The following is a 56,410-nucleotide window of genomic DNA, read 5'->3' as shown; positions in this document are numbered from 1 at the left end:
CGCCTTCGCCGTCGTCGCCGTCCTCGGCCCCGGCGCCGGGCGCTCCGGAGCGCCGCTCGGCGACCTGATGGCCCGCGGCCTGGGCGAGGGCGCGCGTCCCCTCGCCGCGGTGGCCGCGCTGCTGCTCACCTTCGGCACCATGAACGCCTACTTCGCCGGCGCCGCCAAGCTCGGCGCCGCCCTGGGCCGGGACGGCGCGCTGCCGCGGTGGTTCGCCAGGGGCAGCACGGCGGGGGAGACGCCGCGCCGCAGCCTGCTGTTCGTCGCCACGCTCGCCCTGCTGACCCTGGCGGCGGTCGCCGTCTCCGGGACGGGTGCCGAACCGGCGGTCATGGTCTCCGCAGCCTCCTTCGCCGTGGTGTACGCGATCGGGGTCGCCGCCGCCATCCGCCTCCTCCCGCAACGGAGTTGGGGCCGTCGTTGCGCCTGGGCGGCGCTGGCCGCGGTCACCGCGCTGCTGGCCTTGTGCGGCCTCCACCTGGCCTGGCCGCTCCTGGTGACCTGCGCGGCCCTCGTCTCCGTCCGCGTCACCCGCCGCCGTCGCGCGCGGGCCGCGGCGTGCCTCGCCGCGGCCGCCTGAGACCGGAGCGCCGGGTCGGGCGACGGCACGCAAGGGGCCACCGCGGCCGGGGGGACGCGCGGGGCCGGTGCGAGGCAACGTGCCGTCGGCGCCGTGCGTCTCTTCCAGTGCACCGAGGGGCGCGAGCCCCGCAGCATTCGAAGAGACAGTGAGCACCACCATGACCCTCTCTCCCGTCACCGCCTCGGGGCCCGCCACGACGGCAAGGGCCTGGGCCCTGGTCACGGCGTCGGCGTTCACCGGAGGAATCCTGCTCGGCGTGCTGACCAACCTGGGCCAGGGCTGGCTTCCGGGGGCCTGGAACCAGATCGCCAACTCCGGTGCGGTGTGGTCCGTCGCCGCGTTCGCCGCGGGCGCGCTGGTGTCGGCCCGGAAGGCCGGCCTGCCCGCGGTCGGTCTGCCCGCGGCCGCCGTCGCGGGTCTGTGCGCCGAGTCCGGTCTCGTCGTCGGCTACTACGGCTACGCGGAGGTGGCACGCGACGGCATGGGTTCCGTGTTCGCCCCCCTCGTCTGGCTGGGCATGGCGTTCGTCGCCGGCCCCCTGTTCGGAGTGGCGGGCTCCTGGTGGCGTGGCGCGCGCCCGCGCCACCGCGTCGTCGGGCTCGCCGCCCTCGCGGGCGTCTTCGGGACGGAGGCCGTCCACTACGCCTGGACCCTGCACTACGCCCCTCAGGCATGGGCCTGCCTCGCCGTCGCGGTCCTCACGGCACTGCTCATGGGCCGCACCCTCAAGGAACGCGTCCTCACGCTGCTGGCTGCCGCCCCGTTCTCGCTGCTGGCCTACGTCGTCTTCTACGAATTGCTTTTGACCACGCTCCTCGGCTGATGCATGGTCGGCACACGGATGGGGGCGGCGGCCGGCCGTACGCCCCGTGGAAGGGGAGACCATGAGCCGTCCACTGCTGTTCCTCGACGTCGACGGCCCCTTGAACCCGTATGCCGCCAAGCCCACGAGGCGGCCCGAGGGCTACACCACGATCCGGGTGCCGCGGGGCGCCGGGCACCGCCCGCTCCGCGTCTGGCTGCACCCGGGGCACGGTGCGCAACTGCTGTCCCTGGGCTACGACTTGTGCTGGGCCACCACCTGGATGGCGGAGGCCAACCGGTGGATCGCCCCGGTGGTCGGTCTCCCGGAGCTCCCGTACGTCGACTTCGGCGAGGCCCTGTTCCGGGAGCGCCCGGACGGCGTCCACTGGAAGACCGAGGTCCTCGTCGCGTACGCGCAGGGCCGCCCCTTCGCCTGGGTGGACGACGAACAGAGCGCCGCGGACGACGCCTACGTCGGCGCCCGCCACCCCGCCCCCGCCCTGCTCCACCACGTCGACCCGCGCATCGGCCTGCGCGACGACGACCTGACCACCCTGACCGCCTTCGCCGAGACCGTCGGCGGGAGGTGAACACCCCTGTCCGGAGCGGCCGTCGGGGTCTGCGGGCAGGGAAAAAGCAGCTGCGCCGGTCGTGCGGCAGGCGTAGGGTCCTGGCCAAGGCGGGGTCGTAGCACAGAGGTAATGCGCCGCGATGACATCTCGGAGGACGCCGGTTCGAATCCGGCCGCCCCGCCCCTCACCAACGCTGGGACGGCGCCGCGATCAGCGGCGGGACATGTACATGTACGCGCGGCTCGGGCCGGCGGCGGGATGAACCGCGCGCCGGCCCGTGGGTGTTGTCAGTGCCAGCCGTACCGTTCGCGCAGCCGGTGGACCACCAGGTTGAACCGCATGCGGTCCAGGGCGCACGCCTCGCGGCGCATGCCGGCGTCGTGGACGCGCAGCACACGGTCCACCGCCACCCACGAGGGGCGGCCGGTGCGGTCCCAGGGGCCGCTGCCGATCGGCACCCAGTCGCGGTCCCCGTCGTGCTCCTTGCTGGACAACTGCACCGCGAGCAGCGTCCCGCGCGGCTCCCGGGCGACGACCAGCACCGGGCGGTCCTTGCCCCGGCCGTCGTTCTCCTCGTAGGGCACCCACGTCCAGACGATCTCGCCGGGATCGGGGTCGCCGTCATGGGCGGGGGAGTACTCGGTGCGGACCCGGCCGACGGCGCGCGGGTCGGCCTCAGTGGTCGCCGACGGGCCGAAACGCCCCGGGACCTCGTCGATGGGAACGGTCATCGCCCCACCGTAGGAGGGCTGTTGAGCCGCCCTCTCGGCGGGGTCGCCGCCCCGGCCGGTCCGCCAGGACCGCATCACCTCACGAACCCGGCGAACCATGCCGAACATGCCGCGGTGATCCCTCCGGCCGGTCAGGCCGGCTCGCCGCCCTGGCTCCCGGCGGCGCCGCCCTGGGCCCCGCCGCCCTGCTCCGCCTGTGCCTGCTGGGCGGCCACCGAGCGGCGGACCTCCTCCATGTCCAGTCCGCGCGCCTGGCCGATCAGGTCCTCCAGCACCGGGGCCGGCAGCGCGCCCGGCTGGGCGAAGACGGCCACCTGGTCCCGCACGATCATCAGCGTCGGGATCGACTGGATGCCGAAGGCCTGGGCGAGCTCCGGCTGCGCCTCGGTGTCCACCTTGGCGAACACCAGGTCCGGGTTGGCCTCCGCGGCCTTCTCGTACACCGGGGCGAACTGCTTGCACGGCCCGCACCAGTCGGCCCAGAAGTCGATGAGAACGAACTCGTTCTCGGTGACCGTCTGGTCGAAGTTCTCCTTGGTGAGCTCCACGGTGCTGCTCATGAGCTGACTTCCTCTTCCTGGACGTCGTACGGCTGACTGCGCCCGGCCACCGACGACAACGGCACGACCGGACGGGGTATTCCGTTCGCCCCATATGGCCGTGCGCGCGCCGCCTCCGCGACCCGGCAGGCCCGTCCGGCCCAGCGGACGGGTCCGGCGCGCCTACCCGTGTGGCCGGTTCGCACACCACCCGGAAGACTGAGCCGCATGACCGAGACCGAGACCTTCGCCTACGACGTCGTCGTGATCGGCGCCGGACCCGTCGGCGAGAACGTCGCCGACCGCACGCTCGCCGCCGGACTGTCCACCGCCGTGGTGGAGAGCGAACTGGTGGGCGGGGAGTGCTCCTACTGGGCCTGCATGCCCAGCAAGGCGCTGCTGCGGCCGGTGATCGCGCACGCCGACGCCCGCCGCACGCCCGGCCTGCGCGCCGCCGCCCGGGCGCCCCTCGACACGCCCGAGGTGCTCGCCCACCGCGACGAGCAGGCGGCCCACTGGAAGGACGACGGGCAGGTCGCGTGGCTGGAGGGCGCAGGAGCCCGACTGCACCGCGGACACGGCCGCCTGTCCGGCCCCCGCACCGTCACCGTCACCACCCCCGAGGGCCGGACCGAGACCCTCACCGCCCGCCACGCCGTCGCCGTCTGCACCGGGAGCCGGGCCTCGCTGCCCGGCCTGCCGGGGCTGGGCGACGGATCCGTCGCCCCCTGGACCAGCCGGGAGGCCACCTCCGCCCGCGAGGCGCCCGGCCGGCTCCTGGTGGTCGGCGGGGGAGTGGTCGCCGCCGAGATGGCCACGGCCTGGCAGAACCTCGGCTCCCGGGTCACCGTGCTGGTGCGCGGGAGCGGCCTGCTGGAGCGCATGGAGCCGTTCGCCGGGGAACTCGTCGCCGACGCGCTGCGCGAGGCGGGCGCCGAGGTGCGCACGGGCGTCTCGGTCACCGGCGTGAGCAGGGAGAACGGCACCGTGGTCGCCGTCACGGACGCGGGCGACCGGGTGGAGGCCGACGAGATCCTGTTCGCCACGGGCCGGGCGCCGCGCACCGACGACCTCGGACTGGAGACGGTGGGGCTGGAGCCCGGCTCGTGGCTCGAGGTGGACGACACCCTGCGGGTCACCGGGAGCGACTGGCTGTACGCGGCCGGGGACGTCAACCACCGGGCGCTCCTCACCCACCAGGGCAAGTACCAGGCACGCGTCGCGGGCGACGCGATCGCCGCCCGGTCCAGGGGGGAGGCGCCGCCGACGGCCGCCACCGCCGACGACGGCGCCGTGCCCCAGGTGGTCTTCACCGACCCCGAGGTCGCCTCGGTGGGCGTCACCCTCGCCGAGGCGGAACGGGCCGGGCACCGGGTGCGGGCGGTGGACGTGGACCTCGCCACCGTGGCCGGCGCGGGGCTCTACGCCGACGGCTACCGGGGCCGGGCCCGGATGGTCGTCGACCTGGACAAGGAGACCCTGCGCGGCGTCACCTTCGTCGGGCCGGGGGTCGGCGAACTGCTGCACTCGGCGACCGTCGCGGTGGTCGCCCAGGTCCCGGTCGCGCGCCTGTGGCACGCCGTCCCGGCCTATCCGACCCTCAGCGAGGTCTGGCTCCGCCTCCTGGAGGCCTACCGGGGCTGAGGCAGCCCCGGTAGGCGCAGGACCAGGGGCGCCCCGGCCGGGCCCTGCCGGCGCTTGGGCGAGCCTTGCCCGCAGCCGGCCGGATCCTGCCCCACGAGGCCCTGGGCGCCCCGCCGTGCACCGACACGGCCGAAGCCCGCCGCCACGGGCCCGCCGCCACGGGCCCGCGTGCAGCCCCGGCCCCGGGTCCGACCAACCGGGCCGGGCGCCGGGGCCGGACCTCACGCGTCCTCGAACTCGCCCGCCATCGCGGCGGCCAGCCGCAGGTGCGGGCGCGCCTCCTCGTCGCGGCCCTGCCGCTCCAGGGTCCGCCCGAGGAGCAGCCGGGCGTACCCCTCCACCGGGTGACGCTCCACCAGCACCCGGCACTCGGCCTCCGCCCGCCGCAGCTGCGCGGAGTGGTAGTAGGCCCGCGCCAGCAGCAGCCGCGGGCCGCTCTGCTCCGGCACCTCCTCCACCAGCGACGCGAGCACCCGCGCGGCGTCCGCGTAGTTCTTCCGCCCGAAGTGCCTCTGCGCCCTGTCCCAGCGCTCGGCCGGCGTTCCGTGGTCGTGGTACGACCTGGTCATCTCCACGTCGACCTCCCTTCGCACGCCTGAACACCGCACGGCGGCCCACTGTTCCGCGAGGCGTCCCGGCGGCCCCGGGACACTTTCTGTCGCGACGAGACACGTCCAGATCGTTGACAAGTCCCTGTCATGGGCCCGACATTACGAGCGAGTAACCCCCGCGTGTCCGCCCTGTGGACCCCCGGGTCCGTCCGCCTGCCCCCACCGCCCGCGCGCCGCCCCCGGCACGGCCCCCGCCGTGCCGCGCCCCCGCCGTACCCCAGGAGGACCTGATGCCGCACCCCGCCCGCCGCCTGCGCAGAACCCTCGCCGCCGCCCTCGCGGCGAGCGCCGTCGCCGCCCTCGGTCTCACCGCCCAGCCCGCGCAGGCCGCCGACCCGGTCACGTACGTGGCCCTCGGCGACAGCTACAGCGCCGGATCCGGCGTCTCACCCACCGATCTCAGCAGCCCGCTGTGTCTGCGCTCCAAGGCCAACTACCCCAAGGTGATCGCCGGCCGCATCGGGGCCCAGCTCACCGACGTCACCTGCGGCGCCGCCCAGACCAAGGACTTCACCCAGTCCCAGTACCCGACCGTCGCCCCGCAGGTGAACGCCCTGTCCGCCGACACGGACCTGGTCACCTTCACCATCGGCGGCAACGACAACAGCACCTTCATCGGGGCGCTGCTGGCCTGCGGTTCGGCCGGCCTGGTCACCGCCGGCTACGGGAACCCGTGCCAGACGCTCTACGGCAGTAAGTTCACCGACGCGATCGACGACACCACCTACCCGGCGCTGAAGAGCGCGCTGGCCGCCGTCAAGGCCAAGGCGCCGAACGCGCGGATCGCCGTCCTGGGCTACCCCTGGATCACCCCGGCGACGTTCGACTCCTCCTGCTTCGCCAAGCTGCCCATCGCCCGGGGCGACATCCCCTACCTGCGCAGCCTGCAGGGTCACCTCAACGACGCCCTCTCCCGCGCCGCGAGCGAGTCCGGCGCCGTCTTTGTCGACTTCGCCCAGGTCTCCGAGGGGCACGACGCCTGCAAGGCCTCCGGCACCCGGTGGATCGAACCGGTGCTCGGCGGCAACAGCCTCGTCCCCGTCCACCCCAACACGCTGGGCGAGTCCCGGATGGCCGACCGGACCATGGCGGTGCTCGGCCTGGGCTGACCGGCCCGCACGCCGGACGAGCCGGACCGCCGCGGGCGCCGGCCCGGCGTGCGCGACGGCGAAGGCCGCCCCCTCGGCGCGGGAGGGGGCGGCCTTCGCGGGTCCGGCGCCGTCAGGCGCTTGCGTGTGGTCGGGCGCCGTCAGGCGCTGGAGTAGACGCTCTCCACGAAGTCGGCGAGCTTGTCGTCGGTCAGGTGGTGCGCCAGGTCCGACTCGCTGATCATGCCGATCAGCCGCTTGTTCTCGATGACGGGCAGCCGCTTGATCCGGTGCTCCCGCATCTCCTGCAGGACGTCGTCGACGTCGGCGGAGGCGTCCACCCACCGCGGCGTGCCCTCGGTGAGCTCGCCGCAGGTGACCTTCGACGGGTCCTTGCCCGCGGCCACGCACTTCACCACGATGTCGCGGTCGGTGATGATGCCCCGCATCCGGTCGTCGTCGCCGGCCACCGGCAGGGCGCCCACGTCGAGCTCCCGCATCAGCTGGGCGGCCCGGTCCAGCGACTCGCCCGCGGGGATCCACCGGGCGCCGGGGTGCATGATGTCCTTGGCCGTCGTCATGGTCGTCACTCCTCCTCGAAGGGTGTGTGCGGTTCCGCCTCCTCGGGTTTCCGGAGCGAACAGAACAAACCGGACTTCCGGCCTCCGGTCGTGACCGTCACCGACGGTGTCCGGGCCGCACCCCAGGTCACTCCTCCATGCGCCGCCGGTCGTCCTCGTCCCACGCGGTGGTGTCGCGGGGCTGGGTGTAGGGCTCGTCGGTGGGCGGGTGACCGCCCGCGATCGCCCGCTGGCGTACCGTCTCGGCGTCGAACTCCAGGCCCAGCAGGATCGCCAGGTTGGTGATCCACAGCCAGATCAGGAAGACCACCACGCCGGCCATGGTCCCGTAGGTCTTGTTGTACGAGCCGAAGTTGGCGACGTAGAAGGCGAACCCGACGGAGGCGAGGATCCACAGGAACAGCGCGAGGAAGCTGCCCGGTGTGATCCACCGGAACCCCTTCACCTTGGCGTTCGGCGCCGCCCAGTAGAGGAGCGCGATCATCAGGGTCACCAGGATGATCAGGACCGGCCACTTGACGAACGACCACACCGTCAGCGCCGTGTCGCCGATGCCGAGCGTCGTCCCCACCTGCCGCGCCAGACCGCCGGTGAAGACCACGATGACGGCGCTCGCCGCCGTCATCACCATCAGCACCAGGGTGATGCCGACCCGGACCGGCAGCACCTTCCACACCGGCCGGCCCTCGGGGATGTCGTAGACGGCGTTGGAGGCGCGGATGAAGCCCGCGACATAACCGGAGGCCGACCAGACCGCGAGGACCAGACCCACGATCGCCATGATCGAGCCGATCCCGGCGCCGTCCTGGAGCTGTTCCACGGCCTTGGTCAGCACGTCCCGGGCCGGGCCCGGGGCCAGCTTGGTGATGTTGTCCATCACCCTGTCCGTGGCGCTCTTCCCCATGATCCCCAGCAAGGAGATCAGGACCAGCAACGCCGGGAAGAGCGAGAGGACCGCGTAGTACGTCAGCGCCGCCGCGCGGTCGGTGAGTTCGTCGTCCTTGAACTCCTTCAGGGCGCCCTTGAAGACCTTCCCCCAGCGGGGCTTCGGCAGCTTCGACGGGCTGTCGGGGGCGTTGCGCTCCACCGCGGGGGAAGGGCCGTAGGCCTCCGCCCCGGCGTCCTCGCCGCGGCGACGACGGTCGGTCCGGTCCGTCCCGTCGGCCCCGTCCACCGCGTCCGTCCGGTCGGTCCGGTCGGTTCCGTCCGGCCCGACGGGACGCCCGCCGCGGTCGTCGTCCCCGTCGCCGTGGTCGCCACTGCCTGGAAGATGCATTTTCGCCATGAACGCCGGGTATCCTGCGCGCCCCCGGATACGCACAGGGGTCTGCCCCTACCTCCGTGTGGGGGACACGGGCCGCCGCGCAGGGCTCTGGCGGTGCCCACCGGGACGGCCGCAGTGGCCCATGACGGCGTGTCCGACGGCATGCGCGCGGCAGGCCCCGTACCTCCGTCGCGGCCGAAAAAAACTCTTGGACGGGCCGGAGCGCTCCACGGAAGACTTCCCCTCCCGGGTTCTCCCCAAATGTCCGGCCCGGCGCACCACGACACTAGGCGCACACACATGGACTCGCCCGAGAAACGCGAGGGCCCGCGCAAGGGCCCCGTCCTCCTCGCCCTCCGACACTACGGCCGGGAACTCGCCCGGCTCCGGCGCTTCACCGTCCCGGCCCTGCTGCTCCCCGCACTGGGCAACATCGGCCTCTACTACGTCGCCCCGCTGATCGTCGCCAAGCTGATCGGCCACGTCGCCGGCGAGAAGGACCCGGGCGGCCCGGGAACCTTCGGCTCCGCGCTCCCCTACGTCCTCGGCTTCGCCGGCGTGCTGCTGTTCGCCGAGGCGCTGTGGCGCCTGGGCCTGCACTGCCTCAACCGCCTTGACGCCTACGGCATCGAGCACCTCTACGTCGTCGGGATGGACGAGCTCTACGCCAAGGACTCGGCCTTCTTCCACGACAACTTCGCCGGCTCCCTCACCAAGCGGGTCCTCAGCTTCGCCACCCGCTTCGAGGAGTTCGCCGACACCCTGACCTTCAACATCATGGGCAGCTTCGTGCCGCTCGCCTTCGGCTCCGTCATCCTGTGGAACTACGACCCGCTGCTGGTCGTCGGTCTGCTGACGATGCTCACGGTCACGGCCTGCTGCGTGGTCCCGCTCATCCGGCGCCGCCAGCGGCTGGTCGCCCGGCGGGAGGAGGCCATCGCCCGGGTCTCCGGTCACGTGGCCGACAGCCTGATGAACATGGAGACCGTCCGCGCCTTCGCCGCCGAGCGGCGGGAGGCGGACGAGCACCGCACCAGGGTCGCCGAGTCACGCCGTCTCACCCTGCGGTCCTGGGACTTCGGCAACCTGCGCATCGACACACTGATCGCTCCCATGTCGGTGCTGACCAACCTGCTGGGGCTGCTGCTCGCGGTCTCGCTCGGCGGCGGGACGCACAGCGTGGAGGCGGTCGTGGTCGCCTTCACCTACTACACCAACGCGACCCGGATCATGTTCGAGTTCAACCAGATCTACCGCCGGCTGGAGAGCTCGATGACGGAGGCCGCCCAGTTCACCGAACTGCTGCTGTCGCCGCCCACCGTGCTCGACCCGCCGGAACCCGAACCGCTGCGGCCGGACGGCGCCGACGTCCGCTTCGACCGTGTGACCTTCGCCCACGGGGGCGGCGCACCGCTCTTCGACGGGCTCGACCTGGCGGTGCCCAGCGGGGCGAAGATCGGCCTGGTCGGCCGCTCCGGCGGTGGCAAGACCACGCTCACCCGGCTGCTGCTGCGGATGACCGACATCGACGGCGGACGCATCCTGATCGGCGGTCAGGACATCAGCAGGCTCCGCCAGGCCGACCTGCGCAGCATGATCGCCTACGTGCCGCAGGAGCCGGCGATGTTCCACCGGACGCTCAAGGAGAACATCGCCTTCGCCCGGCCGGGGGCCACCGACGCGGAGATCCGCCGCGCAGCCGAGGCGGCGCACGTCACCGAGTTCGCCGACGCGCTGCCGGAGGGCTTCGAGACGATGGTCGGCGAACGGGGCGTCAAGCTCTCCGGAGGGCAGCGGCAGCGGGTCGCGCTCGCCCGGGCCATCCTGCGCGACGCGCCCGTCCTGCTGCTGGACGAGGCGACCAGCGCGCTCGACTCGGAGAGCGAGATCCTCATCCAGGAGGCGCTCTGGCGGCTCATGGAGGGGCGCACCGCACTGGTGGTGGCCCACCGGCTCAGCACGGTGGCCGGCATGGACCGCCTGGTGGTCCTCGACCGGGGGCGCATCATCGAGCAGGGGGCCCACCACGAACTGCTCGCCGCGGACGGCGTCTACGCCAAGCTGTGGGAGCACCAGTCCGGCGGCTTCCTGGAGGACGACGACCCGGTCCGGGCCGGCAACCCGGTCTGAGCGTCACCCCGCCGCACCGCCCTCGCGGGTGCGGCGGGCGTCCGGGGTCTGGCCCGGCGTCACCTGCGTGTTCTAGGTTGCGCGCATGCCAGAACTGCCTGGCCGGACCCCGGCCGAGATCCTCGCCCGCCTCGACGCCCTGCGCGCCGCCGACCTGCCGGTGCGCGGCGGACGGACCATGGCCTACGTCTACGACTCCGGACTGGACGGGGCGGAGGACCTGGCCCTCGCCGCCCAGGCCCGGGTGGCAGGGGTCAACGGCCTGGACATGACGGTGTTCCCCAGCGTCGTCACGCTGGAGAACGAGGTGACCGGCCGCGCGGCCCGGCTGCTCGGCGGCGACGCCCGCACCGCCGGGGTGTTCACCAGCGGCGGCACCGAGAGCTGCCTGCTCGCCGTGCTGACGGCGCGGGAGCACGCCCGCAGGACACGGGGGCTGCGGGAGGGCGCCGAACTGCTGCTGCCCGCCACCGCCCACGCCGCCTTCCACAAGGCGGCCCACCTCTTCGGACTCAGGGTCGTCGAGGTGCCCGTCGACCCGGAGACGTGCGAGGTCCGGGCCGAGGACATGGCCGCGGCGATCACCGACCGCACCGCGCTGGTGGTCGTCTCCGCCCCCTCCTACCCGCACGGAGTGATCGACCCGGTCGCCGACGTCGCGGCCGCGGCCGCCGCGCGAGGTGTCCTCTGCCACGTCGACGCCTGCATCGGCGGCTGGTACCTCGGCCACCTGAGGCTCGCGCCGGACGCCCCCGGACTGCCGCCCTTCGATCTGTCCGTCCCCGGCGTCACCTCCCTGTCCGCGGACCTGCACAAGTACGGGTACACGCCCAAGGGCGCCTCGGTGGTGCTGTTCCGCGACGCCGACCTCAGACGCCACGGCTGGTTCGCCCACGCCGGATGGCCGGGCTACCCCGTCGTCAACCCCACACTCCAGGGCACCCGCTCGGCCGCCCCGCTGGCCGGCGCCTGGGCGGTGCTCGAACACATCGGAACGGACGGTTACGTCGAGCTGGCCCGCCGCGTCCACGCGGCGACGGTCCGCCTCGCGGAGGGGATCGCGGCGGTCGACGGGCTGCGCGTGCTGGGGCGGCCCCGCGCCTCCCTGCTCGCCGTCGCCTCCGAGGACCCGGCCCTGGACGTGTTCGTCCTGGCCGACGAGATGAGGACGGCCGGCTGGTACCTCCAGCCGCAGCCCGCCCGCGGGTCCTCCCCGGCCAACCTGCACCTGACGGTCACCGCGGCCGCCGCCGGCGAGGAACGCCTGCGCGAACTGCTCGCCGAGCTGGAGAAGGCCGCCGCCCGGGCGCGCGCGGCGGGACCGGCCGTCGTGGACCCCGAGGTCGCCGCCGTCGCGGCCGCGCTGGACCCCGAGGCGCTGGGCGAGGACGAGGTGGCCGTCGCGCTCGCGGTGGCGGGGGTCGGCGAGGACGGAACCCTCCCGGAGCGGACGGCGCCCGTGCTGGCGGTCCTCCAGGCGATGCCGCCCGCTCTCGCGGAACGGCTGCTGCCCGAGGTGATCGGGCGGCTCTACCGGGTCTGAGAGGATCGGGCGAGACCCTGTTCTCCCGCGACGAGGAGCCGAAGGTGCAGCACCCATCCCTGGCGTACAGCGACGTGAAGTCCGCCCGCGACCGGATCGCCGGGCGCGTCCGGCCGGTCACGGTGACGCCGGCCGAGCCGGGGACGTTCGAGGGGTTCCAGGTCCATCTCGCCCTGGAGCTGATGCAGTTCACCGGCAGCTTCAAGGCACGCGGCGCGCTCAACTTCGTCGAGGCGCACCGGGAGCAGGGCTCGCTGCCCGACGCCGGGGTGACCATCGCCTCCGGCGGCAACGCGGGCGTCGCCTGCGCGTGGGCGGCCCGGCGGGCGGGCGTCCGCTCCACCGTCTTCCTCCCCGAGGCGGCGCCCGAGGTGAAGGTACGCCGGCTGCGGCAACTCGGCGCCGAGGTACGGCTGGTGGGCTCCGAGTACGCCGAGGCGGCCGCCGCCTGCGAGGAGTTCGCCCGGGAGAGCGGGGCGCTCGCCTCCCACGCCTACGACCATCCGCTGATCGCGGCGGGCGCGGGCACGCTGCTGGAGGAGATCCGCGAGAGGGTACCCGGCCTGGACACGGTGGTCGTCTCGGTCGGCGGCGGTGGCCTCATGGCGGGCGTCGCCACGGCCGCGCGGACGCACGGGGTGCGGACGGTGGCGGTGGAGCCGGAGAACTGCCGGGCGCTGCACGCCGCGCTCGAGGCCGGACGGCCGGTGGACGTGCCCGTCCGGTCGGTGGCCGCCGACTCGCTCGGCGCGCGCCGGGTCTCCGCGGACGCCCTGGCGGCCGCCCGGGAGGACTCCGTGCGGTCCGTGCTGGTGCCCGACACGGCGATCGTCGAGGCGCGGCGGCTGCTCTGGGAGGAGCGGCGGCTCGCCGTGGAGCACGCCGCGGCGGCCGCGCTCGCGGCGGTCCTCCCGCAGCGGGGCCCCGGCCACGGGTACGTCCCCGAGCCGGGCGAGCGGGTCTGCGTGGTCCTCTGCGGCGCGAACACGGATCTGTCCGACCTCGCCGGCTGAGCGGCCCCGCCTGCGCGCCGGGACCGGTTGTCGGTCACCTCTGCCGCCACCGCGCGCCCGGGCCGCCCCGCCCTGAGGTCAGGGCAGCGGCACTTGCCGGAGGCGGGACGTCGGCCCCCGCGGCGTACGCCACCGGGACCGTCGGGCTCAGGCCCGCCGGGCCGGGCGGCGGCGTCGTGGGCGGCGGGTGAGTCCGGCTCTCGGGGCGGTACCGCCGCGTTCGGCCGCCCGGGCGATGTTGCGGGCCATGCCGCCGAACACCACCGCGTGGAACGGCGACACCGCCCACCAGTAGGCGTGACCCAGCAGCCCGTGCGGGTGGAAGAGGGCCCGCTGCCGGTATCGGGTGCGACCGTCGGGACCGGCGTCCGCGTACAGCTCCAGCCAGGCCAGCCCCGGCAGACGCATCTCGGCACGCAGCCGCAGCAGCCTGCCCCGGTCGATCTCCTCCACCCGCCAGAAGTCGAGCGAGTCGCCGGCCCGCAGGCGCGTCGCGTCACGGCGGCCACGGCGCAGACCGACACCGCCCGCCATCCGGTCCAGCACCCCGCGCGCGGACCAGGCCAGCGGGAAGGAGTACCAGCCGTTCTCGCCGCCGATGCCCTCGATCACCCGCCACAGCGCCTCGGGGGGAGCGTCCACGGTCCGCTGCCGCCGGTCCGTGTACAGGCTGCCGCCCGCCCAGTCCGGGTCGGTCGGCAGCGGGTCGCTCGGCGTGCCCGGCACCGCCGCGTTCGACCAGCGGGTGTCCACCCGCGCCTCGCGGACGTTGCGCAGCGCGAGCCGCACGGCCTGCTCGAAGCTCAGCGGGCCGCCCGGGGGATCCGGCAGGTACCGGCTGATGTCGTGCTCGCCGCACACCACCTCGTGCCGCAGTGACTCGGTCAGCGGCTTGGCGATCGAGGCGGGCACCGGCGTGACCAGGCCGACCCAGTGACTGGACAGACGGGGTGTGAGCACCGGCACCGGCACGATCACCCGGGGCGGCAGGCCCGCCACCTCCGCGTAGCCGCGCATCATGTCCCGGTAGGTGAGGATGTCGGGCCCACCGATGTCGAAGGTGCGGTTGACGTCCGCGGGGAGCCGCGCGCAGCCCACCAGCCACCGCAGGACGTCGCGGACGGCGACCGGCTGGATCCGGGTCCGCACCCAGCTCGGGGTGACCATGACGGGCAGCCGCTCGGTGAGGTAGCGCAGCATCTCGAAGGAGGCCGAACCGGAGCCGATGATGACGGCGGCCCGCAGCACGGCCGTCGGCACGCCCGACTCCAGCAGCACGCGGCCCACCTCGGAGCGCGAACGCAGGTGCGGCGACAGTTCCTCCACGGGCACCCCGGCGGGAGTGAGCCCGCCCAGGTAGACGATCCGGCGGACGCCCGCGGCCCGGGCCTGCTCGCCGAAGATCCGCGCGGCCCGCCGGTCGGTCTCCTCGAAACCCGAGCCGGTCCCCAGCGCGTGGACCAGGTAGTACGCCACGTCGACGCCCCGCATGGCCTCCGCGGTCGACTCCTGGTCGGTCACGTCGCCCCGGACCACCTCGGCCTCGCCCGCCCAGGGGTGGTCGCGCAGCTTGCCGGGGGAGCGGGCCAGGCATCGCACCCGGTGTCCGGCAGCCAGCAGTTCGGGGACCAGGCGGCCGCCGATGTACCCCGTCGCACCCGTCACCAGACAGTGCAGTGGCGCGGTGTCGCCGCCGGCGCCCTCGCTCATCGGCCTCGCTCCCGTCCTCGACGCCGGCTCCGCGTCCGGCCGCCTCCAGGATGATCCACCCCGGCGCGCCCCGCATCGCGGGAGCGGCGAACGGTCCTCCGGATGCCGCGGCGGCGGTACGGAGAACGGGTGTGCCCCGACGACTCGCGGTCGCCGGGGCACACCCGTTCGCGGCGGAGGGACGGCCGGTCAGACCGCCGGGGCCGGGTAGGTCGGGTACTCCACGCCGGAGACGTGCTGCACCACCCGGATCACCTGGCACGAGTAGCCGAACTCGTTGTCGTACCACAGGTAGAGGATCGCGTTGTCGCCCTCGACCTTGGTGGCGCCGGCGTCGACGATCGAGGCGTGACGCGAACCGATGAAGTCGCTGGAGACCGCGTCGGGGGCGCTGATGAAGTCGATCTGGCGCTTCAGCGGCGAGGTCAGCGACACCTCGCGCAGGTACTCCAGGACCTCGGCGCGGGTGGTGCCGCGCTTCAGCTGAAGGTTCAGGATGGCGATCGAGACGTCCGGGGTGGGGACCCGGATCGAGCTGCCGGTGATGGTCGCCTCGAGGTCGGGCAGCGCCTTCGCCACGGCGGAGGCGGCGCCGGTCTCGGTGATGACCATGTTCAGCGGCGCGGAGCGGCCACGGCGGTCACCCTTGTGGTAGTTGTCCAGCAGGTTCTGGTCGTTGGTGAACGAGTGGATGGTCTCCACGTGACCCCGCAGGACGCCGTACTCGTCCTCCATCGCCTTCAGCGGCGGCACGATCGCGTTGGTCGTGCAGGACGCGCAGGAGATGACGTTCTCGTCCGGCTTGATCATGTCGTGGTTGACGCCGTGGACGATGTTCGGGACGTCGCCCTTGCCCGGAGCGGTCAGCACGACCTTGTCGATGCCGGGGCGCAGGTGCTTGGACAGGCCCTCGCGGTCGCGCCACTTGCCGGTGTTGTCGATCAGGATGGCGTTCTTGATGCCGTACGCGGTGTAGTCCACCGACTCGGGGGAGTCGGAGTAGATCACCTGGATGGTGTGGCCGTTGGCCACGATCCGGTTGTTCTCCTCGTCCACCGTGATGGTGCCCTGGAACTGGCCGTGGATGGAGTCGCGGCGCAGCAGGGAGGCGCGCTTGACCAGGTCCTGGCCACCGCCGTCGCGGACCACGATCGCCTTGAGGCGCAGACCGTTGCCCGAGCCGGCCTTCTCGATGAGCAGGCGCGCCAGCAGGCGGCCGATCCGGCCGAAGCCGTAGAGGACCACGTCGCGGCCCTCGCGACGCTCGATCTTGTTGGCGCCCGTGGCGCCGGCGACGGCCTCGGCGGTGAACTCCTCGACCGACAGGCCGCGGTCGTCGGCCTTGTGGGCCACGGCCAGCATGCCGATGTCGATCTGCGAGGGGCCCAGGTCCAGCGTGGTGAGGGCCTTCAGGAAGGGCATCGTCTCGACGACCGACAGCTCCCCGCCGACGATCTGCCGGGCGAAACGGTGGGTCTTGAGGATGCTGATGACCGACTTGTTCACCAGGGAGCGGCTGTGGACCAGGACCGTGACGTCCTGCTCCCGGTGCAGCTTCCCGATGATCGGGATCATCGACTCCGCGATCTCCTCGCGGTTCTTCCAGTTGGTGAACGAGTCGTCGTTGACAGTCACTGGTCCATCTTTCGAGCTAGGCGGCGCTCACATGTTAACCATCTCGAAGGATGGTCATTCAAACCGGGTCGGGCGCGGGGCGGCCCGGTGGGGCCGGGGGGAGCGGCCGCGCCGCGATTCGCGCCGGTCCGTCCGCTTCCGTGCGGGCGGGGGTGACCAGGATGTGTGCTTGATCACCCGCCCGTCGGCCCGCCCGCATGGCGCCGGCGTCGTGCCCTCGCCCCGCCGGAGTCTTGACGGGCCGTGTGAAACACATCGATAGTTTTTGTATCTCCGACTCGCGGGGGTGTGCGTACACAGTGGCGGGGAGGAACGACGCATGGGCCGATATCGCCGGCTTCGGCGCATCCGGCAGATGGACCCCCGGCGGGACCACGAGCAGATCTACCGCTGGATCACGCACTACGAGTTCCCGGCGGACTACCTCCACGGGACGTCGATCGCCTTCCTGCGCGACTACGGCGTGCCCCGCATCTCCCGGCTCCTCGACCGCACCCAGGAGTTCGAACGCGCCGGCCAGAAGCGCTACGACGACACGGTGCTGATCGCCTACGAGATGGTGCGCGAGGGCATCGACTCCGAGCACGGCCGGGCCGCCGCCCGCCACCTCAACCGCATCCACGGCCGCTACCGCATTCCCAACGAGGACTTCCTCTACGTCCTGGCCACCACGGTGGTCGGCCCCAAACGCTGGATCGACCGGTACGGCTGGCGCCGGCTGTGCGACCAGGAGGCCGAGAGCCTCGCGCTGGTCGGTCACCGGATGGGCCGGATGATGGGCATCACCGGCGTCCCCGACACCTACGCCGGGTTCGAGCAGCTCCATGACGCCTACGAGCGGGAGATGTTCGCCTACGACCCCGCCAACCGCAGGGTGGCCGCGGCCACCCTGCGCGTCTTCGCCGCCTGGTACCCCGCGCCCTTCCGCCGGATCGCGACCCGCGTCGCCCTCGCCGCCCTCGACGAGCCGCTGCTCACCGCCCTGGGTTTCAGTCCTCAGCCCCGGTGGCTCAGGACGGCCACCCACCGCGCGCTGCGCACCAGGGCGGCGCTGATCCGGCTGCTGCCCGGCCGCCCCGAGCGCTTCCCGAAACTGCCCGAGGCACGCACCTACCCCTTCGGCTGGACCCTCGACGACCTCGGCCCGCACTGGGCCCACTCCCGCCCGACGGCCCCGCTGCACGACGAGGCGCCGACGGAAGCGGCCGTCGTCCCGCACCAGCAGACCTTCCCGCACGACGTCCCCCGTCAGGAGCCCCGATGACCGACACCACCTCCGCCGCGGACACCGCCGCGAGCTCCACGACCTTCACCACCCGCTCCCCGGCCACCGGAGCACCCCTCGCCGAGCACCCGGTGGACGGCGCCGAGAAGGTCGCGCACGCGGTCGCCCAGGCCCGGAAGGTCCAGGAAGGCTGGGCCGCGCTGCCCGCCGCCCGCCGCCGCGACCAGCTGCTGCGCTGGAAGCGGTCCCTGGCCGCCGAACTCGGCACCGTCGCACGGACCGTCTCGCAGGAGACCGGGAAGCCCGCGGGGGACGCGGAACTCGAGGTCGTCCTCACCCTGGAACACCTGGCCTGGGCCGCCCGCAACGCCGGCCGGGTGCTGCGCCGGCGCAAGGCCGGCACCACCCTCTTCACCGTCCATCAGCGGGCCTCCCTGGTGTACCGGCCGCTGGGCGTGGTCGGCGTCATCGGGCCGTGGAACTACCCCTGCTACACGCCCATGGGGTCCGTCGGTTACGCGCTCGCGGCCGGCAACGCCGTCGTCCTCAAGCCGTCCGAGCTGACCCCGGCGACCGGGCTCCTGCTGGCCGATCTCTTCGACGCCGCCGTGCCCGAGCACGCCGGGCTGCTCACCACCGTCACCGGCGGCGCCTCCACCGGGGAGGCGCTGGCCCGGTCCGGCGTCGACAAGCTGGCCTTCACCGGATCGCCCGGCACGGCCCGCAAGGTGATGGCGGTGTGCGCCGAGTCCCTGACCCCGTTCCTGGCCGAGTGCGGCGGCAAGGACGCCGTGATCGTCACGGCGGACGCGGACCTGGACGCCGCCGCCGAGGCGATCGTCTGGGGCGCGCTGAGCAACGCCGGCCAGACCTGCGCGGGCGTCGAACGCGTCTACGCGGTGCGTGAGATCCACGAGGAGCTGTGCCGGCGGGTCGTCGAGCGCGCCACGGCGCTGCGTACGGGCACCGAGGACGGCGCGGCCTACGGGCCGATGACGATGCCCGGCCAGGTCCCCGTCGTCGAACGGCATGTGACCGGGGCGGTGGAGTCGGGCGGACTGGCCCTGCTGGGCGGACCGGAGTCGGTGAAGGCGCCCTACGTGGAGCCCGTCGTGCTGACCGGGGTGCCCGAGGACGCGGCGGCGATGACGGAGGAGACCTTCGGCCCGGTGGTGGTCGTCAACTCCGTCGCCGACGTCGACGAGGCGGTGGACCGGGCCAACGCCTCCCGCTACGCCCTGGGCGCGGCGGTGTTCAGCGGGAGCACGCGCACCGGCGCGGCCGTCGCCTCCCGGCTGCGGGCCGGAGCGGTGTCGGTGAACTCCGTCCTCGGCTTCGCCGCCGTGCCGGCCCTGCCGTTCGGCGGCGCCCAGGAGTCCGGCTTCGGGCGCATCCACGGCGAGGAAGGGCTGCGCGCGTTCGCCTCGGTCCAGTCCATGACGGTGCAGCGCTTCAGCCCGCCGATCGCCCTGACCTCCTTCGAGGTGCCGGCCGCCGTCCGCGAGCGCGCGGTGCGCATGGCGCAGTCGCTGCACCGGCGGCGCTGAACGGTCGCGGGCGGGAGGGGCGAAGCGGGGCGGGGCGGTGTCAGGCGGTGAGCGCCATGAAGCCGCCCCGTGTGGGGGCGCCGTTCATGAGCGCCGGGACGTCGACGACCTCGGGCAGCCGCTCCACGGAGAGCACCACCGCGCCGCCCGCCCGCGCGGCGTCGCCGCACCAGGCGTTCATGTCGGCCTTGCCCAGCACCAGGGCGGCCAGCGAGGGGATCACGGCGCCGTGCTCCCCGGGACCGTCCACCACGCACTGAGTGTGCTTGGGGAAGATGCTCCACCCCTCGCAGGTGGGCAGTGACCGGTCCTCGGTCGCGAGCGGCGGCAGGGCCTCGTGGAACGGCGCACCGCTCAGCAGCAGCAGCGGCGTTGCGCCGGGCACGAACATCGCTTTCTCCGGATCCAGAAGCATCCGCCAACTCTGGCAGGTGAGGACCGTGCTTGACCAGCCGCCCCGGGGCACGAACACGGATCAGTCCCGCGCCGGAAGCCCGGCGAACAGCTCGACGGCCCCGGTGCCACCCCTGCGGACCACCAGGCACTCGCGTACCCGTGCGGCGACCGCGGCGGGCAGCACCGCGCCGAGCCGCTCCGGCGGCACGGCCAGCAGACCACCGGCGCCGGCGCCTCCGCCGGCGACGGCCGTACCGGCCGCCGCCCCTGCGCCCTCCGCCCCGGCGCCCCCGCTCGCACCGCCCGTCACGATCACCCCGCCGGTGTCGGCCGTCCGTGTCGCCCCCGCCGCACCCGCGTCGGTCGCTCCGGCGGCGCTGCCGGGGCGGTGCGCGGCGTCGAGGCCGGCGTGCGGCGCCACCCCCGTGTCGCCCGTGCCGGTCCCGGCGTCCGCGTAGGTCGTGCAGGTCGCGGCTTCCGTGTCGGTGAGGACGCCGCCGTCGTAGACGTGCACGGTCTCCGGGAGGACGTGGGCGCCCTCGCAGCCGGAGGCCGCGCCGGGGAGCCAGTCCACGGCGAGCAGCACACCCGGCGGCACGTCCCGCCCCAGCCGCTCGCGCAGCACGCGGTGGGCGGCCCGGCGGGGCGTCTCGCCGGTGTCACCGGCGACCGGGGCCGCGGGCGGCGACCAGCCCGCCTCGCCCTCGCGCACCAGCACCACCCGGCCCGCCGGGTCGGTGAGCAGCACGGCGGCGGTGGTGAACGCCTTGGCCCGGGTGGCCAGCCGGTCGGCCGCCGCCGCGGGGCCGGCGCCCACCTCCTCCAGCGAGGTCGCCCGCCGGGCCGCGGGAAGGCCCACCGCGGACCCGGGCTGGGGCAGACCCCCCTCCAGGTGCGCGACCGTGCCCGCGGCCATCGCCCGCAGCCCGTACCTGAGCCGGTTGCCGATCTGGGCGGGAAGCACGGCCAGGGCCTCCTCGGGCGCCAGCCAGTGGACGGCCAGGATCTCCCCGTCCGGGAAGCCGATCGCCGCGACCTGCTCCTCCGTCAGCGGCCCCACCGTGAACACGTGCACGTCCAGGGCCCGGCCGTAGGTGCGCGCCGGGGTGCTGTCCACGGCGACGAGCCGGCCCACCGGAACCCCGGTCAGCCCGAGCTCCTCCGCCAGCTCCCGGGCCGCGCCCCGGCGAGGGGACTCCTGCGCGTGGACCATGCCGCCGGGCAGGCCGAAGGGGGAGCCGCCGCCGTGGTCGTAGGAGTGCTCGGCCACCAGCACCCGCCCGCGCGTGTCGGTGATCAGCGCGGCCGCCGCCATCATCGGGGAGGGGAGCAGCGCGTAGTGGTCCTTGAGGTCCACCGGCACGGGCCGGCCCTGACGCAGCTGCGCGGTGTGCGAGCCCAGCGACGCCCGCAGGGCGGCCGTCGCCCGGCGACGCAGCGGCTCCGGCAGCCTGCGCAGCGCCTCCCGCTCGGTGACCCACTCCGCCGCGCGCAACTCATCCTGCTGCAGCACCAGTTCCTCCACCGCCGGCGGGCGGTGCGGGTGCACGGCGTAGACGCAGGCCACGTGGGCGCGGCCGTACACCTCCTTGGGCATGCTGTCGACCACCAGCAGCCGCCCGACGCGCGCGCCCCGGATGCCGAGCTCCTCGCGCAGCTCGCGCTCGAGCGCGGCCACCGGCTCCTCGTCGTCGACCATGCCGCCCGGCAGGTCCCAGCCCTCCTTGTAGGAGGGGTCGACGATCAGCACCCGGCCGGATCCGTCACGGATCAGCGCGTCCGCCGCCATGACCGGTGCGGGATGGACCGCGAGGTATTCGGAAAGACCGGCCGCATCGGCCGCGGGCTGGGTCACCGTCACAGAGAATCCTCCACCGGACGCCGCATCGTGCCTCCTTGCCTCGAACGCATGTGTGCTCACAGGGAGCAACGAGCAAGGTGACGGTGCGTAACGGCCGGATCCGGACGTTCTCGGAGGGTGACGGTGACGGCGGCGCGCGGTTCCGGACGGGGCCTCTCACCAGGTGTCGACGAACCGCCCTTCCTCGGGCGCGTCCCGGTCGTCCTCCCAGCCGTCCAGCGCGGCGAGAATCCAGGCCCGGGAGTCGGCCGGATCGACCACCGCGTCGATCTCCAGTGCCGCCGCCGCGTTCACCGCCTTGCCCTGCTCGTGGAGTTCGGCCACCCGCGCCTCGAACACCCGGGCCCGCTCCCCGGGATCCTCGATCGCCTCCAGCTCCCGCCGGTGGCCGAGCCGGACCGCGCCCTCCAGCCCCATCCCGCCGAACTCCCCGCTGGGCCAGGCCGCGGTGGCCGCGGGGGCCCGCGTGGAGCCGCCCAGCATGGCCATCGCGCCCAGGCCGTACGCCTTGCGCAGCACCAACCCGACCATCGGCACCCGCAGATGGGCGCCCGCGACGAAGAGCCGGGCGAAGTGCCTTACCGTCGCGGTGCGTTCGGCGTCCGGACCGACCATGAAACCCGGGGTGTCGCACAGCGAGAGGACCGGCAGCCCGAAGGCGTCGCACAACTGCAGGAAACGCGCCGCCTTGTCGGCCGCGTCCCGGTCGATCGCGCCGCCCAGGTGACCCGGATTGCTGGCCAGCAGCCCCAGCGGCCTCCCCTCCACCCGTACCAGGCAGGTCAGGACGCCCACCCCGAACTCCTGGCGCAGCTCCAGCACCGAGCCGGTGTCCGCCAGGCCGCGCACCGCGGCGCGGACGTCGTAGGCGCGCCGGCGGTTCTCCGGCACCACCTGCCGCAGCAGCCGCCGGTCCGGGGCCTCCCAGTCGTCGACGGGCCCCCGGAAGTAGGAGAGGTACCGCCGGGCCACCCGGACGGCCTCCGCCTCGTCGGCGACGGCGACGTCCACCACCCCGTTGGGGACCTGCACCGACAGCGGGCCGACCTCCTCCGGCCGGTACACCCCGAGCCCGCCGCCCTCGATCATCGCCGGGCCGCCCATCCCGATGGTGGCCTCCGGCGTCGCGATCACCACGTCGCAGCAGCCCAGCAGCGCCGCGTTGCCCGCGAAACAGCGACCCGAGGCGATGCCCACCAGGGGCACCCGGCCGCTCAGCCGTCCCATGGAGCGGAAGGTGCTCAGATGAAGGCCCGCCACCGCCGTCGAGTCGGTGTCGCCCGGCCGCCCGCCGCCTCCCTCGGCGAACAGGACGACGGGCAGCCGCCGCCGGTACGCCAGTTCCAGCAGGCGGTCGGTCTTACGGTGGTTGTTCATCCCCTGCGTCCCGGCCAGCACCGTGTAGTCGTAACTCATCACCGCAGACGGCCGGCCGTCGATCCGCCCGGTGCCGGTGACCATGCCGTCCGCCGGCGTGGAGCGGATCAGGTCGTCCAGGGATCGCCGCCGCCGCTGCGCGGCCAGGGCGAGGGCGCCGAACTCGGTGAAGGCACCCTCGTCGCACAGGTCGGCGATGTTCTCGCGGGCCGTCCGACGGCCCTGCGCGTGCCGCTTCGCGACCGCCTCGGGGCGGTTCTCGTCCAGGCCGAAGGCGTGCCGCCGCAGTGCCTCGGCGAGATCGGGGCGCACCCCGTCCGGGTCGGCCGCCTCCTCGGTGGCCGCCTCCTCCCGGGCCGCGCCCGACGGCTCCAGCACGGCGAGCACCGCCCCCTCGGTCACCGTCCCGCCCGGCCGTACCCGCAGACCGCGGACCCGGCCGGCCCAGGGGGCGGTGACCACGTGCTCCATCTTCATCGCCTCCAGCACCAGCAACTGCCGTCCCGCACCCACCTCCTCGCCGGGCCGGACGTCCACCTGCACCACCGTGCCGGTCATCGGCGCCCGCACCAGGCCCTCTTCGCCGTCCGCGGCCCCCTCCGACGTCTCCGGCTCCGTCGGGGCGAGGACCCGCGCGCAACGCTCCATCGCGTCCGGGCGCACCCAGAACTCCGGTTCCGCCAGCACGGCCCGCAGCAGGGGGATGCCCGTCCGCACGCCCTCGACGGCGAACTCGCCCAGCGCCCGCCGGGCCCGGGCACACGCGGCCTCCACGGAACCCGCGGGCACGTGAGCCACCACCTTGGCGAGCAGCGGGTCGTAGCGCACCCCCACCTCCGCGCCGGCCCGCAGCGCCGTGTCCACCCGGACGCCCGGCCCCGAGGGCAGGTCGAACCGGGTGAGCCGGCCCGCCGACGGCCGACCCTCGCCGTCCGGACCCGTCGCCTCCGCGGTCACCCGGGCCTGCACCGCGTGGCCGCGCGGCGCCGGCGGCTCCGACAGCCCCAGTTCGGCCAGCGTCGCCCCGGCCGCCAGGCGCAACTGGGCGGCCACCAGGTCCACGCCGGTCACCTCCTCGGTGACCGTGTGCTCCACCTGGAGCCGGGGATTGGCCTCGATGAAGCGGAACTCCCCGTCCAGCACGAGGAACTCGACGGTCACGAGCCCCGCGCACCCGGCCCTGCGGGCGAGTTCCAGCGCGGCGTCGCGCATCGACGCGCGCAAGGGTTCCGCCAGGCCGGGCGCCGGCGCCATCTCGATCACCTTCTGACGGCGGCGCTGGGTCGTGCAGTCGCGGTCCCACAGGTGCGTGACCGCCCCACGGGCGTCCCCGACCACCTGCACCTCGACGTGCCGGGCCCCCTCCATCAGCCGCTCCGCGTACAACGCGTCGCGTCCGAAGTTCTGCCGGGCCTCCGAGCGGCACCGCCGCCACGCCTCGTCCAGCTCCTCGGCACGCCGCACCACCCGCATGCCGCGCCCGCCGCCTCCGGCGACCGCCTTGATCATCACCGGCCCGCCCGACAGCAGGGCGCGCGCCTCCTCGACGTCCGCCCCGCCGTCCGTGCCCTCGAGCACCGGCACCCCGGCCTCGCCGGCCAGCCGCCGCGCCCGCGCCTTGTCGCCGAACACCTCCAGCACCTCGGGCGCCGGACCCACGAACACCAGGCCCGCCTCGGCGCACCGGCGCGCGAACTCCGCGTTCTCGCTGAGAAATCCGTACCCCGGGTGGACGAAGCCGCAGCCGGTGCGCAGCGCCGCCTCCACCAGTCCCGCCGCGTCCAGGTAGCCGCCCGGAACCGCCACCGCCTCGTCGGCCGCGGCCAGATGCGCCTCGTCGCCCTCCGCGTGCGCCGCGACGGCACGCCATCCCAGCTCCGAGGCCGCGCGCAGCACCCGCACGGCGATCTCCCCGCGGTTGGCGACCAGTACGGCGGCAGACCCCATCAACGCTCCCCACGGACCGCGCGGCCGACCCCGCGCGACGAACATCATCGACCGGCCCCGCCATGCTCTCCGGGCCCCGGCGAGGAAGCAATGTGCGGCCGTACAGCGTCCCGAGCAGCACGACGTCATTTGTCACACCGGCCGGCAGGACGGGAACCCAGCCCCGCAAGCGGCAGGCTGGCGCCATGAAGGAACGCCTGACCCGCCGACGGCTCAACCGGGCCACCCTCCTGCGCCAGTCGCTCCACGAGCGGGCCGAACTGTCCGTCGAGGCGATGGTCGAGCGGCTGGCCGGCGTGCACGCCCGGCACCGGGAACCCCCGTACATCGGCCTGTGGAACCGGGTCGACGGCTTCCGCCGGGAGCACCTCGCCGCGCTGCTGGACCTGCGGGCCGTCGTACGGGCCTCGCTGCACCGCGGAGCGCGGTACCTGGTCACCGCCGAGGACTACCTCTGGCTGCGGCCCACCCTGGAGCCGATGCTGCGGGCCAGACGCGAACGCGTCCTCGGGCGGCGGACGACAGGCGTCGACGGCGGGCAACTCGCCGCCGCGGCACGGTTCCTGCTGGCCGGCCGGGTGATGCCCCGCCCCGAGCTGGGCCGGGCGCTGGCCGCCCGGTGGCCGGGGCGGGACCCGGTCGCCCTGGCGCGCTCGGCGCGGATGCTGCTGCCGGTGCTCCACCCGCCGCCGTCCGGCCTGTGGGGCCGCCGCGGCCCCGCCGCCTTCGTCCTGGCGGAGGAGTGGCTGGGTCGGGCCCTCGACCGCCGGCCCGACCCCGCCCGGCTGGTGACACGCCACCTGGCCGCGTTCGGACCCGCCACCGTCGAGGACGTCCAGGCGTGGAGCGGTGTGAGCGGGCTGCGCGAGGTGGTCGACGACCTGCTGCCGTCCTTGCGGGAGTTCCGCGGCGAGGACGGCGAGGAACTGCTCGACGTGCCGGACGCGCCGCTGCCGCCCGAGGACCTGCCCGTCCCGGTGCGCTTCCTGGCCGCGGGGGACGACGCCGTCCTCGCCCATACCGGAGGCACCCGGCTGGCGGCGGAGCGGGCCCGCCACCCACCGGGCGAACCGGCCTTCCTGGTCGACGGCCTTGTCCGTGGCGGGTGGTCGCTCACCAGGGAGACGGACGGCCGTACGGTCCTCACCGTGCGGCTGTCCGCACCCCTGAACCGGCGGCAGCGGGAGGAGGCCGCCGAGGAGGGCGCCGCCCTGCTGCGCTTCGCCGCGGGCGACGCGGACCGCCACGACATCCGGTTCACCGCCGCCGGGTGAGGTGGTGAGGCGGCGATACGGCGACATGTCGACACGGAGAGACGGGCGGGTGGCGACTCGGTGACCGGGCGCCCCGCCGGGTCCCGCCTCCCGTCGCCTCCCGCCGTCGCCGGCAGGACGGCAGGCGGCGGCGGGCGGCGGGCGGCGGGCGGCAGGCCGGACCGGCAGCGAGGTCAGACCGGCAGGGAGGCGGGGAGGACCCGGACGAAGGCTCCGCGCCGCGGCTCGCCCCCGCCGGTCCAGCCCGCGGTGACGCCCGGGGGCAGCAGACCGGCCGTCTCGCCCTCCGGCGCCTCCTCGAGCACCCGCAGCACCCGCAGGGTGACCCCGTCCAGCAGCACGTCCGTCCATCTCTCGCCGTCCACCACGGACGGCGACCCGGTCACCCCGCCCGGAAGCGGCCCTCCGTAGGAGGCCACCACCGAGGTGTCCGGGGTGTCGCTCTCGCTCTGCGCCTGCGGCACCGCGCGTCCCCGCAGCAACGCCACGATCTGCTCGACCGCCACCGGGTCCCGGGTCGCGTCGTAGACCCAGCGGGTGCCCAGCACCCCGTGCTCGCTGGTGCCGATCAGCGCCTCCTCGGCCCGCTCCAGCGGCGCGCCGCGATAGGTCATCGCGTGGTGGTACACGGTGCCGTCGGCGTCCTCGTGCACCGCGAACTCGATGCCCACCTCCCCGGCGGGATCGTCGAGCCGGAAACCACCGGCCCGTTCCAGCCGGGGCGTCCCCGTGCCCCGGTACCAGGGGCGGCCGGGCAGCCACGCGGTCAGCAGCTCCACCTTCGTGGGAGCCATCGTCGTTCGGTGAATGACTGACATGGCGTCATCATTCCAGTCCGGGTGTGGTCCGCAGCGGCAGGAGCTGTGGACGTTTCGCGGTGCGGCCCTCCCCGGAGGACCGGCCCCTCAGCCGCCGGACCAGCCAGGGCCCCAGGAAGGAACCGAGCCACCGCAGCTCGGTGGTGAAGGCGTGCAGGCCGACGGGCGGCGCGACGGCCGTCGGGGGGAGCGGCCGCGTCCACGTGTCGTCACTGCCCGGCAGTTCCAGGGCGTGGGCCAGGGCGGCGGCGATCCGCTCGTGTCCGAGCGGACTCGCGTGCAGCCGGTCCGGGCTCCACAGGCGGCGGTCGGTGATCACCGCATGAGCGGCCGCGTCCACCAGCGCGACCCCGTGCCGCCGGGCCGCCTCGCGGATGCGGTCGTTGAGCGCCAGGGCCCGCGGGGTGAGCGCCCGGCCCAGCGGCGTCATCCCGGCCGGGTCCGGGAAGGTGACCGTGGCGACCCGCGCGCCGGCCGCGGTCAGCGCCACGAACATCGCCTCCAGGTGACCGGCCACCTCGTCGGCGTCGAACTTCGGCCGCAGCAGGTCGTTGACCCCGGCGACCACGGTGGCCAGGTCGGGGCGCAGGGCCAGCGCGGGCGCCAGCTGCTCCGCGCGCACCTGCCCGGCGACCCGTCCGCGTATCGCCAGGTTGGCGTAGACGAGGCCGGGCGCGTCCTCGGCGAGCCGCTCCGCGAGTCGGTCGGCGAAACCGCGCAGCCCCGAGGCGTCGTCACCGTCCCCCATGCCCTCGGTCTGGCTGTCTCCCAGAGCGACGTAACGGCGGAACGGGTGTCCGGCCTCGGTCATCGGCGGTCCTCTCCTCGATGCGCGGAGTCAGCTTGGTGTCCGCGTCCCCGAGAATCAACCCGCGTCCACGCCCGAGCCCGCCTCCACGTCCGCGTTCGCGTGGGCGTGGACGGGCGGAGTCCGGCGGGCCGTCGCCGGGGGATCAGCCCAGCTTGCGCATCACCCGCGCCGCCGCCTCGCTCTCCGCGGCGGGGACGGAGAGCTCGCTCAGTGTGTCCAGGTCCTGGTCGTCCGCGAGTTCGGTCTCCCAGGCGTCGGCGAGGCGCTCCTGTTCCTCGCGGGGACGCCGCTCGACGTCCGCGCGGTGGTCGGGGCTCAGGGCGTGCAGGAACCGGCCGACGGTGTCGGTGGTCATTCGTCCTCCTCGGTCACTCGGCTCCGGGCCCCGCACCCGTCCGCGGCGGCGACCCGTGAGCCCGATCGTGCCCCGGGGCCGGGCCGTCGGCGGTGGCGGCGCGCCGACGGCCCCCGCCGGGAGCACGGACGACTCGGCGGGGCGCCGACGGCGCGGCGGACGGTCCGGCGAACCGTCCCGCCCCGGGGCACCATGGCGGGGTGAGCATCGTCGAAGACATCGAACCCCGCGGCACGCGCCACTGCGAGACGTCGGCCCTGGGGGTGCTGCTGCGGCACCAGGACCTCGATCTGTCCGAGCCCATGCTCTTCGGGCTGGGTTCCGGCCTGTCCTTCGTCTACTGGGACAGCAGGACCATGGACTTCCCGTTCCTGGGAGGCAGGGTCAAGCCGTTCGAGCTGACCCGGAACCTCGCGGCCAACCTCGGCCTGGAACTGACGGTGCGGGAGACGACCTCCCCGCGCACGGCGTGGAAGAACGTGGTGACCGCCGTGGACGCGGGGCGTCCGGTCGGGCTGCAGCTGGACAGCTACCACCTCGAGTACTTCACGTCGAAGGTCCACTTCGGCGGACACGTCGTCGCCCTCTACGGCTACGACGACGAGCGCGCCCTCCTGGTGGACACCGACCAGCAGGGCGGCGCGGTCTCCACCGGTCTGGACGCGCTGGCCGCCGCCCGGGCCGAGCGCGGCCCGATGACCGCCCGGCACCGCTCCTTCACCCTCGACGTCCCCGCGGACGCGCCCTCCCCGTGGAGCAGGATCGTGCCCGCGATCACCGCCTGCGCGGAGGCGTTCCTCCACCCGCCCATCGCCAACCTCGGGCACCGGGGCATCGAGAAGGCCGGCAAGCTGGCGCCGACCTGGCTCGAGCGCGCCACCGACCCCGCGCGGGACCTGCCGCAGGCCGCCCTCCTGATGGAGAAGGGCGGCACCGGCGGCGCGCTCTTCCGCAACCTCTACCGCGACTTCCTCGACGAGTGCGCCCAGCGGCTGGACAGCGCCCCGCTGCGTGAGGGCCTGCGGCTCTACACCGAGGCGGCCACCCGGTGGACGCGGGTGGCCGAACTCGTCACCCTGGCCGGCGGGACGGGCGAGGAGCGGCACCTGACGGAGGCGGCGGAGCTGCTCCGCGACCTCTCCCGGCTGGAACGGGAGGCCATGGAGCAGCTCGTCCACCTCGGTTGACCTGGTCCGCGTCGGTGCAGCCGCCCGTGCCCGCCCGGCCCACGCCGGAGCCGCCCGTGCCCGCCCCGCCCGCGCTCGTGCCACCGGAGCCGGCCCCGGTCGCGGCGGCCCCGCCCGGCCCCGGCCCGCCGCGCCCGCCGCGCCCGCCTCAGTCCCGTTCCCGCGTCCACCCCTCCGCGGTCACCCTGGCCAGGTCGGCCGGGCGGGCGTCGGCGTACAGCAGCGTGTTTCCGGCGGCGGCCTTCTGCGCGCCGACGTAGACGCCCCGGCCCACGTACCGCGCGTCGGTGGTGTACCGCCACCGGACCAGCGTGGCCGTGGAGGCCGGCAGCTCGGCGGCGAACCGGTGCCAGACGCGGCCGTTGAAGCCCGACACCCGCCCGTCGGGACGCGCGACCGGCTCGTCGTGCGGGGCCCGGGTGGTGAACGGCAGGGCGCTCCAGGTGACGCCGCCGTCGGTGGAGACCTCGGCGCACAGCACGTCCCAGGTCGCCTCGGTGTCCCACCACAGGTCACCGGTGAGCCGGGCGGACTCCGCCGAGGTGTCCAGCGCGGGCAGCGTCAGCACCGCCTGGGAGGCCGTGGTCATGCCGCCGAACCAGGCCGCGTCCCCGTGCGCGGGCGGCACCGCGACGGCGCGGGCCATCCGCTCGCCCGCCGCCTGCCGCGGCGCCGAGCCGGACCGCCAGGTGCGCACCGGGTGCACCGAGTTGCCCAGCAGGACCAGGAACGAGTCGGTCGTCGGGTCCAGCACGATGCAGGTCCCGGTGAAGCCGGTGTGCCCCGCCGTGCGCGGGGTGGCCATGGCGCCCATGTACCAGTGCTGGTTCAGCTCGAACCCCAGCCCGTGGCTGTTGCCGGGGAAGGCGGTGTTGAAGTCGGAGAACAGCAGCTCCACCGACTCCTCGGAGAGCAGGCGGACCCTGCCGTACTCCCCGCCGTTGAGGAGAGTGCGGGCCAGCACCGCCAGGTCCCAGGCGCACGAGAAGACCCCGGCGTGCCCCGCCACGCCGCCCAGGGCGTACGCGTTCTCGTCGTGCACCTCGCCCCACACCAGGCCCCGGTCCAGGCCGGCCCACGGCGGCCGGGACACCTCGGTGGCGGCGATCCGCGGCCGCCAGTCGGCGGGCGGGTTGTAGCGGGTGCGGGTCAGGCCCAGCGGCCCGGTGATCTCCTCGGCCAGCAGGAGGTCCAGCGGTTTGCCGGTGACCCGCTCCAGCACCAGCTGAAGGGTGATCAGGCTGAGGTCGGAGTACCGGTAGACGGTGCCCGGCGGGTCCGTCGGCTCCACCGCCCACAGGGCCTTCAGCATCGCCTCACGGTCCGGCTGCCGGTACAGGGCGATCCAGGCGGGCATGCCCGAGGTGTGCGTGAGCAGGTGCCGGACGGTGACGTCCTGCTTGCCGCCGCCGGCGAACTCCGGCACGTAGCGGGCGGCGGGCGCCTCCAGCTCGATCCGGCCGCGCTCCAGTTGCTGGACCACCAGCAGCGAGGTGAACAGCTTGGAGAGGGAGGCCAGGTCGTAGACGGTGTCCGGGGTGGCGTCGATCTGCTCCCCGGGCGGGAACTCCACCGCCTCGCCGGTGTCCGCGTCGTAGTCGGCGTAGCGGACCGCCTTGCCGACGGCCGTCTCCAGGGCCACCGTGCCGCCGCGCCCGGCCAGGACCACCGCGCCCGCCCAGTACGGCCGGGTGGGGGAGGGACCGAGGTACCGCTCGGCGACCGCGGTGATCTCCGCCAGGTGCCCGGCGAGGAGCCCGGCCCGCGCGGCCGACCCACGGCGCAGCGTCGGCCGGCGCCCGGCGCCGTCACCCGACGCGCCGTCACCCGATGCGTCGTCCGCCGAGCCGCCGGACGACCCTCCGGCCGCCGCGGCGGCCCCGCCGCCGAGAGGCGTGACCATCACCGCACCTCCCAGGGCCAGGGCCCCCGCTCCGAACCGGCGTCTGCTGATTCCTCTGTAGCGCACAGGACCTCCGAAAGAATCTTTCACCACGACCCTCGGGCGCTGAAACCTTCCTTCCGTGACCATGCTCTGTCAATAGTGCCCGCCGACCGACCGACCGACCGCCGGACGCGGGCGGAACGCACCGCGGCCCGCCCGGAGTGTTCCGGACGGGCCGCGGCGGGTGGAGCGGGGACCGCTACTTGCGGCCCTTCTTGACGTCGATGCGCACGACCTGCGGGTCGTGGTCGCTCGCCTGGTCGGCGAACTCCGCGTTCAGGTGCACGATGTCGTAGTCGTAGGCGACCACCGACGGGCTGACCAGCGTCTGGTCCAGCGTCTGCGAGTTGCCCTCGTAGACGTAGGTGTAACGCTCCTCGACGGGCAGCGTGTTGACGAGCGGGGTCAGCAGGGAGCCGGCGCCCGTCATGATCTCGGTGGTCTTCGAGAACTGGAAGTCGTTGATGTCGCCGAGGACGACCACCTTCGCCTTCGGGTCGGCCGCCAGCAGCTCGGCGACGAAGTCGTGGACCTCCTTCGCCTGGCGGTGGCGCTGCTCCTCCGAGGACCGCGAGGGCTCCTGGAACTTGCCGTGCATCGGGGCGTCGCCGCCCTTGGAGGAGAAGTGGTTGGCGATCACGAAGACCTGCTCGCCGTGGAACTTGAACTCGCCCACCAGCGGCTTGCGGCTGCTCTTCCAGGCGTCGCTCGACGGGGCGATCCGGCCCGGGGAGACGCTCAGCTGCGCCCCCTTCTTCGTGGCGACGACCTCGGTCGCGGCGCTCGCGTCCGTGGCGGCGCGGTCCGTGAACGTCAGGCGCTCCTCGTTGTAGAGGAGGACCTGGCGGATGTTGCCGCCCGGCTCGCCGCCGTCCGCCTTGTCCTGCGGGGCGACGTAGCGCCAGCTGTAGCGGGGGCCGCCGGCCGCGACGATCGCGTCGGTGAAGCGGGTCAGGGTCTGCTCGGAGGAGACCGTGCCGTCGTCGGTGGCGCCGTTGTCGTCCTGGATCTCCTCCAGCGCGACGACGTCCGGGGCGGCGAGGTTGACCGCCACGCCCTCGGCCAGGCGGTCGAACTTCTCCTGCGGGTCCAGGGCGTCCAGGTTCTCCACGTTGTACGTGGCGATCGCCAGCTCCTTGTCGAGCTGCGGACGCGTCACCTCGCGCTCCAGACCGCCCGGCACGTGGGAGCCCAGCTCGGTGGCCATCAGCGTGTAGCCGCCGTAGGAGTCGTAGTCCAGCGGGCCGGTGGTGGCGCCGGCCAGCGTGTCGCCGACGTTGGCCTCGGGGATCTCGGGGCCGAGCGACTCGATCTTGACGCGGCCCGAGTTCTGGCCGTCGTAGCCCAGGTACACGGTGCCGCCGCGGACCGAGGGGTTCTGCTCGGGCTTGGCGGTGACGTACACCTCGTCGTACTCGGTGGTCGCGCCGACCACCCGGGCGTCGGCGACCTGGACACGCATGCCCTCGGTGGCCTCGAGGAAGTCCAGGGCGTACAGGGCCGGCTGGAGCGGCAGGCTCTCGATGGAGCCGCCGCCCGCGTCCGGGGCGTAGTCGTCGGGCAGGTTCGCCGGGCCCAGCACGACCGCGGCGGGAACCGCGTTGCCGGAGGAGAGCACCGAGGTCTTCGGACCGGAGATCTGGGTGATCGACTGGGTGGTGCTGCTCGGCGCGTACTCGGCGACCTTGCCGCTGACCAGGACGCTGTCGCCGGCCTTCACGGTCGGGGCGGCGGAGCCGGTGTAGACGAAGAGCGCCTCGCTGGTGCGCGGGTCGGCGTCGGCCTGGGTGTCCTGGATCCAGAAGCCCTTGGAACCGCTGTCACGCACGCCGATGACGATGCCGGGGACGTTGGTGACCGTCGCGCCGGTCAGCGGGGAGCGGCGGGTGGTGCCCTGGATGTCGTGGACGCGGACCGCGCCGGGGGTGCCCGGGTCGCCGGGCTCCTCGCCGCCACCGTCACCGCCGCCGGTGCCCGGGGTCTCGCCCTTGGCGTTGACCGGGGTGGGCGTGCCGGCGGTGAGGTCGGCGGAGTTGTCGTCGGTGTCCGCGAGGGAGGCCGCGCGGGCCACCGAGGCGGTGTTCGAGGCGCCGGTGACCGGGCTGGTCTCGCGGACGGCGGCGGTGCCGAAGCCGACCAGGTCGACGATCCGCTCGTCGGTCGCGCAGTCCGCCGCGGTCCTGCAGGCGAGCTCGTCGGTGCCGGCCACCAGGGCGACCGTGCCGCTGGTGCCGCTCATCGCGATCGAGCCGGAGGCGTCCGGGGTGGGCAGAGCCGTGGTGCCGCCGGTGCCCTGGGCCTCGGCGATCAGGTAACGGCCGCCCGCGGCTATGGAACCGGTGACCCGCGTGACGCTCCAGCGGGACGTCGCCGAGGGGGAGCCCGGCAGGTACTGCACGCTGTAGCCGGACAGGTCGACGGCCGTGCCGCCGGCGTTGCCCAGCTCGATGAAGTCACGGGTGAGGGTGGCCCCGGAGTTGCCGCCGCCGCCGTACACCTCGGCGATCACCGCACCGCCGGAGGGCGCGGCGAAGGCCTGCGGCAGCGGCGTCAGCACGAAGGCGCCGGCCGCTCCCGTCGCCGTGATGGCCTGTGCGGCATGGCGCCAACGCGCTCTCTTGTCACCGGACTTGGGCACGATTTGTACTCCTCGGAAGGAACCCGCCGCGAAGAGCCGCGGAACGGGCGGAAATGACACAACGGGACGGTCGACTCAAGTTACGCGCGTAGAAATCGTGCTGCCAAGAGGTAGCGCGTGAATTCCCTGGAATCGCGGGATGAACTGTAGCGGGAACACGTGAGCGAGTGCGTCAGGGGTCGCCGTCCCGGAAGGCCCCGCCCGCGCCCTGTTCGGGGCCCCGGGCCGTGTCGTACCGTACGGCTCCCGGAGGGCCCCGAGCGTGGGAGGTGGCGCGGATGCGCGGCAAGGGACCGGCGACCGGAGAGCGGAAGATCGCGCGCCCGGCGGACGGCGAGGCCCCGGCCGCGCCCGGCGGCTGCCCCGTCCGGCACGACGCGGACGGCGTCTGGCGGGTGACCGGCGTCGCCGAGGCGCGGACGGTCCTGCGCTCCCACGACACCGTGCAGGCCGGACTGGGCGTGGAGACGGTGGAGAAGCTGCCCTCCGTCTACCGCCGCCCGGTCCTCTACCGCGACGGCCCCGAGCACCGCGAGGACCGCCGCCAGACCGCACGCTTCTTCACGCCCCGCAGGGTCGCCGAGCACTACCGTCCCGTCATGGAGCGCGTCGCCGAGGCCCAGTTGACCCGGCTGCGCACGGCCGGGGAGGCCGACCTCACCCAGCTCGCCTTCCGGCTCGCGATCGCGGTGGCCGCCGAGGTCATCGGCCTCACCGAGTCCCGCCCCGGCTTCGAGCGCCGGCTGGAGGCGTTCTTCCCGGACGGGGAGTTCGACACGCCCGGCTTCACCAGCCTCAGGGGGCTGCGCACGATCGCCCGCCAGAACCGCAACTGGCTGCGGATCCTCCGGGCGGACGTGCGTCCCACGGTCCGTGCCCGGCGGGCGAGGCGGCGTGACGACCTGATCTCCCACCTGCTCGACGAGGGCTGCTCGAGCGGCGAGATCCTCGGCGAGTGCATCACCTTCGCCGCCGCCGGCATGGTCACCACCCGTGAGTTCGTCTCCCTCGCCGCCTGGCACCTCCTCACCGACCAGGACCTGCTGGCCGCCTACCGTGCCGCCGACGAACCGGAGCGCCTCGCGACGCTCCGGGAGATCCTTCGCCTGGAGCCGGTCATCTCCCTCCTGCGCCGCCGCACCACCGCGGAGCTCACGGTCGGTGAGGGCGGCGTCCGGATCCCCGTCGGGGCCGTGGTCGAGATCGACGTCGGGACGGCGAACCTCGACGCGCGCGCGGTGGGCTCCGATCCGGAGCTGCTCTGCCCCGCCCGCGCCGGACAGGCCGCCCGCGGCGCGGACGCGCCACCCGTCCTCTCCTTCGGCGACGGTCCGCATCGCTGCCCCGGTGCGGACATCGCGATCCTGGAGACCGACGTCTTCCTCTCCCGCCTCTTCGCCGAACCGGGCCTGCGGATGCGCACCGCCCCCCGCGTCTCCTTCCAGCGCGCGCTGGGCAGCTACGAACTGCGGGAGTTCCACGTGGAGATCACCGGCTGAGTCGGCGAAGCCGGGGCGGAGGTACCGCCCCGGGAACGGGCATGCCATTCCCCGGCGGGAATTGGCGGCGTGGGCCACGCGGCGCAGGATCGGGTGCGAAGCGACCCACGTGACGAGGAGAACCGATGCCCGACATCGACCCGCAGGACCTGGCGGACCGCTACATCGCCCAGTGGACTCTCGCCGACGCCGCCGAACGGCGCGCGGCCGTCGAGCGGTTGTGGGCCGAGGACGGCGCCCACATCCTCCAGCCACCCGTCGAGATCAGGGAGCGCGCCGCCGGCCTGGGCTTCGGCCACACCACCCTCGAGGCGCGGGGGCACGATGCCGTCGAGGCCCGGGTGGCACGGAGCCACGAGGAGTTCGTCGAGAAGAAGGGACTCACCTTCCGGCCGCGAGCCGACGCCGTACGTCTGCACGACGTGGTCAAGTTCAGCTGGGAGACCGTGTCCACCGGGACCGGTGAGGTGGTGGGCGGCGGCCTGGAGGTCCTGCTGCTCGACGACGACGGCAGGATCCGGGCCGACTACATGTTCCCCGGCGCCTGAACCACGGGGGAGCAGGTTCCCGTACCGGCCGCCGCGGTCAGCGCGTCCGCCGTCGCCCCGTCGGCCGGCAGGAACGCCTCGAGCTTCAGTTCGGCCAGTGTCACGTCGACAGCGGTGGCGAAGGTGGTCACGGTCGTCGTCAGGTGCAGTTCGCCGTGGGAGGAGCCCAGGCGCAGCGGCACGGCGAAGCCCAGGGGTGCGGCGGAGGGATCCAGCGGAGGAACGTAGGCGGCGAGCTCGGACCGCAGCTCCTCCATATGGCCGAGACGCGCGAGTATGTGCCGCGCCCACTCGGCCAGGTTGCGGACGCGGGGAGCCAGTCCGTCGGGGTGCAGGGCGAGCCGGTAGACGTTCCTGCCCGGTCCCACCAGTTCCTCGGCAGCCCCCTCGGTGACGACGCCGAACGCCGCGTTGGCGGCGACCAGATCGCCGGCGCCGTCCACGACCACGGCCGGGTACGGCAGATGGCCCGTAAGGACGTGGTCGATCGCCGTACGGACGGGAGCGAGGGCCGGGGCGTCCAGCGGGGTCTCCGGGTAGACGGGCGCGTAACCGGCGGCCAGCAGCAGCTCGTTGCGCTCGCGCAGCGGAAGCTCCAGGGACTCGGTCAGACGCACCACCATGTTGCGTCCGGGGACGGACCTGCCGGACTCGATGAAGCTGAGATGCCGCTGGGTGGTGCCGGCCCGCAGGGCGAGGTCGAGCTGGCTGAGACGGCGCCGGGTACGGCGTTCACGGAGCGCTCGGGAGAAGTCCACTGCCCTGTTGTAGCGGTCGCGGAGCGGTGTGGGCCATTCCCTGCGGGGAATCGTGAGGGCCCTGCCCCACGCGCAACAGCGCGGCGCCCGTGGGCGCCGCGCCGTCGCGCGGGGGGATGTGGAGCGGTTCGGAGTCAGCCGGCGGTGCAGCCGCCGACCGTGGGGGAGGGGGAGCTCGGGCCGCTGGCGGTGAAGCCGAACGACGTGGACTGGCCCGCGGCGAGGGTGCGGTTGTGGCCGGCCGGGGTCACCGTCACCACGTTGCCGCTCCGCGTCATGGTGCCGTTCCAGAGCGAGACGATCGTCTGGTTGCTGGCCAGCGTCAACGGCACCTTCCAGTTGTTGACGCCGCCGCTGCCGGCCGTGATGGTCACCTCACCGTTGAAGCCGCCCTGCCACGAGCTGGAGGTACGGTACGCGGCGCTGCAGGCGCCGGTGCCGCCGCCCGGCGGGGGCGTCGTGGGGGTGCTGGTGCCGCCGCCCGGCGGGGGAGTGGTGGGGCTCCCGCCCGTCAGGGAGACGCTGGAGCTGCCGGTGCTCTGGTAGCCCTCGGTGGCCATGATCATGTAGTACTTGAACTCGCCCATCGGCATCCCGGCGTTCTGCCAGGCGTCGAAGTGGACACCGGTGTTGATGGTGCCGCTGCTCCGCTTGCTCTGCCGGATGCTCCAGTACTGCTGGAAGGTGGCGGTGCCTTCCACGGAGGGCTGGTTGGTGCGGGTCGACTCGTAGATGTCGTACGTGCCGCCGCCGTCGGTGACGGTGCCGCGCTTGGTGCCGGCCGAGCCGGGGTTGTAGGGGCCGAAGTTCTCGACGATGTAGTACTCGACCAGGGGGTTGGCGGTCCACCCGTACAGGGCCAGGTAACCGTTGCTGCCGGGGTTGAAGCTGCCGGAGTAGGTGACGCTGCGGCGGCTGCCGTTGCTCCAGCCGAGGCCGCCCACCCAGTTGTTGGTGTCGGACCACTGGCTGCTGTACTGACCGGCCGCTCCCAGCGTCATGGTGACGGAGCCCGGGTCGTCGGTCCAGAAGGAGTAGTAGTACCCGTTGTAGGTGCCGGTGGAGTTGCTGGTCAGAACCTGGTCGGCACGCGCGGTGCCGGGCAGTAACAGGCCCGAACCGGCAGCCGCGACCACTGCCCCGGCGCCGCCGAGGACCAGCTTCCTGCGGCTGACGGGGCGTGCTTCGGAGTTGTGGGGGGTCTCGCTCATACGAGTGTTCCTCCTCATGGGGGGCACCGTCGGTGACCGGGAGACACGCCGAACGCACCTCGGCGTTCATCGACGAGGACAAGACCGGTCCTGCGCATGTCACGCCCGACCGGAGAGCGTCACAACAGTCTTCCTGGGCGCGGGAGTTGTCAATAGTTGCGCAACGTTTTCGAAACACCGCGTGACCCTGCGGTGCTGTTACGCCCGGGTAGGGAGGGTGCGGGGACGCATCCGAGGACGAGTGGACGTCGGGGTGTGCCGGACCCTGGAGGTCGAAAGTTTCGGAAAGTTTTCGGAGGGTCAACGCCCCAGGAAGAAGCCCTGTTGTAACCGTCCACGCGCTCTCCCCCGCGCCGAAGAGGCCGCCGAAAAGGCCCGCCGCACCAGGGGTGCGGCGGGCCTCGTGCCGTAGGGAGGAATCGGTCAGCAGCAGCCGCCGCCCTCGCGGGGGTCGGCGTCGCGCCGGTCGACACGCCGGTTCTCGAACTCCCGGCGGGTCAGCACCCGCACGTGGGGGTCGTGGGAGCGGGCGTGGGCCACGTACCGGTCGTACGCGTGCTCGCCGTTCAGCTCGCGCACGTACCACCAGGCGCGCGCGCCCGCCTCCCTCAGGCGGGTCAGGGCGGGGGCATCACTCGGCCCCGGCGCCGACCAGTTCCTTCTCGTCCGTCTGCGGCTTGCGCAGCGAGAAGGAAGGAACCTCCATCTCGGACCTGACGTACGGGTCCTCCTGGAGCGGGATCCGGCCCTTGCCGCGCAGGTGGGCGACCGAGACGCACAGGCAGGAGAAGAAGACCACCAGCGTCAGACCGGCGAAGACGGCCATCAGCGTGCCGGTCACCGTGGAGTTGGTGATCACCGTCTCCATCTGCGCGAGGCTCTTCGCCGGGGCGAGCACCTCACCGGCCTCAAGAGCGTCCGCGTAGGTGGAGCGCTGGGCCCAGAAGCCGATCTTGGGGTTGTCGGAGAACAGCTTCTGGTAGCTCGCGGTCATGGTCACGGCCAGTGCCCAGGCGAGCGGCAGGGCCGTGATCCATGCCCACTTCGCGCGGCCGGACTTGATCAGCAGCGTGGTGGAGATGGTCAGCGCGATGGAGGCCAGCAGCTGGTTGGCGATGCCGAACAGCGGGTAGAGCTGGTTGATCCCGCCGAGCGGGTCGCTGACGCCGACCCACAGGAAGTAGCCCCAGCAGAGCACCACGAGCGCGGAGCAGAGCCAGATGGCCGGCTTCCAGTCCTTGTCGCGGAAGCGCGGGACGACGTTGCCGATGGTGTCCTGCAGCATGAAGCGGCCCACCCGGGTCGCGGCGTCCACCGCGGTCAGGATGAAGAGCGCCTCGAACATGAGGGCGAAGTGGTACCAGAACGACATCATCCCGGTGGAGCCGAACGCCTTGGCGAGCACCATCGACATGCCCACGGCCAGCGTCGGGGCGCCGCCGGTGCGGGCGATCAGGCTCTCCTCGCCGACCTGGTCGGCCGCGTGCTGGAGCGCCTCGGGCGAGATGGTGAAGCCGAAGCCCGCCACCGCCTGGGAGGCCGACTGCACGGTGTCGCCCAGCACGCCGGCCGGGGCGTTCATCGCGTAGTACAGGCCCGGGTCCAGGACGCAGGCGCAGACCAGCGCCATGATCGCGACGAAGGACTCCATCAGCATCGAGCCGTAGCCGATGCCCGCGATCTGGCTCTCCTTCTGGATCATCTTCGGCGTGGTGCCGGCCGAGATCAGGGAGTGGAACCCGGACAGGGCGCCGCAGGCGATGGTGATGAAGGCGAACGGGAACAGCGAGCCGGCGAAGACCGGACCGGTGCCGCTGCTCGCGAACTCGGAGACGGCCGGGACGTTGACGTCCGGGTTGGCGACCAGCACGCCCACGGCGAGCAGCACGATCGTGCCGATCTTCATGAACGTGGAGAGGTAGTCACGCGGGGCGAGCAGCATCCAGACCGGCAGCACGGCGGCCACGAAGCCGTAGACCACCAGGCAGATCACCAGGGTCTTCGGGCTCAGGACGAAGGCGTCCGCGAAGGAGGACTCGGAGACCCAGCGGCCGCCCATGATGGCGGCGAGCAGCAGCACGACGCCGATCAGGCTCACCTCGGTGACCCGGCCCGGACGCAGGAAGCGCAGGTAGCCGCCCATGAAGAGGGCGATCGGGATGGTCATGCCGATGGAGAAGGTGCCCCACGCGGAGTGGGCCAAAGCCTGCACGACCACCAGGGCCAGCACGGCCAGGATGATGATCATGATCGCGAAGACGGCGATCAGCGCGGCGATGCCGCCGATCCGTCCGATCTCGTCCCGGGCCATCTGGCCGAGCGACTTGCCGTTGCGGCGGGTCGAGAAGAAGAGCACGACCATGTCCTGGACCGCGCCCGCGAAGATCACGCCGACGATGATCCAGATGGTGCCGGGCAGGTAGCCCATCTGTGCCGCGAGGACGGGGCCGACCAGCGGGCCGGCGCCCGCGATCGCCGCGAAGTGGTGGCCGAAGAGCACCCGCTTGTCGGTGGGGTGGTAGTCCACGCCGTCGTTGTGCCGCTCCGCCGGGGTGGCCCGCGTGTCGTCCACGCGGAGAACCCTGCGGGCGATGAAGCGGGCGTAGAACCGCTGGGCGATGAGGTAGGAACCGACCGCCGCGGCGACGATCCAGATGGCCGAAATCTTCTCACCGCGAGCGAGGGCGATGGCTACCCAACCGGCGGCGCCGATGGCTGCCACCAGCAGCCATGCGGCGATGCTGCGGGGACTGGTGCGGGACACGTCGACGTGCCTTTCGTTCAGTGGTTTCCTGGCGCTTCACTGATGCTAACGGCGGTAACACGCGTCTCATCAGGTATGTTGCATATGTCACCTATTTGATGGGAACAAGGAAAGGTGGCCGGTCGCGTGAGCGATATCCGGCCACCCTTGGGTAGGTCGAGGTCGAGCCAGGGGTCGGCGGGGTCAGCGCCCTCGGCGGAGGGCCAGGTCCGCGACCACCGGCCGGTGGTCCGAGGCCAGGGTCTCGGGCACGGTGACGTCCTTGACCACGACCGCGCCCGGGGACACCGTGACGTAGTCGATGCGGGTCCTCGGGTTGAGCGCCGGGTAGGTCGGCACGTCCGCCCCGGCCTCGGTCGAGGCGTCGGTCAGGCGCTCCCAGAGGGGCGCCAGCTCGGGGGCGGCATGGACGGCGTTGAAGTCGCCGGTGAGGATCTGGCGTGGACAGCGGCCGTGCGCGTCGCAGTCCTCGTCGAGGATCCGCAGCGTGTCGGCGACCTGGGCGGAGCGCACCGAGGGGTCCGCCCGGTAGTCGAGGTGCGTGGTGTAGACGTGCACCGGGACGCCCCTGACCCGGATCCTCACCTCGGGGAAGCCGGGTGCGGGCGCGGGCACCGGGTTCGCCTCCTGGGTGGAGAGCCGGGTGATGTCGTGGTTCTCGGCCGCCAGGATCGGATACCGGGAGAGCACCGCCACCCCGTACTCGCGGCGCGGGGCGTCCGCGGAGAGCGGATCGAGGCTGTATATCGGGGCGAAGTACACCTCCATGCCCAGGCTCGCGCCCAGCTCGGCCGCCAGGTCGCGCCACCCGCTCCTGGCGCCCCAGTGGACGTCCACCTCCTGCAAGCCGATCACGTCCGCGTCCAGGGAGCGCAGCTCCTCGACCTGCCGGTCGAGGTCGAAGACGTTGTCCGTCCCCGCCCCCGCGTGGATGTTGTACGAGACCACCCGCAGCGGCACGGTCGCCGCCCCGGCCGGCGGATCCGCGTACGCGCCCGCCGGAGCGGCGCCCGGGAACACGAGTGCGCCCAGCAGTCCCGCGGTGAGTAGAAGTTGTGCCGTACGACGACGCCGCATCACGCAGCCCCCTCAAGTCTGTTGGGGATCTTGGCACTTGCGCGCAGTACGGTACCGGCGCGGAGCACCGGGCGGAACGCCGCCGCGCCCGGGGAGCGAGGGGGCGCCGTGCCGTCTACCGCGCCGGAGGCAAGTGCTCCGTGGGCCCGTCGTCCAGCCGCAGCACCAGGCGGCAGGCGTCCTCGGCCTCCACGGCCACCCGGCGGCCCCAGTGGGCGCTCAGCCGCTCCGCGACCCTCACCAGCCGTATACGGTCCTCCCGGGTGTGGGCGGGAAAGCGGACCAGGCCGTGGTCCGCGATCGCGTTGCCCAGATCGTGGAAGAGCACCGCCTGTAAGCGGCGTTCCTCCTCCGCGCTCAGCGGCGGCGGACCGTCCGCCGTCGACGGGGCCGGCCCCGGCACGACCCGCACGTTGTAGAGGTCTCGTGGCATCGTGCACCGGTCCCTTCGTCGGGTGGTCCTGGAGGAGAATCCGACGAGATTACCGGGGCGGGTCACCCCGGCGGGTGATCACGGTGGTGTCGCCCCGACGTGGCGGTCGCATGCCGTGACGATGGTGACCGTGCGTCAAGACGAACCGACCAAGCGACCGCGCGCGGCACTGTCCGCGCTGGCCCTCGCCCTGGCCGCCACCGCGGTCACCGCGCCCACCGCGACGGCGGACACGGCCTCCGCCGCCCGGCCCGACCCCTGCACCGGAGAGTTCCGGGGCGACGCCCGGCTCGGCCCCGCGAACCTCCCCGACTCCGCCGAACCGCCCGTCGGCCCCCTCCTGCGCGGCTACCACCGCACCGGCGGCCTCTCCGCCCGCGACTTCCTCGCCGCCTACTGGAAGGAGGACGGCCCGAGCGGCTCCGGCGGTTGGAAGTACCCGCCCAACGACGGGTTCGCCGAGGTGAACGGGGAGGTGGACAAGCAGGTCGAGACCCTCGAACCCGGCGCGGAGCTCGACCGGTTCGGGTCGGAGTACGGCTCCTACCTGGCCCCGGCGGGCGACCCGTACGCCAAGCGTGCGCTGCCCCCGCAGAACCTGAACACCCGGGACGCGGCCTACCCCTGCGACTACCACCGCTACACCGTCACCCGGAGGTTCGACGTCTGGCAGGGCCGCGCCATGCCGTGGTTCGAGCAGCCGGGCGGCGGACAGCAGATCAAGCTCGACCCCGCGCTGCTCATGCCCGGCCCCGACGAGCGGCTGAACGTCGGATGGCTGCTCGACCACGGCTATCTCGCGCCCGCCCGGGACACCGGCCGCTAGACGAGCCCGGCCACCCTGCCCGGCACTACGCTCGTGGTCGTGGACCGCGCCGCACTGCACGCCGCGTTGCGCGCCGCGGGAGTGCCGGGCGGGTACTACCGCATCGAGGGCGTGCACGAACCCGTGCCCCCGCCCGTCGACTTCCTCTATCTGCGCCGGGCGCCGGACGAACCGGAAGCCTGGGAGACCGGCGCCTACGAGCGCGGCAGGTGGGAGCCGGTCGCCCGCCACCGGGACGAGAGCGCGGCCTGCGCCCACCTGCTGCGCCTGCTCACCGGGGCGGCACCGGGCCGCGGATGAGGCGAGCCCCGCGCCCCGCGGCACGGGCCCGCACCGTCCCCGAACGACCGATCGGCCCGGCGGCCGCCCTCAGTCGTCCTCCGGGTCGATCAGCCGCAGTGCCTGCTCCACGGAGGCCAAGGATTCGCCCGTCCCGGTCATGGCGACCACGTCCAGCGCCGTGTCCGCCAGCTTGATGACGTGCTCGTCGCCGTGCTCGGCCGCGCGGGCGAAGAGCTCGCCGGCCGTCCCCGACACCTCGGGGACGCGCCCCGCGGGCGTCGCGTAGACGGCGGTCACCGCCGCGGACGCCGCCCAGGCGGCCTCCAGGCTCGGCGCCCACAGCTCGCGCGGCAGAGCGGGAAGGGTGCGCAGCACGGCGTTGGGAGCCGTCGCCGCGTGCACCAGCATCACCGGGTCCCCGTGCGCGTGGGCGGCGAACCGGCCGGTCGCCGCCGTCACGAGACCTCGCAGCAGCTCCCGCGCCTCCTCGGGCGAGGCCGGGGCGCGCAGCGCCGCGGTGGCCTCGGTCCAGCCCGCCGTCGCCTCCAGCCGGTCCAGCCGCTCGCGGATGCCGCCGGCCTGGACCTCCACCGTCGGCACCCCGGCCAGCGCCTCGGCCGGACCCGCGACGCCCGACGGCCCGGTCACACCGGCCAGCGGCTGATGACGGCCCGCCCAGTAGGCCAGGCCGTGCGCCAGCTCCGTGATCCTCGCCGCGTTGTCGCCGTCCTCGAGCAGCGCCCGCACCGCGTGACCCACCCGGATCACGGGGTGGGTGGCGCCCGCCGCGATGCCCGGCAGCAGCCGCGGCCACCAGCGCACCAGCACCGCCCGCCAGCCCTCCTCCGCGACGGCCCGGCCGAAGTACACCGTCCAGTCCCCGAGCCGGTGCGGATCGCCCAGCGCCTCGCGCCACTCCGGCTCCGTCACCGGGTCCGTCGAGCGCGGCATGTCCTCCAGCTTGTTCAGCGCATAGTGCTCCAGCCAGCGGTGCACGCCGTGTCCGTGGCCGTGCCGCACCAGCGCCTCCACCGCCATCGGCGCGTGGTTGGACAGCCACCCCCGGCGCTCCGGCCCCGCCCGGTGCAGTCTCTCCAGCGCCTCGTCCAGTACTCCGGTGTCCGTGCCGCGCATCGTCGTCAGCTCCCTCGGATCGCCTGATGCCGTCACGCTACGAGAGGGCCGCGGCCCGGAACACCGGCGCGGGACCTAGGCCCCGGGTCCCGGTCGCACTCCGTCCCCGGGCCTGTGCTGAACTGGGACGACCTGCCCGCTCGACCGCCCCGGGAGCCCCCTTGACCCTCCGCTACCGCCAGCCCGGCGTCGTCCTCACCGACCACCGCTTCACCGTCCCGCTCGACCACGCCGACCCGGGCGGCGAGACGATCGAGCTGTACGCGCGTGAGGTGGTGGCGAGCGACAAGGCGGACCAGGACCTGCCCTGGCTGGTGTACCTGCAGGGCGGTCCCGGCATGCCCGCCAGCCGCTTCGTCGGCCGCCAGGCCTGGCTGGAGCGGGCCCTGCGGGAGTTCCGGGTCCTCCTCCTCGACCAGCGGGGCACCGGCGCCTCCACGCCCGCCAACCGCCAGACGCTGCCGCTGCGCGGCGGCCCCGCCGAACAGGCCGCGTACCTCACGCACTTCCGCGCCGACTCGATCGTCCGCGACTGCGAGGCGATCCGCCCGCTGCTCACCGGCGGCGCGCCCTGGACCGTCCTCGGCCAGAGCTTCGGCGGCTTCTGCACCGTCACCTACCTCTCGCTGGCCCCCGAGGGTCTGGCCGCCGCCCTGATCACCGGCGGGCTTCCCTCGACGACCGCGCGCGCCGAGGACGTCTACCGGGCCGCCTACCCGCGCATGGAGCGCAAGGTCGACGCCCACTACACCCGCTACCCGCAGGACGTCGAGCGGGTCCGCCGGATCGCCGAGCACCTGCTGCGCGAGGACGTCGTCCTGCCGAACGGGCACCGGCTCACCGCCGAGTCGTTCCAGTCGCTGGGCATCCTGCTCGGCTCCGGCGACGGCAGCCACCGACTGCACTTCCTGCTGGAGGACGCGTTCCTCCTGCCCACGACGCGGGGACTCGAGCTCTCCGACGCCTTCCTCGAGCAGGTGCAGCAGACGCTCTCCTACGCGAGCCACCCGCTGTACGCCCTGCTCCACGAGGCCATCTACGCCCAGGACGCGCAGCCGACCGCCTGGGCCGCCGAACGGGTGCGCGCCGAGTTCCCCCGGTTCGACGCTGCCAAGGCGCTCGCCGGCGGCGAGGCGGTGCTGCTCACCGGCGAGACGGTCCACCCGTGGCTGTTCGACTGCGATCCGGCGCTGCGGCCGCTCAAGGAGACGGCGGAGATCCTCGCCGCCCGCACCGACTGGACCCCGCTGTACGACCCGGCGCGGCTCGCCGCCAACGAGGTCCCGGTGGCTGCCGCCGTCTACCACGACGACCTGTACGTCGACACGGCCCACTCGCTGGAGACCGCCCGCGCGATCCGGGGCCTGCGCACCTACGTCACCGACGAGTTCGAGCACGACGGGGTGCGGGCCGGCGGTCCGCGCGTCCTGGACCGGCTGCTCGCCCTGGTGCGCGACGAGGCCTGAGGCGCGACGAGACCTGAGGCGGCGACGCCGCGGCCGCGGCCGCGTGCCGGGACCGCGGCGCGCACGCCTCACGGTCCGGCCGTCACGGTCCGTCCCTCACCGCCCGGCCTTCACCGCCTCCTCGGGCGCCGGCCGGGGCGTCCGGCGCTCCAGGCGCAGGCGCAGGTCCTCCGGCATCAGGGTGAGCCGCTCCGAGACGCTCAGCCGGTAGCCGGGCTCCGGCAGCATCTCGTAGCGGCGCAGCAGCAGCCCGAGCACCAGCGTCGCCTCGTGCAGCGCGAACTGACGCCCGATGCAGGCCCGCGCGCCGGTGCCGAACGGCTTGAAGACGTGCGGCGGGCGGGCCCGCACCGCCGACGCCTCGAACCGGTCCGGGTCGAACCGCTCCGGCTCGGGACCCCACACCGCGGGGTCCCGGTGCAGCAGCGGAAGCACCACCAGCGCCCAGGCGCCCCGCCGCATCGGGTGCGTGCCCCCGAGCACCGTGTCCTCCAGCGCGGCCCGGGCGAAGGCCGGGGCGGTCGGCCACAGCCGCAGCGACTCGTCCAGCACCCGCCGCACGTACCGCAGTTTCGCCACCTGCTCGTAGCCCGGGGAGGCGACGTCGCCCCACACCCGGTCCACCTCCTCGCGCGCCCGCGCCGCGATCTCCGGGTGCTGCGACAGGTAGTGCAGGGCGAACGACAGCGCGCCCGAGGTCGTCTCGTGACCCGCCACCAGGAACGTGATCACCTGGCGGCGCACGTTGTCCAGCGACAGCCGCTCCCCGGTGTCGGGGTGAGCGGTCTCCAGCATCCGGTCCAGCAGGTCGCCGTCGCCGGGCCTCCCGTCGGCGACCCGGGCCCGGACCACCTCGTCCACCGTGTCGTTGAGCAGTGCCATGTCCCGCTCGCCGCGCAGGTCGGCGGCCCGGCCGCCGAACAGGCCCGCCAGCGGGGCGGGCAGGGCCACCCGCCGCTGCGCGTAGCTCAGGTAGCCCACCATCGCGTCGACGAAGGGGTGCGGCCTCTCCCGTTCGAAGGAGCCGAAGTCGTGGCCGAACCCGGTCCTGGCGATCGTCTCCAGGGTCAGCTTGGTCATGTCGCCGGGCACGTCCACCGTGCGTCCGGCCGCGAACTCGGCGTCCCAGCGGTCGGTCAGCCGGCCCGCCACGTCCAGCATCGCCCCGTGGTAGCCCGCCATCGCCTCACGGCTGAAGCCCGGCGCCAGCACGTCGTGGGCCAGCTGCCAGTTCGGCTCGTGGTTGTGCGCCGTGAACAGCCCGTCCCTGGCGAGAGGACGCAACGCCGCGATGCCCGGGGCGACGTGCTTGGCGAACCGGGACTCGTCCGACAGCTCGCCGGCCAGGTCGGCGCCCCCGACGAGGACGATCTCGAAGGAGAACACCTTCCTGCGGAAGATCGGCCCCAGGGCCTGACCGCGGCGCACCGTGTCCTGCACCGGCCGGGTGCGGTCGGTGCCCAGGACGTCCCCCAGCAGCGGGACCCGGCGAGGCGGGTGCGGGATCAGGTCGAGCCGCGGCCAGGCCTCCCGGACGCTCGGCACCGGCGTCGCCGCCCGGACCGGACTGCTGCTCTCCATGGACCCTCCCGATCGAACCGCCGCGTCACCCGGCCGCCCCCGTACCGCCGCACCGCCGAACTGCCGCGCCGCGTACCGCGTGAGGGCGGCCCGGTGACCATCGTGCCTTCCGTGGACGGCCCGTCACCAGTCCCCGTCCGCCACCGGCCTTCCCGGCTCGTCGCCGAGCTGGACCACCTGCTGCGGCTTCGGCTCGGCCCACGGGGAGTGGTCGTCGCCGAGCCAGTCGCCGACCGGCCTGACGCCCGCGAGGGTCTCCGAGGGATCGAGGTCCACCGCGCTCTCGTCGTAGTGCTCGAACCAGGGCAGCCCCGCCCGGGTGTAGGCGGCGCGGTCGACGGGCGAGGGCGGCGCGGCCTCACCGGTGATGCGGCGCCACTCCGGCGGCGTCATCAGGTGCACGAAGACCCGGCCGGAAGGCTCGGTGGCCCAGTCGGCCAACGGGCGCCGGTCCTGGTGCACCTGCTGGCGCATGGAGCCGCCCGCGCCCAGCCCCATCGCGGCGGCCCGGGGCGCGGACCGTTGGGGCGCCGCGCCGGCGGGAGCCGGCGGAGGTACCGCCCCCGGCGCCGTGCCCGGAGCCGTGCCGGGCGCCGGCGGCGGCGCGCCGTACGCCACCGCGCCGGGAGCCGGAGGCATCGGCATGCCGGTGTACGGCGGAGGCGGCGGCACGGGCCCCGGCGGGGGAGTGGCGGGCCACACCGGCGCGTTCAGGCGGTTCCACTCGGCCAGCTTCGCCTCCGTCAGACCGAAGGCCTGCAGCTGGATCCCGCCCCAGGTCTCCTCACCCGTCACCTGGCCCTCGACGGTGGCGCCCATCCCCAGCGGCACCGCGACGAACTGACGGACCGTGCCCCGTCCGGAGTTGATGCCGTCCAGCCAGGGCTGTTCGGGCAGCGGCAGATAGTTCTGCGGGTCCGCCGACAGCCGCCCGCTCCACGGCTTTCCGGACACCGCGCACACCTTGCCCACGCCGACCTGGAGGGCCGCCGGACGCGAGGTGCCGCCGAAATGCAGCCACATCGCCTCCCGCAGGTACACCGGCAGCATCACGCCACCCCGCGCCAGCCACTCCGCCGGCGCCGTGTCGGGGAAGTCCTCGACCCGGCGCAGCGGGAAGGACCCCAGCCCCGGCGGCAGCGCATGGGTGCCCGTCTCCGGCAGCCGCAGGGTCCGGATGAACCGCACCCGCACCCCGCCCGGCAACGCCAGGCTGTCCCCGTCGATCCGCGCACCGCCCGCTTCGACCATCGCACGCTCCCTCGCTCCGGGACCCGTCGGCAGGCCCCGCCGTGGAGCACGCTGTCAGGACCGCGCCCGGTTCCGCCGGGGTTTGCGGATCTTCGGCAGCCGCAGCCTGCGGCGCCACTCCTCCAGCCGGCGCTTGCGCTCGCGCTGCATCCGCGTGTTGCGGTCCAGCTCCTCCAGCAGACGGCGGGAACGGTGGTCGGTGTCCAGCTCGTCGAGGATCCGGGTGATCTCGGTGAGGAACGCCCCCACCAGCTGCCAGTCCTTGGGATCCTCCTGCACCCGCTCCAGCAGGATGTTGGCCAGCCGGTCCCGGGTGGCCGTCGCCTGCGTCAGTTCCGCGGCCAGCCGTTCCTCCGCCTCCTCGGCGTTGGTGCTGACGTCGGAGATCACCATGACCCCGAAGCTCACCACCGCGTCCCCGACCTCGGCCAGCAGTTCCTCGACGACCGGACCCGCCTGCGGGTCGAACAGCGGCTCGGGGTCGCGCCGCTTCGCCAGGTCGGTGAAGCTGCGCGCGATGACCCGCAGCACCACCGTGCAGATCTCCAGGGTGTCCAGACCCGTGCGCAGCACAACCCGGTGCAACAGGCCCTCCCGGACCCTGGGGTTGAGCCGCAGACTGTCCTCCGCCTGCCGCAGCGCCGCGTCGACGCCGGAGATGTGGTGGTCCAGGGCGCGCGCCTCGTGGAGCCGGGCGGTGGCGTTGGGCACCGGCGTGTGCCCGGAGGCCTCCTCGCCCATCCGCAGCATCAGTTGCCGCATCCGCCGGGACAGGTCGGTCAGCGACTCGGCGGCCACGTCCACCCACACCGGGGGAGCGAAGAGGAAGTTGAAGGAGAGTCCGACGACCGCGCCGATCAGCGTCTCGACGATGCGCGCCCACGCGGTGTCGCCCACCGTCGTGACGCCCAGCACCAGCATCGCGCTGATCGCCACCTCCGGCAGGAAGTCCCCGGTGCGGGCCACCCTGCCGATGACCAGCGACGCCAGGATGATCAGCGCCAGACTCCACCAGGTGAGACCGACCACCCGGGTGAACAGGATGGCGATCAGCACGCCCGCGACCACCGCGTTGACCCGCTCGATGCCCGTGGTGATCGTCGAGTAGAGGGTCACCTGCACGACCAGCAGCGCTGTCAGCGGAGCGGTGAGCGGCACCGCCTCCGGACTCAGGCGGAGGGCGATCACGTAGGAGATCGTCGCGGCCGCCGTCGCCCGCAGGGTGTGGACGACGTCCGGATCCCGCTTCCACCCCCGGTACTTCGTGACCAACACTGCCTTCACACCCTGAACGTCCCGCATGACCTGCGCCTTCCCGCTCCCGGGTACACCCAACACGTCGGTTCCGCCGGGTGGAGCCCATGTGCCGTCCATGGTCCGTGCCGTCCATGGTCGCGGCCCGTGTCGTGGATCGTCTCCACGACACGGGCCGCGCGGGGCACCGGTCCGGCCCTCGGGCCGCGGGGCGGGTCAGCCGGCGGGCTCGTCGGGCACCGGGTGCTCCGGGTTGGGGCTGCCGCCCTTCGGCGCGCCCTGCCGGCCGGTGCCCGCCTCGTCGGTGTCGGGCAGCTCCTCCTCGTCCGCGCCGCCGGGCCGGTCGCCCGAGCCGGTGGCCCCGGGACCGGGGGCGGCGTCCCAGCGGTCGCCGCGCTCGTCGGTCGCCTGCTGGTCCTGGAGGTCACGGGGGACGGGCTTGCCGGGGGCCGCGGGCCGCTCGGGGTCCTCCCGGCTCTCCGGCTCCTCGTGCGCCGCTTCGTCGTCCGTGGACGCCGTCGCAGGGTCGCGGTCCGGGGAGGCCGCGGCGCCCGGGCCCGCCTCTGGCGCGCGGCCGCCGTCGCGTTCACGGGTCTGTTCCGGGTCGGCCTGCTGGTCCGGCATGTCACGGGGGACCGGCTGGACGCCTCCTGCGGCTGTCACGTCGCTCACGTGCCCACTCCCTTTCTCCTGGCCGTCGAAGCGGTCGTGGCCACCGGGTCGGACCGGGGCCGGACCTGCGGGTACCTCCGCCTCGGGCCGGCAAACGCCACGGCGGGGCGCCACGGCCGCTTCGACGGCCTTCGGCGTCGGTCCCGACGCCCCGTCAGGCCCACCCGGCCGCCGTCACGCCGACCCGTCAGCCCACCGACCCTCCGTGCAGCGGCGCCGTGTCCAGGCCCCCGCCCTCGCGCAAGCCCTCCAGGAACTCCTCGATCACCGACTCCGCGTCCCGGGAGGGCCGCCACCCCAGCACGTCCCGGGCCCGCCGGGTGTCCATCATCGGGACGCGCAGCACCGCGTCGAACAGATGGGGCGACGCGGGCAGCAGCCGCATCCGCCACGCCGCGGAGACCGCCGCCCGCACCGCGCCCGCCGGCACCCGCACCGGCCTGGCCCCGAACATCCGCCCGAGCACCTGGGCGTCCAGCGGCGGTCCCGCCGCCAGGTTGAACGCGCCGCGGGCGTCGGGGGAGAGGGCCGCGATGCGGTACGCCTCGGCCGCGTCGTCGGTGTGCAGCGCCTGTACCCGCAGCCCGGGGATGTCCGGCATCACCGGAAGCAGGTCCGGCCGGGCGATCGCCCCGGGAAGGTACGTGCCGCCGAAGATGCGCCGCTGTTCGCCGGCGGCCTGCCTCTTGAACAGGAACGCCGGCCGCATCCGCACGACCCGTACCTGGGGGTGCTGCCGCTCGAAGGCGTCCAGCGCCCGCTCCAGATAGGCCTTCTCCCGGGTGTAGGCGGCGTCCGGCCAGCCGTGCGTGGGCCAGGACTCGTCCACCTCGCGGTCCTTGGGCCCCGGGGAGTACGCCCCCACCGAGGAGGCGTGCACCAGTGCCGGGACCCCGGCGGCCGCCACCGCCTCGAAGACCCGCAGACTGCCCAGCACGTTGGTGCGCCAGGTGACCACCGGGTCGTGCGTGGGCTGGAACGCCCACGCCAGGTGCACCACCGCGTCCGCGCCCCGGAACACCTCCACCAGGGCGGGACCGGACTTCTCCCGGGCCAGGTCCACCGCCTTCCAGTCGGTCCCCTCCGGCCGCCACCCGGGCAGCCGCCGGGCGACGCCCGTCACGGAGGTCACCGCCGGATCCTCGGCGAGGACCCGCACCACGCTCGTGCCCACGTTGCCGGTGGCCCCGGTCACCACGATCCTGCCGCTCACAGCGTGCTCCTCACGTCCGGTAACGGCGTCCCGGGTACCCGTGCGGGCACGCCGCTCACTCCCGGCGGGCGCCCAGCGAGGTGTCCGCCCAGATGTTCTCGGCGTGCAGCAGCAGCGCGCCCAGCACCGCCGCCTGGGAGGGGTCCTGGGCGGCGTGGTCGCGCAGGCTGCGCCGCAGCCGCGTGTGCAGCGCGGTGAGCCGCTCCTCGGAGGACTCCCCGAGACCGTCCCCGCCGTCCCCGCCGTCCGCGCGGTCGTCGCCGCCCTCGTCGTGCGTCTCCGCCTCCCGTTCCCGCAGGTCGCTCCGGCTCGCGCCGGAGGGGCCCGCCGCCAGCCGGCGGCTCTCCGCCTCGCAGGCCCGGCCCAGCACGTCCAGCATCCGCGCGTACAGGTCCAGCGCCGCGGTGTCCGGCGGCACCGGCGAGCGGCCCGCGTCGGCCGCCACCGACAGCGTCCGGGTCAGCGCGACCACCTGGCCCGTCACCCGCGCCCAGCGCTCGTCCTCCTCCACCCGCGGCGCCTCCATCGGGATCCGCCGCAGCCGCCGCAGCCGGTTCGCGGCCAGCCGCAGGCTCTCGTCCGACCAGCTCCGCGCGGAGCGCAGCCCTTCCAGCCGTCGCTCCAGCCGGTCCGGCAGATGCGACCAGCGCGAAGCCGTCGCGTCGTCCCACTCCGCCTCCGGCAGCTCCCGCGCCACCTGCCGCAGTGCCGCTCCCGCCTCCCGGGCCAGCCCGGCCAGGTTGTCCCGCACGTCACGCAGGTGGACGGGCGGCAGCACCAGCGCGTTCACGGCCACCCCGACGACCGCGCCCAGTACCGCCTGCCCCACCCGGTGGCCCGCGGCCTCCGGGCCGACCGCCCCGGTCGCCAGGGTGAAGACGGCCGTGGTCGCCGCGTACCCGCCCTGGTCGCCGAAGCGGGACCAGTGCGAGAGCAGCATCAGCGGCGGCAGGCACACCGCCATGGCCGCCAGTTCGTCACCGGTGACCGCCTGGGCCCCGGTGGCCAGCAGTGTCCCCACGCAGATCGCGGCGCACTGCTGCGCCGCGCGCAGCAGCGACCCGTACACGGTGGCCTGCACCAGCACCAGCGCCGCCCACGGGGCCATCAGCGCCATCGGGTCGTTCAGCCACAGCCGGGCCACCGCCCACGCCAGCAGCGCCGCCCCGGACGCCTTGAGGGACTGGACCAGCAGATCACGTTCGCGCCCCGGACCGCGCACCGCCTTCCGGGCCGTCGCGCCGACGGCCCGGAGCTCCCGGCCGATCGCCTCCGTCGCACGGTTCATCCGGCACGGGTTGCCGGGAGCGCCTGCGGTAACCGCGTCCCCTGACCGGCGTTCCCGCCGGTCAGGGAAGGAGGGCTCGCCGTTCGGGCCGGATGTCCCGTCCGGTCGGCCCGGCGGTGCGCCTCCGCTCAGGCCAGCGGGCCCTCCCGCAGCGTCTCCAGCAGGTGCGCCGGGTCGGCGTAGACCGCCCGGGCCCCCGCCTCCTCCAGGTCGGCGCGCGGGATGCCGCCGCAGAGCACCGCCACCGGCGTGACGCCCGCCCGGCTCGCCGCCTTCATGTCCCAGACCGTGTCCCCGACGAAGACGGCCCGCTCGGCCGGCACCCCGGCCAGCTCCAGCGCGTGCTCCACCGGCTCGGGGGCCGGCTTTCCCTGCTCGACGTCGTCGGCGCTGGCCGTCGCGGTGATCGCCTCGTCGGCGTCCAGGGCCCGGCGCAGGGCCGCCAGCTCCGGGCCGCCCGCCGAGGTCGCCAGCACCACCCGGCGGCCCTCCGCGTGCAGCCGCTTCAGCAGCTCGCTCGCGCCGGGCAGGGGGTCGAGGCGGTCGAAGTACTGGCCGTACAGGGTCTTGTGCGCCGAGCTCAGGGCGTCGTCCTGCTCCTCGTCGCGGTCCTCGCCCAGCACCCGGGCGATCAGGTCCATGCCCGGCAGCCCCACCGCGCGGTGGATGTGGTGCATCGGCACCCGGTGCCCCGCCTGGCGGAACGCCTCCCACCAGGCCACCGCGTGCAGGTGGTTGGTGTCCACCAGGGTTCCGTCGACGTCGAACACCACGGCCCGTTCCATACGCGTCCCGCCTCTCGTTCCTCGGTCACCGGTCGGCGACCGGTCACGGGTACCACCGCCGGCCCGCGTTCAGACGCCCTCCGGCAGGACTCCCTCGCGGCTCCAGGCGAGCAGCCGCTCCAGCGGCCAGGTCGTCACCACCCGTTCGGGCGGCACACCGCACTCCTCGGCGCGGGCGCAGCCGTGGATCTGCCACTCCAGCTGGCCAGGAGCGTGGGCGTCGGTGTCGACGGAGAACAGCACCCCGGCCTCCACGGCCTGCCGCAGCAGCCGCCGGGGCGGGTCCAGCCGCTCGGGGCGGCTGTTGATCTCCACCGCGGTCCCCGACGCGGCGCAGGCCGCGAACACCTCGTCGGCGTCGAACTCCGACTCGGGCCGGCCGCGGCCCGTCACCAGCCGCCCCGTGCAGTGCCCCAGCACGTCGGCGTGCGGGTCGCGGACCGCGGCCACCATCCGCCGGGTCATCGCACGCCGGTCCATGCGTAGCTTGGAGTGGACGGAAACCACCACCACGTCCAGCAGCTCCAGCAGCTCCGGCTCCTGGTCCAGCGAGCCGTCGTCGAGGATGTCGCACTCGATCCCGGTCAGCAGCCGGAACGGCGTCCAGGTCCCGTTGAGCCGCTCCACCACCTCCAGCTGCTCCCGCAGCCGCTCGGGGGAGAGCCCGCGGGCGACGGTCAGGCGCGGTGAATGGTCGGTCAGCACCGCCCACTCGTGGCCCAGCGCCGCTGCCGCGCGGCCCATCTCCTCGATCGGGCTGCCGCCGTCGGACCAGTCGGAGTGCAGGTGGCAGTCGCCCCGCAGCAGCGACCGCAGGTGCTCGCCCCCCTCGGCGAGGGGCCCGCCGCCCGCCTCCTCCAGTTTCGCCAGGTACCCGGGAACCTCCCCGGCCAGGGCCTCCCGCGCGGCCTGCGCGGTCTTGGGCCCCACCCCCTTGAGGGACTCCAGCGAGCCGTTCGCGGCGCGCTCGCGCACCTCGTCCGCGCCCAGCCCGGCCAGCACCCGGGCCGCGGTCCGGAACGCGCGCACCCGGTAGGCGGGCTCCTGGGACCGCTCCAGCAGGTAGGCGATCCGCTCCAGCGCGACGACGGGGTCCATCCGCGCCTCCCTTCGTAAGACGACGCCCACCGGGCGGCCCCGCGGCCGGGTGCCGGCGCCTGTCCGGTTTGCCCCGCGGGCGCCCGGGTACTGCGACGCCCGGGTACCGGGACGCCCCGAGTACCCATCCGCCCAGCACCGTCAGCAGGAGGCGTGCCCATGCCCGAGACCGCACCCCGTGTCGCCGTCGTCACCGGCTCCGACTCCGGCATCGGCCGGGCGGTGGCGGTCAGGCTGGCCGAGGAGGGCATGGACGTCGGCATCACCTGGCACACCGACCACCGGGGCGCCGAGCGCACCGCCGAGGAGGTGCGTGCCAAGGGCCGCCGCGCCGAGGTCGTCCAGGTCGACCTCACCCGGCTGCCGGAGGCCGCCGACACCGTGGACCGGCTGTGCGACCGGCTCGGCCGGATCGACGTCCTGGTCAACAACTCCGGCACCGGCACCTCCACGCTGTTCCTCGAACTCGGTCTGGACGACCTGCGGCACGTCCTGGACGTGAATCTGGCGGGCCCGTTCCTCTGCTCGCAGCGCGCCGCCCGGCGCATGATCGAGCAGGGGAACGGCGGCCGGATCGTCAACATCACCTCCGTCCACGAGCACCAGCCCAAGGTCGGCGCGGCGCCCTACTGCGCGTCCAAGGGCGGGCTGGGGCTGCTCACCCAGGTGATGGCGCTCGAACTCGCCGAGCACGGCATCACGGTGAACTCGGTGGCGCCCGGCGAGATCTCCACCCCGATGACCGGCCAGGAGGACACCGACCCGGGCACCCAGCGCCGCCCCGGTGTGCCGCTGGGCCGCCCGGGCGACGCCCGGGAGGTCGCCGCCGTGGTCGCCTTCCTGGCCGGTCCCGAGTCCTCCTACGTCACCGGAGCCTCCTGGGTGATCGACGGAGGCATGACGCGGATGGGACCGATGGCCGGGGCGTACCTGGACGCCGACGACTGGCGGCGTCCCTGAGGCGAACTACGCTCAAAGCCATGACGGAAATCTCGAGCCCCCGCATCGGCCGCTCCCGGATCACCGTGCTCGCGGTCCAGCCGGCCACGCAGCCCTTCCGGATCGTGGAGATCGACGGCGACTTCGTCGGTGAGGCGAGGTCCGTCACCGACGTGCTGGAGATCGCCGCCGCCTACGGCATCGTGGTGCACGACCTCGACGACCCGGACGTGGTCCGCTGGGTCGGCGGCGACAAGTTCACCTGGGGCCGCCGACAGGCGGGCTGAGACCGGCCGACGGGTGAGACCGACAGTCGGCCTGAGAGCGGCCGGCACACGAACGACCGGCGGCACACGAACGACCGGCGGCACGCGAAACCGGCCGGCACGCCGAACCGGGCCGCCACATGAAACGGCCGGCACCCGAGCCGCTACGCAGCTACCACGTATCCCGCGTTTCTCACCCGCGTAATCCTGGTGTCGCTCCCCGTGTGCGGCCGGGC

Annotated in this window: 49 protein-coding genes and 1 tRNA gene (1 of these 50 cut by a window edge); 20 read left to right on the top strand and 30 right to left on the bottom strand. The window is 74.0% G+C overall.

Features of this window, described 5'->3' with window-relative positions; all coding sequences use genetic code 11:
* From ABT026_RS24650 to ABT026_RS24635, 4 genes are all read left to right on the top strand, one after another.
* Nucleotides 1-580, top strand: the final stretch of a protein-coding gene (locus ABT026_RS24650) for an APC family permease (RefSeq protein ID WP_351117325.1). It extends 677 nt beyond the left edge of the window; only the last 580 of its 1,257 coding nucleotides appear in the window; its start codon lies beyond the left edge, outside the window; it ends in the stop codon at nucleotides 578-580.
* A 160-nt stretch (nucleotides 581-740) separates the two neighbouring features.
* Entirely contained in the window at nucleotides 741-1,406 is a 666-nt protein-coding gene (locus tag ABT026_RS24645) for a DUF6518 family protein (RefSeq protein WP_351117324.1), read from the top strand.
* 61 nt (nucleotides 1,407-1,467) lie between these two features.
* The gene (locus ABT026_RS24640; RefSeq protein ID WP_351117323.1) at nucleotides 1,468-1,977 is read left to right on the top strand and encodes an HAD domain-containing protein; all 510 of its coding nucleotides are present in this window, start codon (nucleotides 1,468-1,470) and stop codon (nucleotides 1,975-1,977) included.
* Between the two features lie 89 nt (nucleotides 1,978-2,066).
* Nucleotides 2,067-2,141, top strand: a tRNA-Val gene (locus ABT026_RS24635).
* Nucleotides 2,142-2,246: 105 nt separating this feature from the next.
* On the opposite strand, the gene ABT026_RS24630 is transcribed toward ABT026_RS24635, so the two are convergent.
* Both ABT026_RS24630 and trxA read right to left on the bottom strand, forming a co-directional pair.
* Nucleotides 2,247-2,690 (bottom strand): type II toxin-antitoxin system PemK/MazF family toxin, encoded by a 444-nt coding sequence (locus ABT026_RS24630; protein WP_351117322.1) that lies wholly within the window; start codon nucleotides 2,688-2,690, stop codon nucleotides 2,247-2,249.
* A 131-nt stretch (nucleotides 2,691-2,821) separates the two neighbouring features.
* On the bottom strand, nucleotides 2,822-3,250 hold the full coding sequence (gene trxA / locus ABT026_RS24625) for a thioredoxin (RefSeq protein ID WP_351117321.1): 429 nt from the start codon (nucleotides 3,248-3,250) through the stop codon (nucleotides 2,822-2,824).
* Nucleotides 3,251-3,457: 207 nt separating this feature from the next.
* On the opposite strand from trxA, the gene ABT026_RS24620 reads away from it, so the two are divergent.
* Nucleotides 3,458-4,873, top strand: coding sequence for a dihydrolipoyl dehydrogenase family protein (locus tag ABT026_RS24620; RefSeq protein WP_351117320.1), 1,416 nt, complete (start codon nucleotides 3,458-3,460; stop codon nucleotides 4,871-4,873).
* 221 nt (nucleotides 4,874-5,094) lie between these two features.
* Here the strand turns inward: ABT026_RS24620 and ABT026_RS24615 are convergent, their stop codons facing one another.
* Entirely contained in the window at nucleotides 5,095-5,442 is a 348-nt protein-coding gene (locus tag ABT026_RS24615; RefSeq protein ID WP_351117365.1) for a tetratricopeptide repeat protein, read from the bottom strand.
* Nucleotides 5,443-5,714: 272 nt separating this feature from the next.
* On the opposite strand from ABT026_RS24615, the gene ABT026_RS24610 reads away from it, so the two are divergent.
* Entirely contained in the window at nucleotides 5,715-6,593 is an 879-nt protein-coding gene (locus ABT026_RS24610) for an SGNH/GDSL hydrolase family protein (RefSeq protein ID WP_351117319.1), read from the top strand.
* Nucleotides 6,594-6,733: 140 nt separating this feature from the next.
* Here ABT026_RS24610 and ABT026_RS24605 read toward each other — a convergent pair whose 3' ends face one another.
* Both ABT026_RS24605 and ABT026_RS24600 read right to left on the bottom strand, forming a co-directional pair.
* Nucleotides 6,734-7,153, bottom strand: coding sequence for a CBS domain-containing protein (locus tag ABT026_RS24605; protein ID WP_351117318.1), 420 nt, complete (start codon nucleotides 7,151-7,153; stop codon nucleotides 6,734-6,736).
* A gap of 127 nt (nucleotides 7,154-7,280) precedes the next feature.
* A complete protein-coding gene (locus ABT026_RS24600; protein ID WP_351117317.1) occupies nucleotides 7,281-8,438 on the bottom strand; it encodes a YihY/virulence factor BrkB family protein in 1,158 nt (385 codons plus the stop codon).
* 279 nt (nucleotides 8,439-8,717) lie between these two features.
* Here ABT026_RS24600 and ABT026_RS24595 point away from each other — a divergent pair, with 279 nt between their 5' ends.
* From ABT026_RS24595 to ABT026_RS24585, 3 genes are all read left to right on the top strand, one after another.
* Nucleotides 8,718-10,547 carry an ABC transporter ATP-binding protein gene (locus tag ABT026_RS24595; RefSeq protein WP_351117316.1) on the top strand — a complete coding sequence of 610 codons (1,830 nt, stop codon included), beginning with the start codon at nucleotides 8,718-8,720 and terminating at the stop codon, nucleotides 10,545-10,547.
* Between the two features lie 85 nt (nucleotides 10,548-10,632).
* Nucleotides 10,633-12,090, top strand: coding sequence for a pyridoxal phosphate-dependent decarboxylase family protein (locus ABT026_RS24590; protein WP_351117315.1), 1,458 nt, complete (start codon nucleotides 10,633-10,635; stop codon nucleotides 12,088-12,090).
* A 44-nt stretch (nucleotides 12,091-12,134) separates the two neighbouring features.
* Nucleotides 12,135-13,103 (top strand): serine/threonine dehydratase, encoded by a 969-nt coding sequence (locus ABT026_RS24585; protein WP_351117314.1) that lies wholly within the window; start codon nucleotides 12,135-12,137, stop codon nucleotides 13,101-13,103.
* 147 nt (nucleotides 13,104-13,250) lie between these two features.
* Here the strand turns inward: ABT026_RS24585 and ABT026_RS24580 are convergent, their stop codons facing one another.
* Both ABT026_RS24580 and ABT026_RS24575 read right to left on the bottom strand, forming a co-directional pair.
* Nucleotides 13,251-14,813 carry an SDR family oxidoreductase gene (locus ABT026_RS24580; protein ID WP_351117313.1) on the bottom strand — a complete coding sequence of 521 codons (1,563 nt, stop codon included), beginning with the start codon at nucleotides 14,811-14,813 and terminating at the stop codon, nucleotides 13,251-13,253.
* Between the two features lie 189 nt (nucleotides 14,814-15,002).
* The gene (locus ABT026_RS24575) at nucleotides 15,003-16,448 is read right to left on the bottom strand and encodes a glyceraldehyde-3-phosphate dehydrogenase (protein WP_351117312.1); all 1,446 of its coding nucleotides are present in this window, start codon (nucleotides 16,446-16,448) and stop codon (nucleotides 15,003-15,005) included.
* A 319-nt stretch (nucleotides 16,449-16,767) separates the two neighbouring features.
* Between ABT026_RS24575 and ABT026_RS24570 the strand changes: the two genes are divergently transcribed.
* Nucleotides 16,768-17,712, top strand: coding sequence for an oxygenase MpaB family protein (locus ABT026_RS24570; protein ID WP_351117311.1), 945 nt, complete (start codon nucleotides 16,768-16,770; stop codon nucleotides 17,710-17,712).
* Entirely contained in the window at nucleotides 17,709-19,220 is a 1,512-nt protein-coding gene (locus ABT026_RS24565; protein ID WP_351117310.1) for an aldehyde dehydrogenase family protein, read from the top strand. The genes ABT026_RS24570 and ABT026_RS24565 overlap by 4 nt, the downstream gene beginning before the upstream one ends.
* Nucleotides 19,221-19,260: 40 nt before the next feature.
* Here ABT026_RS24565 and ABT026_RS24560 read toward each other — a convergent pair whose 3' ends face one another.
* The 3 genes from ABT026_RS24560 to ABT026_RS24550 all read right to left on the bottom strand — a co-directional run bounded on the left by ABT026_RS24560 (nucleotide 19,261) and on the right by ABT026_RS24550 (nucleotide 24,801).
* On the bottom strand, nucleotides 19,261-19,635 hold the full coding sequence (locus ABT026_RS24560) for a hypothetical protein (RefSeq protein ID WP_351117309.1): 375 nt from the start codon (nucleotides 19,633-19,635) through the stop codon (nucleotides 19,261-19,263).
* Nucleotides 19,636-19,695: 60 nt separating this feature from the next.
* Entirely contained in the window at nucleotides 19,696-21,471 is a 1,776-nt protein-coding gene (locus tag ABT026_RS24555) for an NUDIX hydrolase (RefSeq protein ID WP_351117308.1), read from the bottom strand.
* Nucleotides 21,472-21,633: 162 nt separating this feature from the next.
* A complete protein-coding gene (locus ABT026_RS24550; protein WP_351117307.1) occupies nucleotides 21,634-24,801 on the bottom strand; it encodes an acetyl-CoA carboxylase family protein in 3,168 nt (1,055 codons plus the stop codon).
* Nucleotides 24,802-24,986: 185 nt separating this feature from the next.
* Here ABT026_RS24550 and ABT026_RS24545 point away from each other — a divergent pair, with 185 nt between their 5' ends.
* Nucleotides 24,987-26,075: a winged helix DNA-binding domain-containing protein gene (locus ABT026_RS24545; RefSeq protein WP_351117306.1), complete on the top strand. Its 1,089-nt coding sequence runs from the start codon at nucleotides 24,987-24,989 to the stop codon at nucleotides 26,073-26,075.
* 173 nt (nucleotides 26,076-26,248) lie between these two features.
* Here the strand turns inward: ABT026_RS24545 and ABT026_RS24540 are convergent, their stop codons facing one another.
* The 3 genes from ABT026_RS24540 to ABT026_RS24530 all read right to left on the bottom strand — a co-directional run bounded on the left by ABT026_RS24540 (nucleotide 26,249) and on the right by ABT026_RS24530 (nucleotide 28,059).
* The gene (locus tag ABT026_RS24540; protein ID WP_351117305.1) at nucleotides 26,249-26,869 is read right to left on the bottom strand and encodes a maltokinase N-terminal cap-like domain-containing protein; all 621 of its coding nucleotides are present in this window, start codon (nucleotides 26,867-26,869) and stop codon (nucleotides 26,249-26,251) included.
* A 31-nt stretch (nucleotides 26,870-26,900) separates the two neighbouring features.
* Nucleotides 26,901-27,704: an SGNH/GDSL hydrolase family protein gene (locus ABT026_RS24535; protein ID WP_351117304.1), complete on the bottom strand. Its 804-nt coding sequence runs from the start codon at nucleotides 27,702-27,704 to the stop codon at nucleotides 26,901-26,903.
* 142 nt (nucleotides 27,705-27,846) lie between these two features.
* Nucleotides 27,847-28,059: a hypothetical protein gene (locus ABT026_RS24530; protein WP_351117303.1), complete on the bottom strand. Its 213-nt coding sequence runs from the start codon at nucleotides 28,057-28,059 to the stop codon at nucleotides 27,847-27,849.
* Between the two features lie 200 nt (nucleotides 28,060-28,259).
* Between ABT026_RS24530 and ABT026_RS24525 the strand changes: the two genes are divergently transcribed.
* Nucleotides 28,260-29,246, top strand: a complete 987-nt coding sequence (locus ABT026_RS24525) for a BtrH N-terminal domain-containing protein (RefSeq protein WP_351117302.1) — start codon at nucleotides 28,260-28,262, stop codon at nucleotides 29,244-29,246.
* Nucleotides 29,247-29,394: 148 nt separating this feature from the next.
* Here the strand turns inward: ABT026_RS24525 and ABT026_RS24520 are convergent, their stop codons facing one another.
* Both ABT026_RS24520 and ABT026_RS24515 read right to left on the bottom strand, forming a co-directional pair.
* Nucleotides 29,395-31,149 carry a serine hydrolase domain-containing protein gene (locus ABT026_RS24520; protein WP_351117301.1) on the bottom strand — a complete coding sequence of 585 codons (1,755 nt, stop codon included), beginning with the start codon at nucleotides 31,147-31,149 and terminating at the stop codon, nucleotides 29,395-29,397.
* Nucleotides 31,150-31,390: 241 nt separating this feature from the next.
* The gene (locus ABT026_RS24515) at nucleotides 31,391-33,829 is read right to left on the bottom strand and encodes a DUF8508 domain-containing protein (RefSeq protein WP_502968050.1); all 2,439 of its coding nucleotides are present in this window, start codon (nucleotides 33,827-33,829) and stop codon (nucleotides 31,391-31,393) included.
* A 278-nt stretch (nucleotides 33,830-34,107) separates the two neighbouring features.
* On the opposite strand from ABT026_RS24515, the gene ABT026_RS24510 reads away from it, so the two are divergent.
* Both ABT026_RS24510 and ABT026_RS24505 read left to right on the top strand, forming a co-directional pair.
* Nucleotides 34,108-35,328, top strand: a complete 1,221-nt coding sequence (locus ABT026_RS24510; protein ID WP_351117300.1) for a cytochrome P450 — start codon at nucleotides 34,108-34,110, stop codon at nucleotides 35,326-35,328.
* Between the two features lie 125 nt (nucleotides 35,329-35,453).
* On the top strand, nucleotides 35,454-35,876 hold the full coding sequence (locus ABT026_RS24505; protein ID WP_351117299.1) for a hypothetical protein: 423 nt from the start codon (nucleotides 35,454-35,456) through the stop codon (nucleotides 35,874-35,876).
* Here ABT026_RS24505 and ABT026_RS24500 read toward each other — a convergent pair.
* The 6 genes from ABT026_RS24500 to ABT026_RS24475 form a co-directional block, all read right to left on the bottom strand.
* On the bottom strand, nucleotides 35,855-36,634 hold the full coding sequence (locus ABT026_RS24500; protein WP_351117298.1) for an MmyB family transcriptional regulator: 780 nt from the start codon (nucleotides 36,632-36,634) through the stop codon (nucleotides 35,855-35,857). The genes ABT026_RS24505 and ABT026_RS24500 overlap by 22 nt on opposite strands.
* Before the next feature lie 134 nt (nucleotides 36,635-36,768).
* Nucleotides 36,769-37,845, bottom strand: coding sequence for a glycoside hydrolase family 11 protein (locus ABT026_RS24495; protein WP_351117297.1), 1,077 nt, complete (start codon nucleotides 37,843-37,845; stop codon nucleotides 36,769-36,771).
* 423 nt (nucleotides 37,846-38,268) lie between these two features.
* Entirely contained in the window at nucleotides 38,269-38,466 is a 198-nt protein-coding gene (locus ABT026_RS24490) for a CstA-like transporter-associated (seleno)protein (protein ID WP_351117363.1), read from the bottom strand.
* 10 nt (nucleotides 38,467-38,476) lie between these two features.
* Complete coding sequence (locus ABT026_RS24485) at nucleotides 38,477-40,609, bottom strand: carbon starvation CstA family protein (protein ID WP_351117296.1); 2,133 nt, start codon at nucleotides 40,607-40,609, stop codon at nucleotides 38,477-38,479.
* A 183-nt stretch (nucleotides 40,610-40,792) separates the two neighbouring features.
* A complete protein-coding gene (locus ABT026_RS24480) occupies nucleotides 40,793-41,686 on the bottom strand; it encodes an endonuclease/exonuclease/phosphatase family protein (protein WP_351117295.1) in 894 nt (297 codons plus the stop codon).
* Nucleotides 41,687-41,801: 115 nt separating this feature from the next.
* Nucleotides 41,802-42,119 carry a hypothetical protein gene (locus tag ABT026_RS24475; RefSeq protein WP_351117294.1) on the bottom strand — a complete coding sequence of 106 codons (318 nt, stop codon included), beginning with the start codon at nucleotides 42,117-42,119 and terminating at the stop codon, nucleotides 41,802-41,804.
* A 130-nt stretch (nucleotides 42,120-42,249) separates the two neighbouring features.
* On the opposite strand from ABT026_RS24475, the gene ABT026_RS24470 reads away from it, so the two are divergent.
* Both ABT026_RS24470 and ABT026_RS24465 read left to right on the top strand, forming a co-directional pair.
* Entirely contained in the window at nucleotides 42,250-42,945 is a 696-nt protein-coding gene (locus ABT026_RS24470; protein WP_351117293.1) for a TNT domain-containing protein, read from the top strand.
* 39 nt (nucleotides 42,946-42,984) lie between these two features.
* Entirely contained in the window at nucleotides 42,985-43,245 is a 261-nt protein-coding gene (locus ABT026_RS24465; RefSeq protein ID WP_351117292.1) for a hypothetical protein, read from the top strand.
* A 69-nt stretch (nucleotides 43,246-43,314) separates the two neighbouring features.
* Here ABT026_RS24465 and ABT026_RS24460 read toward each other — a convergent pair whose 3' ends face one another.
* Nucleotides 43,315-44,361 (bottom strand): questin oxidase family protein, encoded by a 1,047-nt coding sequence (locus tag ABT026_RS24460; protein ID WP_351117291.1) that lies wholly within the window; start codon nucleotides 44,359-44,361, stop codon nucleotides 43,315-43,317.
* Nucleotides 44,362-44,522: 161 nt separating this feature from the next.
* On the opposite strand from ABT026_RS24460, the gene ABT026_RS24455 reads away from it, so the two are divergent.
* On the top strand, nucleotides 44,523-45,827 hold the full coding sequence (locus ABT026_RS24455) for an alpha/beta fold hydrolase (RefSeq protein WP_351117290.1): 1,305 nt from the start codon (nucleotides 44,523-44,525) through the stop codon (nucleotides 45,825-45,827).
* A 96-nt stretch (nucleotides 45,828-45,923) separates the two neighbouring features.
* Here ABT026_RS24455 and ABT026_RS24450 read toward each other — a convergent pair whose 3' ends face one another.
* The 8 genes from ABT026_RS24450 to ABT026_RS24415 form a co-directional block, all read right to left on the bottom strand.
* On the bottom strand, nucleotides 45,924-47,408 hold the full coding sequence (locus ABT026_RS24450; RefSeq protein WP_351117289.1) for a cytochrome P450: 1,485 nt from the start codon (nucleotides 47,406-47,408) through the stop codon (nucleotides 45,924-45,926).
* 123 nt (nucleotides 47,409-47,531) lie between these two features.
* Nucleotides 47,532-48,659: a hypothetical protein gene (locus tag ABT026_RS24445; RefSeq protein WP_351117288.1), complete on the bottom strand. Its 1,128-nt coding sequence runs from the start codon at nucleotides 48,657-48,659 to the stop codon at nucleotides 47,532-47,534.
* Between the two features lie 54 nt (nucleotides 48,660-48,713).
* Entirely contained in the window at nucleotides 48,714-49,961 is a 1,248-nt protein-coding gene (locus ABT026_RS24440; RefSeq protein WP_351117287.1) for an FUSC family protein, read from the bottom strand.
* Between the two features lie 168 nt (nucleotides 49,962-50,129).
* Nucleotides 50,130-50,585 carry a hypothetical protein gene (locus ABT026_RS24435; protein WP_351117286.1) on the bottom strand — a complete coding sequence of 152 codons (456 nt, stop codon included), beginning with the start codon at nucleotides 50,583-50,585 and terminating at the stop codon, nucleotides 50,130-50,132.
* Nucleotides 50,586-50,772: 187 nt separating this feature from the next.
* On the bottom strand, nucleotides 50,773-51,798 hold the full coding sequence (locus ABT026_RS24430; protein ID WP_351117285.1) for an NAD-dependent epimerase/dehydratase family protein: 1,026 nt from the start codon (nucleotides 51,796-51,798) through the stop codon (nucleotides 50,773-50,775).
* A gap of 55 nt (nucleotides 51,799-51,853) precedes the next feature.
* Complete coding sequence (locus ABT026_RS24425; protein WP_351117284.1) at nucleotides 51,854-53,086, bottom strand: FUSC family protein; 1,233 nt, start codon at nucleotides 53,084-53,086, stop codon at nucleotides 51,854-51,856.
* 128 nt (nucleotides 53,087-53,214) lie between these two features.
* A complete protein-coding gene (locus ABT026_RS24420; protein ID WP_351117283.1) occupies nucleotides 53,215-53,871 on the bottom strand; it encodes an HAD family hydrolase in 657 nt (218 codons plus the stop codon).
* A 69-nt stretch (nucleotides 53,872-53,940) separates the two neighbouring features.
* On the bottom strand, nucleotides 53,941-54,969 hold the full coding sequence (locus tag ABT026_RS24415) for a PHP domain-containing protein (protein WP_351117282.1): 1,029 nt from the start codon (nucleotides 54,967-54,969) through the stop codon (nucleotides 53,941-53,943).
* Nucleotides 54,970-55,128: 159 nt separating this feature from the next.
* Between ABT026_RS24415 and ABT026_RS24410 the strand changes: the two genes are divergently transcribed.
* Both ABT026_RS24410 and ABT026_RS24405 read left to right on the top strand, forming a co-directional pair.
* The gene (locus ABT026_RS24410; protein ID WP_351117281.1) at nucleotides 55,129-55,929 is read left to right on the top strand and encodes an SDR family oxidoreductase; all 801 of its coding nucleotides are present in this window, start codon (nucleotides 55,129-55,131) and stop codon (nucleotides 55,927-55,929) included.
* A 20-nt stretch (nucleotides 55,930-55,949) separates the two neighbouring features.
* Nucleotides 55,950-56,195 carry a hypothetical protein gene (locus ABT026_RS24405; RefSeq protein ID WP_108955643.1) on the top strand — a complete coding sequence of 82 codons (246 nt, stop codon included), beginning with the start codon at nucleotides 55,950-55,952 and terminating at the stop codon, nucleotides 56,193-56,195.
* The last annotated feature ends 215 nt before the right edge of the window (nucleotides 56,196-56,410 follow it).

The organism is Streptomyces sp. NPDC002734, from assembly GCF_040295685.1.
Classification (GTDB): Bacteria; Actinomycetota; Actinomycetes; order Streptomycetales; family Streptomycetaceae; genus Streptomyces.
The sequence above is the reverse complement of the archived record's forward strand: the minus strand, read 5'-3'. Positions and strand labels throughout refer to the sequence as shown.

Coding starts and splice junctions, on each gene's coding strand:
- ABT026_RS24610 (WP_351117319.1), top strand. CDS start 5,715: ATGCCGCACCCCGCCCGCCGCCTGCGCAGAACCCTCGCCGCCGCCCTC.
- ABT026_RS24520 (WP_351117301.1), bottom strand. CDS start 31,149: ATGGTCACGCCTCTCGGCGGCGGGGCCGCCGCGGCGGCCGGAGGGTCG.
- ABT026_RS24595 (WP_351117316.1), top strand. CDS start 8,718: ATGGACTCGCCCGAGAAACGCGAGGGCCCGCGCAAGGGCCCCGTCCTC.
- ABT026_RS24640 (WP_351117323.1), top strand. CDS start 1,468: ATGAGCCGTCCACTGCTGTTCCTCGACGTCGACGGCCCCTTGAACCCG.
- ABT026_RS24600 (WP_351117317.1), bottom strand. CDS start 8,438: ATGGCGAAAATGCATCTTCCAGGCAGTGGCGACCACGGCGACGGGGAC.
- ABT026_RS24405 (WP_108955643.1), top strand. CDS start 55,950: ATGACGGAAATCTCGAGCCCCCGCATCGGCCGCTCCCGGATCACCGTG.
- ABT026_RS24615 (WP_351117365.1), bottom strand. CDS start 5,442: ATGACCAGGTCGTACCACGACCACGGAACGCCGGCCGAGCGCTGGGAC.
- ABT026_RS24440 (WP_351117287.1), bottom strand. CDS start 49,961: ATGCGGGACGTTCAGGGTGTGAAGGCAGTGTTGGTCACGAAGTACCGG.
- ABT026_RS24560 (WP_351117309.1), bottom strand. CDS start 19,635: ATGCTTCTGGATCCGGAGAAAGCGATGTTCGTGCCCGGCGCAACGCCG.
- ABT026_RS24545 (WP_351117306.1), top strand. CDS start 24,987: ATGAAGGAACGCCTGACCCGCCGACGGCTCAACCGGGCCACCCTCCTG.
- ABT026_RS24420 (WP_351117283.1), bottom strand. CDS start 53,871: ATGGAACGGGCCGTGGTGTTCGACGTCGACGGAACCCTGGTGGACACC.
- ABT026_RS24425 (WP_351117284.1), bottom strand. CDS start 53,086: ATGAACCGTGCGACGGAGGCGATCGGCCGGGAGCTCCGGGCCGTCGGC.
- ABT026_RS24565 (WP_351117310.1), top strand. CDS start 17,709: ATGACCGACACCACCTCCGCCGCGGACACCGCCGCGAGCTCCACGACC.
- ABT026_RS24540 (WP_351117305.1), bottom strand. CDS start 26,869: ATGGCTCCCACGAAGGTGGAGCTGCTGACCGCGTGGCTGCCCGGCCGC.
- ABT026_RS24630 (WP_351117322.1), bottom strand. CDS start 2,690: ATGACCGTTCCCATCGACGAGGTCCCGGGGCGTTTCGGCCCGTCGGCG.
- ABT026_RS24605 (WP_351117318.1), bottom strand. CDS start 7,153: ATGACGACGGCCAAGGACATCATGCACCCCGGCGCCCGGTGGATCCCC.
- ABT026_RS24460 (WP_351117291.1), bottom strand. CDS start 44,361: ATGCGCGGCACGGACACCGGAGTACTGGACGAGGCGCTGGAGAGACTG.
- ABT026_RS24475 (WP_351117294.1), bottom strand. CDS start 42,119: ATGCCACGAGACCTCTACAACGTGCGGGTCGTGCCGGGGCCGGCCCCG.
- ABT026_RS24415 (WP_351117282.1), bottom strand. CDS start 54,969: ATGGACCCCGTCGTCGCGCTGGAGCGGATCGCCTACCTGCTGGAGCGG.
- ABT026_RS24410 (WP_351117281.1), top strand. CDS start 55,129: ATGCCCGAGACCGCACCCCGTGTCGCCGTCGTCACCGGCTCCGACTCC.
- ABT026_RS24590 (WP_351117315.1), top strand. CDS start 10,633: ATGCCAGAACTGCCTGGCCGGACCCCGGCCGAGATCCTCGCCCGCCTC.
- ABT026_RS24580 (WP_351117313.1), bottom strand. CDS start 14,813: ATGAGCGAGGGCGCCGGCGGCGACACCGCGCCACTGCACTGTCTGGTG.
- ABT026_RS24510 (WP_351117300.1), top strand. CDS start 34,108: ATGCGCGGCAAGGGACCGGCGACCGGAGAGCGGAAGATCGCGCGCCCG.
- ABT026_RS24445 (WP_351117288.1), bottom strand. CDS start 48,659: ATGGTCGAAGCGGGCGGTGCGCGGATCGACGGGGACAGCCTGGCGTTG.
- ABT026_RS24530 (WP_351117303.1), bottom strand. CDS start 28,059: ATGACCACCGACACCGTCGGCCGGTTCCTGCACGCCCTGAGCCCCGAC.
- ABT026_RS24505 (WP_351117299.1), top strand. CDS start 35,454: ATGCCCGACATCGACCCGCAGGACCTGGCGGACCGCTACATCGCCCAG.
- trxA (WP_351117321.1), bottom strand. CDS start 3,250: ATGAGCAGCACCGTGGAGCTCACCAAGGAGAACTTCGACCAGACGGTC.
- ABT026_RS24570 (WP_351117311.1), top strand. CDS start 16,768: ATGGGCCGATATCGCCGGCTTCGGCGCATCCGGCAGATGGACCCCCGG.
- ABT026_RS24535 (WP_351117304.1), bottom strand. CDS start 27,704: ATGACCGAGGCCGGACACCCGTTCCGCCGTTACGTCGCTCTGGGAGAC.
- ABT026_RS24550 (WP_351117307.1), bottom strand. CDS start 24,801: ATGGGGTCTGCCGCCGTACTGGTCGCCAACCGCGGGGAGATCGCCGTG.
- ABT026_RS24450 (WP_351117289.1), bottom strand. CDS start 47,408: ATGGAGAGCAGCAGTCCGGTCCGGGCGGCGACGCCGGTGCCGAGCGTC.
- ABT026_RS24645 (WP_351117324.1), top strand. CDS start 741: ATGACCCTCTCTCCCGTCACCGCCTCGGGGCCCGCCACGACGGCAAGG.
- ABT026_RS24495 (WP_351117297.1), bottom strand. CDS start 37,845: ATGAGCGAGACCCCCCACAACTCCGAAGCACGCCCCGTCAGCCGCAGG.
- ABT026_RS24480 (WP_351117295.1), bottom strand. CDS start 41,686: ATGCGGCGTCGTCGTACGGCACAACTTCTACTCACCGCGGGACTGCTG.
- ABT026_RS24620 (WP_351117320.1), top strand. CDS start 3,458: ATGACCGAGACCGAGACCTTCGCCTACGACGTCGTCGTGATCGGCGCC.